The sequence below is a fragment of the Tepidicaulis sp. genome (assembly GCF_965222285.1).
Taxonomy (GTDB): domain Bacteria; phylum Pseudomonadota; class Alphaproteobacteria; order Parvibaculales; family Parvibaculaceae; genus Tepidicaulis.
On sequence record NZ_OZ244942.1, the window covers coordinates 1,008,618 to 1,062,588 of the forward strand.

Below are 53,971 nucleotides of genomic sequence, written 5' to 3' on the forward strand. Positions count from 1 at the left end.
GCCATCGTCAAGGAGACATGCGAATGAAACCCTGGATGAAATGGACCCTGACGGTTCTCATCGGCGCGGTGCTTGTGCATGTCGCCGTCACCTGGGCGCTGCCGCGCGTCATTATGGATGTTGCCATGACGCGGATCGGCGGGGAAGTGGGGACCAATCAGTTTTCTCATGCCGCGCGCGCTAGCCATGAGTTCAAGGCGGTGGTGCGGCCAAGCCCCGATCTCAACTATTCCATCTGCGTGCTCGATGTCGGAGGCGGCCCTGTGCGCATCGAAGCCCCGGTGAGTACGCCTTACACGTCGATTTCCGTTTTCGCGGCAAACACCGACAATGTCTTTGCAAAGAACGATAAAGACGCGGCGGCGGATGGCACGGTTTCCGTCATCGTGGCGCGTAAGGGAACGGAAATCGCAGATGCACGCGCGGATGTGGTTTATCTGCCGGGCGACAAGGGCCTTGCACTGGTACGCCGGGTCATCACCTCGGACGCGCAAAACGCTAAGCTTAATGCCATGCGGGAAAACTCGATCTGCGCGCCGCTTGGGAGCTGATCTCTCAGGCGGCGTCCTTGCCGGTGACGGCGAGCGCAAAGGCGTAGACGAGCGCGACTTCCTTCAGCCGCTCGAACCGGCCCGAGGCGCCGCCATGCCCTGCCTCCATATTGGTTTTAAGGAGCAGGGCATTGTCGTCGGTCTTGGCAGCGCGCAGTTTCGCCACCCATTTCGCCGGTTCCCAGTAAGTGACGCGCGGGTCCGTTAACCCGGCAATCACCAGCATATTGGGATAGGCTTGCGCTTTGACATTGTCGTAAGGTGAATAGGACGCCATGTACTTATAGGCTTCCTCATCCTCGATCGGGTTGCCCCATTCCAGCCATTCGGGCGGGGTGAGCGGCAGGCTCGCATCGAGCATGGTGTTCAGCACATCGACGAAGGGCACTTCGGCGATGATGCCTTTGAAAAGCTCGGGCGCTTCATTCGCCACCACCCCCATCAGCATGCCGCCGGCGCTCCCGCCATGGGCAACGATATTGCCGCGTGAGGTAAAGCCCTCCGCGGCGAGATAGGCCCCTGCCGCGGTGAAATCGGTGAAGGTGTTTTTCTTCGAGGCCGTCTTGCCTGCCTTATACCAGCGGTAGCCGCCTTCCTTGCCGCCCCTGATATGGGCGACCGCGTAAATCATGCCGCGATTGACGAGGCTGAGCACGCTCGCGGAAAAATATGGGTCCATGCTGATGCCGTAGGACCCGTAGCCATATAGATAAAGCGGAGCGCTGCCATTGAGCGGCGTCGATTTTTTGTAAAGAAGCGAGATCGGAATGCGCTCACCGTCTTCCGCCGTCGCAAAAAGCCTGCGGGTAACATAATCGCCCGGCGTATGGCCGCTCGGAATTTCCTGGCGCTTGCGCAAGCTGCGTGTACCCGTCTCGATATCGTAATCATAGACTTCCGCCGGCGTCGTCATGGAACTATAGGCAAAGCGCAAGGTGCGCGCGTCATATTCATAGCCGCCATGAAGATCGAGATCGTATGCCTCTTCATCGAGCTTAATCACATCTTCCGCGCCCGTTTCCAGCGTGCGGATGACGATGCGTTTCAGCCCGTCCCGCCGCTCGATACGCAAATGATAATCGCGGAAGAGAAGCTGGCCGAGAATATAGGTGCCCGCCTCATGGGGCACCACATCGCGCCAATGGGCGGCATTCGGCGCTTCGACCGGCGCTTCGACGATCTTGAAATCTTCCGCGCCATTATCGTTCGTGTGAATGAGAAAGCGTTCGCGCGGGGCATCATGTTCCACATCATATTCGATGGCCGCCCGGCGCGGCTCGACGCAGCGCGGCGCGCTCTCAGGCTTCTGCGCATCGATCAGCCAGACCTCCGAGGTCTGGTGGTCATGCGTGTTGATGAGAATGAAGGCGCTGTCCTGGGTTTCGGAAACGGAGACGAAGAAGCCGGGATCGGGCTCTTCATAGACAAGCGCATCTGCCGCAGGATCATCGCCGAGCCTGTGCCGGTAAACCCGGCAGGGGCGGTGATTGTCGTCGAGCTTGGTATAGAAAAGCGTCATGCCGTCCGGTGCCCAGACGGGATCGCCATTCGTGTCGGGAATGGTGTCGGCAAGTTCCTTGCCGGTGGCAAGATCGCGGATATGGAGCGTGAAAAACTCCGAACCTTTGCGGTCCACGGCCCAGGCGAGCTTGCTGTGATCGCGCGAATGGCTGATGCCGCCGAGCCGGAAATAGGCCTCGCCTTCCGCTTCCTTGTTGCCGTCGAGCAGGACTTGAACGTTCTCCTTGCCCCCCGCATCCGAGGAGCGGCATTCGAGCGGATGCTGCGCGCCCGTCTCGAACTTGCGGAAATAATACCAGGGCCCGTCTTTCGCCGGCACGGAGCTGTCATCTTCCTTGATGCGGGCGCGGATTTCGCTGAAGAGCGTCTCGCGCAAGTCTGAGAGCGGCTCGAGCGCGGCATCCGCATAAGCGTTTTCCGCTTCGAGATAGGCGCGGATTTCCGCGTCCAGCACGTCCGGATCGCGCATCACATCCTGCCAGTTCTCCGCCCTCAGCCAGGCATAAGGGTCACTGACCGTGATGCCGTGATGGGTGTGGCTGGCTTCTTTCAGCGCGGCGACGGGGGCTTTGGCGGGACGGGCGAGGGGCATGGGGAACTCCGGCAATGAGGACCAAGTTTACAATGAAAAAGCCCCCGGCGCGCAAGCGGGCCGGGGGCTTTTAAAGCGGGGCGCTCTTATTCGTAGAGCAGCGTGATCGTTTCGGCGATCAGGGCCGGGCGTTCCTGGCCTTCGATCTCCACGGTCACTTCATTGATGAACTGCGTCCCGCCGCCCTTGGGGTTGGCTTCTTTCAGCTTCACGCGGGCGCGGACCTTGGAATTGACCGGCACCATGTTGGTGAAGCGCACGGAGTTGGAGCCGTAATTGATGCCGCGCGTCACGCTTTTCACGGCGCTGATCTGGCTCATCAGGGCAGGCAGCAGCGAGAGCGTCAGATAGCCATGGGCGATGGTCGGCATGCCCAGTTCTTTCTTGGTGCGCTCGGGGTCGATGTGGATCCACTGATGGTCGCCCGTCGCATCGGCGAACAGGTTGATGCGGTCCTGGTCGATTTCCATCCACTCGCTGACGCCGATTTCATTGCCGGCCTCTTTTGCATAATCGGCCACGGTGTCGAAAACGCGCATAAATGCCTCCGTCTTTTCTGATTTTGCCGCTGTGATGACAGCTGGTTGCGTATGGCGCGGCGCGGGGCTCACCCGCCGCCGTCCGGGAATCTGGCCCCAAAGGTAGCGGTCCCGGCGCCGGATTTCCAACGCTTAATTAAAGGCGGAAAAGGCGGTGTTTGACGCCTTGCACGGCCCTCACATGGCCTCCTACATCGAAAGACGGATGCGCACGCGCCGGTCTTCCTTCGAATCCCAGGTCAGGCTCTCGGCAATCCAGCCCATCGGCTCGCCTTCGGGCTCGATGGCGATTTTCGAGGCAGGCCAGCCCAGTTTCTTGAAGGCGCGCGCCACGGCCTCGGAGCGCTTGCGGGCAAGCTCGGCATTATAAGCGGCATTGCCCTTCTTGCTGGCTTTGCCGAAAAGGCAGATCTGCTGCATATGCTGGCCCGTCGCCCGCTCATAAACCCGCTCGATCTTATCGAGATATTCCGGGGCGATGGCGGCGCTGTCGGTCTCGAAATAGATATATTCCTCCCGCTGCAGCTTGCCCGAGGCGCCGAACTTGTTGTTGCACTCCTTGCCGGAGGAATGCACTTCCTGCGCGCCCGCAGGGCCCGAGGCGCTCATGGCTGCGAGTCCCAATCCGAGCGATGCGGCGAAGAAAACCGTGGTGAGAATACGCATGGCGAGCCCCCTTTTGCGATGATGCAGTCAATTTAACCCCAATCAGCAAAATGCAAAACAGCTGAACCGGCGCTGAACGGCGGCCTGAAAAGAAAAGGCCCGGCGCTGGGCCGGGCCTTTGAAGAGAAGATCACACGATCTTCGAATCGTGATTGCCCCAATATTTGTCGCGGATGAGCCGCTTATAGAGCTTCCCCGTCGGGTGGCGCGGCAATTCCTTGTCGAAATCCACCGAGCGCGGGCATTTGATCTTGGAAAGCTCGCTCTGGCAGAAGGCGATGAGTTCCGCTTCAAGCTCGGGGCCTGCATCCGCCCAGTCCATGGGCTGGACGATGGCTTTCACCTCTTCGCCGAAATCGGTGTTCGGCACGCCGATCACCGCCACATCCGCGACCTTCGGATGGGTGATAAGCAGGTTTTCCGCTTCCTGCGGATAGATGTTCACCCCGCCGGAAATGATCATGAAGGCCTTGCGGTCTGTGAGGTAAAGATAGCCGTCCTCATCCAGCCGGCCGATATCGCCCAGCGTCGTCCAATGCTTGTGCTTGGGGTGGCGGCTGTCGCGGGTCTTCTTTTCATCGTTGTAATATTGGAATTGCGGCGCGTTGGGGTCATCGGCCTCGAAATAAATCGTGCCGGCCTCGCCCACGGGCACTTCATTGCCCTCATCGTCGCAAATATGCACCTTGCCGAGCAGCGCCTTGCCGACGGAGCCTTTGTGCTGCAGCCATTCTTCGGAATTGAGCGCGCAGAACCCGTTGCCTTCCGAGCCTGCATAATACTCGTTGATGACCGGGCCCCACCATTCGATCATCTGTTCCTTCACCGGCACCGGGCAGGGGGCGGCGGCGTGGATCGCGCATTTGAGCGAGGAGACGTCGTATTTCTTGCGCACTTCTTCGGGCAGCTTGAGCATGCGCACGAACATGGTCGGCACCCACTGGCTGTGTGTGATCTTGTATTTTTCGATCAGCTGCAGCGCCTGTTCCTCATCGAAATGTTCCATCACGATGCAGGTGCCGCCAAGGCGCTGCACCGTCATGTTGTAGCGCAGGGGCGCTGCGTGATAGAGCGGCGCGGGGGAAAGATAGACCGTGTCCCCGTCGAAGCCGTAAAGCGCCTGAGCCAGCATGACGAGGCCCGGCACTTCGTCGATGGGCCCGCCGGAAAGCGGAATGCGGATGCCTTTCGGCCGCCCCGTCGTGCCCGATGAATAGAGCATGTCCGTGCCCGCCGTTTCATCGGCAATCGGTGTTTTGGGCATGGCATCGCGTGCTTCTTCATAAGCGCTGTAACCGGCTTCCGCGCCGCCGATCATGTAGCGGTGTTTCGCCCCTTTGATGAGGTCTTTGGAGAGCAGATCTTTTGCCGTTGCCGCCAGCGCCTTCGAGGTGAAGAAGGCCTTAGCCCCGCAATCTTCCACAATGTAGTCGATCTCGCTCGGCGTCAGGCGCGAGGAAATGCAAGTGAAGTAAAGCCCGGCCCGCTGTGCGCCCCAGCAAAGCTCCAGATAGCGGGCATTGTTTTCCATGAAAATGGCGATGGCATCGCCCGTCTTCAGCCCCAGGCTGCGCAGCAGCTGGGCGACCTGGTTGGAGCGCTCGTCGAGCTCTTTATAGGTTACGGTTTCGCCCGTATTCGCCATGATATAGGCGGGCCGGTCGGGCGCATTGGCCGCATGATGAAACGGATGCATGTAGCGTCTCCCTGAATTCCCGGCCTTTTTAGCCGGTTCTTATCCGGCTCTTGCGGCCGGCTCTCTTTGACCGGGATCATAAACCAGTTGGAAAATTTGTGCACCGGTTTGCATGGCCGGAGGAGGCCGCCTGACGCAACGTCAAGGATAAAAGAAGGCGGAAATTCTATGCCGCCTCTTGTATGGTGCCCCCATCGATAGGGAGAAAAACATGACCTACAAGACCATCAAATACGAAGTGGCGGAGAATATCCTCACCATCACCCTCAACCGCCCGGACAAGCTGAACGCCTTTACCGGCGAAATGATGTTCGAGCTGATCGACGCCTTCGACAAGGCCGATGCGGACGATAATGTCGGCGCGGTCATCGTGACGGGCGAGGGCCGGGCTTTCTGCGCCGGCGCCGACCTTTCCGCCGGGGCCAAAACCTTCGACTATGAAAAGCGTGAGGACCGCCCGGACAAGGCGGGCGATCCGCGCCGTGACGACGGCTCCATCGATTATTCCCATGAAGCGGTGCGCGATGGCGGCGGGCGCGTTTCCTTGCGCATCTTCGAATGCCTGAAGCCCGTCATCGCCGCGGTCAACGGCCCGGCGGTCGGCGTGGGCGTTACCATGCAATTGCCGATGGATATTCGTCTTGCCTCGGAAGATGCAAAATTCGGCTTCGTCTTCAACCGGCGCGGCATCAACCCGGAAGCCTGTTCGAGCTGGTTCCTGCCGCGTCTCGTCGGCATCAGCCAGGCGCTGGAATGGACCTACACGGGCCGCGTTTTCCCGGCGCAGGAAGCCTTGGAAGGCGGCCTCGTCAAGAAAGTCTATAAAGCCGACGAGCTTCTGCCCGCCGCCCGTGCGCTTGCGCGGGAAATCATCGACAACACCGCGCCCGTCTCCAACGCCCTGACGCGCCAGATGATGTGGCGCATGCTCGGCGCGGATCATCCCATGGAAGCGCATAAGGTCGATAGCCGCGCCATCTATTCGCGCGGCGCCTCGGCGGATGCCAAAGAAGGCGTCATGTCGTTCCTGGAAAAACGCCCGGCGGAATATCCCTGCACGGTCTCCAAGGACATGCCGGACTTCTTCCCCTGGTGGGACGAGCGCAAATACAGCTAAGACGCCGGATCAGGAGGCGCCGCTCCCCATCTTGTGGGGCGGCGCTTCCAATCCCCAGAGCGGGGAAAAGAAGAACATCGTCAGCCACACCACCACCATGGCGGCGGAGGGCACGAGCACCGCGTTGAGCGGGCCGATGGCCTTGATGATATAGCCTGTGGCGAAAGAGCCGATCGGCCCGCCCCCCATCATCCCCAATTGAAAAATCGACAATACCCGGGCGCGGTGCGTGTCGCTGGCAAATTCCTGCACAATGGCGCGCGACTGTGTCATGGAAACACCGGCGGCAAGCCCCCAGCATGCGGCAAGCACATAAACGCTCCAGAAGGGCGGCTCGAAGTGAAAGCCGACCATCGCCGCCGAGCCGGTGCAAAGCGCCAGCATGATGGCGCGGCCTTGCTTTTTGATGGGCCGCAAGCGGCTTTGCACGGTGGAGGAAATACCGATACCGGAAAAGAAGACGACATAGACCCCGGCCAGCGCCGCCGATCCCCCGCCATAAACATCCGGAATGAGAATGGGGAAGAACACCATGAAAACGCCGATATAAAGCACACCGGAGGAAAACATCATGGTGATGACGGGGCGCAGCCGCTCCGACTGCCAGACGATGACGAGGCCTTCCTTGATGAGCTGCCATTGGGAGGGGCGCTTCTGATCTTCCTTCAGGGGGGCTGCGGGCGGCGGCGGGGCTTTGGGCAAGCGGCTGGTGGTAAAAGCGGCGGCGGCGAGCGCCAGCGCCTGGGTGAGCACGATAAAGAGCGGGCCTGCAAGCCCGGCAAGCCCGCTGAGGAGATTGCCCAGTACCTGCGACAGGAATTGCATGCTCATGGCCGAGGCAACGGCTTTTTGAATGGCGCCCGGCCGCTCCCGGTTGATGACGCGGGTAAGGAGCGAATCGCGCGCCGGCGTAACGAAAGCGCCGAGCGTCGAAAAGACGAGCAGATAGACGATCATCACCGGATAGGAGAGATAGCCCATATAAATCGCGGCGGCGAGCGTGAGCGGCACCACCATGCCCATGAGCTGCAGACGCATGAGATAGGAGCGCAGTTCCATGCGGTCCGCCGTCGCCCCGCCGAAAAGCCCGAGCAGCAGCATGGCGAGCATCGAACAGGCTTGGGCGATGCCCACATATTCCGGCCCCATGCCCAGCACTTCTTTGATGAGCCAGGGTGCCAGCACCATCTGAATGCCTGTGGCGAAGAAATAAGTGCCGAGCCCGCCCATATACCATTTGAGGTGAGCGGGAAGAGGCGGGTTTGCCGCAATGCTCATGAACGGCCCTCATTGTGAAGTTCGGGGCGGGGCGCGTGAAGGGACAGCAGCGCCGTGCGGGTGCAGAGCCAGGCAAGAATGCCCGCCATCACAAGCGCAGGCAAAAGCACGGCATTTGCAAGTCCGGTCAGGCCGATAAGCCCGCCCATGGCGAAAGAGCCGATGGGCCCGCCGCCCATCATGCCGAGCTGATAGATGGAAAGGACGCGCGCGCGGTGCGTCGGGCGCGCTTCGCTCTGCACGATGGTGCGGGTGATGGTCATGGTCGTGCCCGCGCCGATGCCCCAGAGAAAAGAGAGCGCGCAAAACATCCAAAAGGAAATAGGCAGCGAAAAGAGCGCGAGGATGATCGCCCCCGAGCCCACGGAAGCGACGAGCACCTTGCCGCGCGCTTCCACATGGCCGAAGCGCAGCAGTGTGACGGTGGCGAGGATCGTGCCGCCCCAGAAGGAAAGGTTTGCGGCGCTGAGCTGCGAGACGCCGCCGCCATAAATATCGCGCACCATGAGCGGCATCAGCACCATGAAGCTGCCCACATATAAAAGCCCGATGGCGGTGATGAGCACGATCACGGGGAAGATCGAGGGGGAATGCCAGACCTCGCGCAGCCCGTCCAGAATGTCGCTGCCGCGCGTGGCCCCGCTTGGCTCATGCAGCGAGGGCATGGGGCGGAGCTGAAAGACCGCCATGCCGCCTAGCACCATGACCAGCGCCTGCACATGCAGGAACAGCGAGACGGCGTTCAGGTCTTCCAGGCCGAAATACGCCGAAAGGAAGGGAATGAGCTGTACCGAAAGCATGCCGAGAAGCTGCCCGCTCAGCTGCACGCCCATGGCGATCGTGACGATGCGCTGAATGTCCTGCCCGCCGAGCCGGCTGAGGGAGGAATCGCGGGCCGGAATGGCAAAGGCCCCGAGCGTGCCCATGGTCAGCGCGTAAAGAATGAGAATTTCATAGGCGAGCAAGCCTTGAAGCAGCGCATAGCCGAGGCCGAGGGCCGGGAGCGCGGCGATGAGATGAACGCGGATGAGGATCGTCCGGCAGTCCGAGCGCTCCGCCGTCAGCCCGCCGACCAGCATGAGAAGCAGGGCGGGAATTTGCAGGCACATCTGCGCCAGGCCGACGAAGAAAGCCGGCTCATGCAACACATTGGCAACGAGATGGGGAAAGAGAACGAACTGCATGCCGAGGCTGATGAACCAGCTTGCCTGTCCGCCCATATACCAGCCGAGTTGCCCCTCGGTTCTTTGCATCTTTGCCTCCCGGCGCCCTGTTTTGCTGCCGGGGCTTTTGCCCGGCTTCTGCCGCCGCTGCCTCACGTGCTGTTTCAATGCGGCGCATTTTCTTAACACCGGCGGGCAGCGCCGCGGTGATTTTATCGTTTGAATGTCATTTTATCGCATTTTCCCGCCACTTCATGCGCGAATGTGAATTTTACATGACATTCGGGAATCTTAAGAATTGCGCAATGGCGGGGGCGAAAGATAGCCGCAACTAATTTGCATTTCCCGCGCGAGGCAAACCCCGCGCTGTGAGGCAAGGGATGCGGTCATGAGTGTGGAGTATGGCAGGGGCGGCGCTCTCAATCCTGTAGCGCGCGATCTCGCGGTGCCGGTTGCGCCGGTCGAGGTGACGGCGCCTTGTGCCGATATTTTCGACAGGCTCATGGAAGACCCCGCGCTCATGCATATTCCTGTGCTGCGCGGCGATGCGATTGCCGGGCTCGTCTCCCGCCAGCAATTCATGCTCACTTACGCCAGTCTTTACGGGCGCGATATTTTCGGGCGCAAGCCCATTACCGCGCTGATGGACGCCGCGCCCATCATCGTTGAAGGCGGCCTCGATTGTGAAGAGGTGAACCGCCGCCTCCTGCAGTTCGATTTGCAGTCTTCGGATGTGCAAGGCTTCATCGTGGTGGAAGAGGGGCGTTATCTCGGCGTCGCCGCCATTACCGGCCTTCTTGCCGTCATCGCCAATGTCATGACGCACCGCGCCGAAGAATTGGAACTGGCACGCCAGCGCGCGGAAGCGGCGAGTAAATCCAAAACCCAGTTTCTGGCGAGCATGTCCCATGAGCTCAGAACCCCGCTCAATGCGGTGATCGGCTTTGCCGATCTCATTTGCAAAGAAACGTTCGGGCCTGTCGCCCCGGTGAAATATCTGGAATATGTCGAGGACATTCACGCCAGCGGCTCGCATCTTCTGTCCATGATCAACGACATTCTCGACATGGCGAAGATCGAGTCCGGCCGCTTCGGCCTGCGCGAGGATGTTTTCGATCCGGTGGATACCGCCATCGACATCGTGCGTATGTTCATGCCGGAGATGAAAGAGCGCCAATTGCACTTCCGCGTCTGCGGCATTCCGGGCGAGGAAGTCCCTTATGTGCGCGCCGATGAGCGGCATATGCGCCAGATCCTGCTCAATCTTCTCTCCAACGCCGTGAAGTTCACACCCGCCGGCGGGCATATCGACCTGTGCACGCAGCGCCATGAGAACGGCGATCTCTCCCTCATCGTGCAAGACACGGGCGCGGGCATTCCCGCGCATATGGTGGAGCGCGTTTTCGAACCTTTCGAACAGGTGGAATGTTCCTTCACCCGTAAGACGCCAGGCACCGGCCTCGGCCTGCCGCTCGCCCGCGCCATGATGGAGGCTCATGACGGCACGCTGACGCTGACAAGCGAGGAGGGTAAAGGCACGCGTGTCGTGGCGCGCCTGCCCGCCGAACGGATCGTGCCGCGCAAACCGGCCTCCCCCGCGCTTCAAAACGGGAAGGGGGAGTGGCCGGGCGTTCTTAGCGCCTGAGAAGCCGCATCATCTCATCGTAGTGATAGATGTTGACGGCTCTGTCTCCGTCACCGCTCTCAGCGGCTTTCGCCATGGCGCGCGCCACCTCATCTGCCTTGATGGGTTTGTAAAGCCGCAAAGGTCCGAGAAGGAGCGGCGAGAGAAAGGGCGCGGCAAGCTGGCCCAGCCCTTCGCCGATCCGCTCTTCCTTGCGCGCGCCGATCAAAAGGCTGGGGCGGAAAATGCGCAGGTGCTCGAAGCGCAGATCGATGAGCTGTTTTTCCGTCTGCCCTTTGCAGTGCAAATAGAAATTGGAGGAATGTGCGTCCGCGCCGACTGAGGAGACAAGATTGAAAGCCCGCGCGCCGGCGCCCTCGCAGGCAGCGGCAAAGGCGTTGTTGAAATCGCAGTCCACCCGGCGGAAAGCCTCTTGGCTGCCCGCCGTCTTGATCGTCGTGCCGAGGGCGGAAAAGCCTTCCGCGATCAGTGTTTCAAGCTGCGCCACGGCTTCGCCGATGCGGTTGAAATCCGGCAGCTCGATGGCGCGCAGTTTCGGGTGCTCGAAGCCCGGCGCCTGGCGGGTGAAGGTGATCACCTGATCGAAGGCGGCCGAGGCAAGCAGCGCCTCGGTCAAGGCCCGGCCGATAAGCCCGGTGGCCCCGGCAATGGCGGCGATTTTCGGATGGTCGCTCATGCGTGTGGTTCCTTGCGCTTGAGCGGCAAGCCTAGCACGGATCGTCTTAGCAAGGATCAATGACGTTGAAGGCCTGCATCACAAGTTCGACGGCGGGTTTGTCGAGAAGGTCCGGATGCCAGTCGGCGGCGCGGGAAATTTTCTTTTCCAGGTCTTCCATATAGCCGACGCGGGGAACCTGCGCGCATTGCACATAGTCCTTCTCGTCGTGGGAGTGGACTTTCTGCGTTCCGCGCCCTTTCTGCAACGCATCGAGCGCGCCGAAATAGCCATTGATATATTGGCGGCAATAGCGCGCCTTGCCGGTCAGCGGCGCTTCCGGGCGGTGCAAGCGGTGCTCGACGGCAAGCTGGCAGGCTTCGGCAAGATCGCGCCCCGTTTCGATGCGGGCGCGTGCTTCCACAGGCACGGTCCCTATGAAGACGGCACCCAGAAGAAACAGCATGGAGAAAAGCCTGCGGAGCATCGCAACTCCTATCAGAAGCGGCGCCGTTACGTGTCTTCGCCGCCCGTCCAGCGCGCCCATAATTTACTGGCGCAGGTGGAGGTGTCGTATTGGCTCGTCACGAGACGCATGGCGCGCACCGCGCTTTCCGGCGTCTCGCCCGGCTCGCTGCCGAGCGCGGCCTGCACCTCGCCAAAGGTTTCATCCGCCATGTCCTGCGCCAGCGCGCGGCAAGGCTCCAGCGTACCGTAGCGGTAGAACATCAGCCCGGCGGCAAGTCCGGCCAGCGCAACCAGAACGATCAGCAAAAGACGCATATGTTTCTCCAGCCTGAGAATGCCGCAAGGGCGCGCGTGAAATCAGAAACGTCCCGCATCCCAGGGCTGGGCGCTACCGCGTTCGTTGAAAAGCTCGCCATTGTCCCCGCGCGTCGCGCCGCCGCAGGTGCCGTAGCCGTTCTTCCAGCCTTCGCGGTAATTTTCCTCGCGCTCGTAGAGCGCCTCGTTGCGGTGTACGGTCTTCTTCTCGAAGCCTTCGATGCGGGTATGGGCCGTGCGGCAGCCATCCGAATAGCCGAGCTTGTAGAGCGGATCGTTCAGCACTTCCGGTTCGGGCTCGGAGATGCAGCCGGCAAGAATAAGCGACAAGCCGAAGGCCGCCAGAAGGCCGATGGACCGGCCGCGCCGCGTGGAAATGAACATCGAGAACCCCTTTACCGTTGATCCCGGGTCCCCCCGGACCTGGAAAAGTTGGGGCGAGCTTAACGGAATAAACCCGGCAGGCCAATTGACCTGAGGAAGAGGGGAGCCTTCCTCAGGCGTCTTTACGGGATTTTAGGGGGCGGGAGAGGAAAATCAGGGTTAACCCGCTGGAAAGGATGATTTTCTTGGCCGATTCGCCCGAAAGGCCCGACCTGCCGCAAGCTGCCGGTATCGAGTTCGATATGCCCGGCGCGGGGGACCGTGCGCTCGGCAAGGCGGCGCAGAACGGTCTGGCCTTGCTGCTCCGGCGGCTTGCCGATCTAGCGCTCATGCCGGCCGGGCGCATTCCAAAACCCGAGCGTGATCTCCTCGATCTCAGCCTTTCCCACGCCTATGGCCAGCTCGATCTCGTCACCAAGCGCCGCCTCGCCGAGCGCACGGCGCAAATGGCCGAGCCGCTGCCCCATCTCACCCGCCATCTGGCGCTCGATGTGCCGCCCGTCGCCGAGCCGCTTTTGCTGGAAGGCGCGCATATGCCCGTCTCCGTGCTGGTCGAAGCGGCGGCGGTTTCGGAAAAACACCGCGCCCTTCTGGCGTTGCGCGAGGAAGTGCCGCCGGAACTGGCTGCGGCCATCTTGCATCATGACGATGTCGAGGCGGTCTATCTTCTCCTTGCCAATCCGGGCTCCGAGCTCTGCCCCCGCTCCATGGAAAACGCGGTGCGCGCGGCCAATGGGCGCGAAAGCTGGCACCGGCCTTTGGTGCTGCGCGCGGAGCTGAGCACCTGGACGGCGAGCCTGCTTTTCTGGTGGGTGAATGCGGAGCTGCGCCGTGAAATCGTGCGCCTGCATCTGCCCGATGCGGTCATGACCCATTCGACGATCGAGGACACGCTGGGTGAGGCGGTGGATGCTGCCGCCCTGCCACAGCTTTTGCGCTTCTTCCGCCGCTTGCCGCCGCTCGGCGCAGACGCGCAGCGCGCTGTTCTGCAAGCGGCCATGGCCGAAAGCCCGGCAGCGGGCGTGCAGGCCTTGAGCGAACACTGCGGCTTGCGCGCCGAATTGCTCTCGCGTGTCTTTGCCGATCCGGGCGGCGAACCTGCCGCCGTTCTTGCCCGCGCGCTGGGGCTCAGTTTGGAAGAAGCGGGCACTCTGGCGCAAACGCTCGGCGGGCCGGGCAGGGAGGGCCTGCCGGAAAACGCCGCAGCGCTTTTCGAAGAACTGACGATCCCCCGCGCCACGGCCCTTCTGCAATTATGGGATGAGGCCATGGCCGCCGATATTGCAGAGCTGCACAGCCAAGCGCTGCTCGGCACGGGCGAGGAAGGCAGCTTCTAAAGCAATAGAAGAAGGTTATTCGGCTGCGTTCATCTGCGCAGGCGCAGGCACCGCGCGGCGCTGGGCGGCCTTGGGCGGCTGTTTGAAACTGTCGAGCGCCACAACCCTTTCGAGATCGAGCCGGGCGTTCTGCGCCGTCTCGATAATGTTGCCTTCCGCCTTTTCGATAAGCGCGCGGATTTCATCCACCCCGCGCAGCACCTCGCCGAGCCAGGGGCGCAGCTCTTCATCCTCATCCATCAATTGCTGGGCCTCGCCCGCAAGGGATTCGGCCGCCTGGCGCACCGCGCCGGTGGAAAAGTCGACGGAGCCCGTCACCAGCTGCTCGATCAGACGGATCTGCGCGCGCACCCGGTTGATGCGCTGCGCATGTTCGCGCTCGGCCCGCTCGTCTTCGTCCATGACGGGGGCAAGGTCGTCGAGCGATACATCGAGGCAGGCGGCAATCGCCGTCATGGTGCGGAACGTGCCGTCCTTCTTGCCGGTCTCGATTTCCGAGAGATAAGCCGGGCTGATCCCGGCGGCGCGGGCAAGCTCCACGGCTTTATGGCCCCGATGCTCGCGCCAGACGCGGACAGGGTTCTCGCCGCGGGCGATGCGGTGCACGATATGGGCGGGCACGAGATCGGCGCGGAAATTTTCCTCAAGCGCGGAGCGGGCCGCGCGCAAATCTTCGGCGTCGGCGGCAAGCTGCTTGAGGCGCTTATACTCATCGATCGGCAGCACGGCATAGGCCGGTGCGCCGTCTGGGCCCTGAATGATCTGCGGAGAGTCTTTTTTCTTTGTCATTCGTCTCTTGCAATCGCCGTTAAGCCGCTATGCGGCCGGTAATGGCCAGAACCGTTATCTGGGGTCCCTCGTCACGCAGGACAAGCCGCCGTCCCGCCGAAAGGGCGATGCCTTCATGGGTCTGGCCCAGCATCCGCCGTTCTTCGCGCGAGGGCAGGTCTTTCAGCACACGCATGACTTCCGAACGGGTTTTCTCGTCGAGCCGGACCATGGTGCGGAAGGCGGCGCGGCTATATTGAATGCCGCTGCCGATAGCCATCTCGCTTTTTGCAATGCTGCTTTTGTGTCCGGTGTCCGTCACGCGTGTCCCCGCCGCTTCGGCTGCCTCTCAAGTATCTCAGCTTATACCGTGATTCGTGAAGAAACTGCTGAGCTTGCCTTGAAGAACGCCTGGGGCGCATGATGCCCGCCAAAAGGCGGCTCTAGAAACCATGCGATCCGGGGAGGGATGTAATGAGCGAGGAACTTAGACCTATCGACAAGCTGAAAGCGCTGGTGCGCCAAAGATCGGCGGAGCGCGACGACCTGCCGCTTGAAGAGCGCCGCCGCGCGATGGACGCAACGCTTGAAGTGTTCGGCGTGCCGGAAGGGGTGGAGGTCAGCGAAACCGAGCTGGCAGGCATGAAGACCGACCGGATCGTGCCTGCGGGCAAGACACCTCAAGGCCGCTTTCTTTATTATCACGGCGGCGGCTATGTCCTCGGCTCTCCCCGTTCGCACCGGCATATGACGGCGCTTTTGGCGCTGAAGACGGGCCGCGAGCTTGTCGTGCCCGATTACCGCCTGGCGCCGGAACATGTTTTTCCGGCAGCGGTGGAAGACGGGCTTGCCGCTTACCGCGCGCTTTTGGACGAAGGCCATGCGCCGGGGGACATCGTGCTCGGCGGCGATTCGGCAGGCGGCGGGCTCACGCTTGCCGTGCTCCTCAAGGCGCGCGAGGAAGGCCTGCCCATGCCGGCTGCCGCCTGCCTCATCAGCCCTTGGGTAGACCTGAAGTGCAATAGCGGCGCTTATGAGAGCCGTGCCGAGGCCGATCCCATGATCGACCAGTCCGGCATCGCTGAAATGGCGGCGCTTTATCTTGGCGGGGCCTCTGCAGGCGAGCCGCTGGCCTCACCTCTTTTCGCCGATCTGACGGGGCTTCCCCCGCTCTTTATTCAGGTGGGCGATGCCGAAGTGCTGCTCGATGATTCCCGGCTGCTGGCCGAACGGGCGAAGGCGGCTGGCGTCGATGCCATGCTCGATGTCTGGCCGGAGATGATCCATGTTTGGCATGCTTATTACCCGATGCTGCCCGAAGGGGGGAGGGCGCTTGAGGATATTGCCGCCTATCTCGCCAAAAGGCCGGGCGCGGCACGCCTCAGCGCTTAAAGAGGTCCGGCAAGGGAAAAATCCGGCAGCGGAACACTTTGTCGCAGGCTAAAAAGCGTTTGATTGATCGGTATCAAGGACCGGTCAATCAATTGCGCGCATCTTCACCCTCAGAACGTTGAACCTGCGAGGGATGAGATGACGAACCGCAAGAAATTTTCCGCACTTCCGGCCGCGCTGCTTGGCGCTGCCGCGATGACCTTTTCCGCAATCGCCGCGCCGGCCATGGCCGCCGACGGTGAAGAAGACAGCCCCTGGCTCGTGCGCGTGCGCGGCGTGGCCGTGGTGCCGGATGAAGATGCCGATGTGAACCCGCTGGGCGGCACGGTGGAAATCGACGAGGACTATGTCCCGGAAGTCGACATTTCCTACTTCTTCACCGACAACATCGCCGCTGAACTCATCCTGGCGACGACCCGTCACGATGTGACGTGGAAAGGCGCGGGCAGCCTGGACCTCGGCAAAGTGAGCCTGCTGCCGCCGACCCTGACGCTGCAGTACCACTTCCTGCCGAAAGAGACCTACCGTCCTTATGTGGGCGCGGGCGTCAACTACACGGTCTTCTTCAACGAAGATGCGCCTGGCGGTGCCATCACCAGCGCCGACTATGACAATGCTTTCGGTTGGGCGCTGCAGGCCGGTATGGACATCGATCTCGGCAACAAATGGGTCGCCAATATCGACGTGAAGAAGATCTTCCTGAATACCGATGTCAGCCTGAATGGCGGCGCGGTGACGGCGGATGTGGATATCGATCCCTGGCTCTTCGGCCTCGGCGTCGGCTACCGCTTCTAAGACAAGGGCGCAGCCTTAGCTGCGCCAGCGCAAAGTTACGGGCTGGACGGGGTTTTCAAAATCCCGTCCGGCCTCTTTTGCATCCGCCCATTCTTTTTTCAGCCGGTGATACCACTTGGCCTGAACATCCGAATCGTTGATCAGCATGAGCCGCGGTTCGAACTTCAGCCCCTTCTGCTGCAGGTTCACCATGTCTCCGTCCTGTTTCAGGAAGGCGCGGATGAAACGCCGCGCCACGGGCTTGAGCAGGCTGAGCGCGGGCATGGTCCAGTAAAAGCTCTGGGTGATTTCCGTCGTGTTCTCATCGACCGGCGTTACCGCCGTAAAGCCGACGACGCGGTGGCGGCCCGCCTGAATGTTTTCGATGCGCACGCCCGGCAGCTGAAAGGTGATTTCCGTCACCGGCGCGCCGCCCAGGATCTTATAGGCGAAGGAATTCTTGGAAGGACGGTGCGCGACCATGGAAAACCCTTGCGGGGCGGGAGCAAAGTCCTTCGCCTTTTCATGGATCGATGCGCCCGTGCGCCACCACCAGGAACGGTGGACGAAGGGCCCATGCGCCGGGTCCATCAGCCCGATCACCGCATGGTCGATATGACAGGCGAAGGTCATCGCCTCGCGCAGGTTAGGCGCGCGGCCCTCGAAGCCCGGCATGAGGGGCGGGGCGCTTTGCGGCTCAGCCTCCGCGCGCTCATCCGCGGCCATATAAATCCAGATATTGCCCTGCACCTCGCGCACCGGATAGCGGCGCACCTTGATGCGGCCGACATCCATATCCTGGCCCGGCACGAGAGAGGGGATTTCAAGGCAGGCGCCGTCCGTGCCGAACTTCCAGCCGTGATAGGGACATTCCAGCGCCGCCTTGCCGCAGCCGCTCTTTTCCTTGGCATAAAGCTGGCCGGAGGAGAGCGGCACGCCCCGGTGCGGGCAGATATCGCGCAGCGCGAAGGGCGCGCCTTCCGCGTCCCGGCCGATCACCACCGGCTCGCCGAGCAAGACTTTGTGATGCATGTCGCCTTTTTTCAGGCTTTCCCCAGGCAGCGCGAAATACCAGATATCTCTCAGGAACATAATCTTGTGTCTCTTCAGGCAAGGCGGAGGGGGCTCCCTCCTATGGGCGTTGTCGAGCGGGCGTCATTATGCTGTGCGGCGGGCTCTATAGAAAGGCGCCGATGGCCGCAGAGTGGGGATCCTGATCAGTGATCGCAGAGGCGGTGCAGTCTAACAAGCGCCTTGCGCCAATAATTGAAGCAGCGTGATAAATAACCGCGCGAAATGAATGATAGGGAAGAGATAGGGAAATTTTCCCTGGTTTTGGCCGTATAGGTCAGCGTAAACATTACAAATCAGGCAGGCCAATTTGCCTATTCACTGCCTGTAGCGGCCAGGATGGCCCACAAGTAGATTTCGCAGCGTACGCTTTACTTTTTTGGAACGCCAGTGCGTGTGAAAACGTTGGTCTTCGTGCGTGAGTATTAGCGCTTAGACAGGATACAGAGTGTAATTATATCGCAAATTCTTTCGTTATACGTTGCCGGTCAAATTGAAAATTGATAGAATTATCCTAAATAGTCTGTTTTCGGGCAGGGCTAAAGCATTCCTGAAGTATGGACTTGGACCGGACGCATGTCGGGCGGAGACGAGCGCATGACTGAAAAAGCGGATCTCATCGACATGACCGCAGGGATTGTGTCGGCTTATGTGAGCAATAATTCGCTCCCGCTATCCGATGTGCCCGCTTTTATCCATCAGGTCTATCAGGCGCTGGAATCGGCCGTGAACGACGTGCCGATGCCGAGTGATGCCGCGCCCGTGCCCGCGATCTCCGTCGAAGAGTCGGTGACGCCGGACTATCTCGTCTGTCTTGAAGACGGTAAGCGCTTCAAATCCCTCAAGCGCCATATCCGCACCCACTACAACCTTTCGCCGGAAGAATACCGGACGAAATGGGGCCTTCCGGCGGATTATCCGATGGTCGCGCCCAATTATGCCAAGGCCCGCTCCAAGCTCGCCAAGCGCATGGGGCTCGGGCAGAAATCCGTTGGCCGGCCGCGCGGCGCCCGCCGTTCGGGTTAGTCATCACTCGCGGATTCGCATTCTGCCTGCCGACTATTTGTCAACTATCTCAGAGACTTAAAGCGCATCTGTGACCTTTATGATTCTTGCTATGCAGGCCTCTTGTCTTCATAGTTAACGAATCGGAGGAGAGCGCAGTGCAGGAAGCACAGTTCACGCAGTCACAGGATGGATACAGGGGCTTCCGCTCCCATTTGCCGCTGCCTGAATTGCAGAAGCTCTTCGATTATTGGCTCGAGCGCCATCCCGAAGGGGCGCTTCCCCGCCGCGCCGACATCGACCCGGTTCATATTCCCTCACTTCTGCCCGGTATCTGCCTGATGGAGATCAGCCAGCCGGAGCTGAAGGCGAAAGTCCGCCTCGCGGGCACGCGCCTTCGGGAAGGCTATGGGATGGAGCTGACCGGGCGAATGCTCGATGAGGCGTTGCCGCCCGATGAAGCGCGCTATTGGCAGGCGGTGGCGCACCGCGTTGCCGTACAGCGCAAACCGGCTTACGGCGTCACCCGCCTGATGGGCGAAAACCGGCCCACTTTTCACCAAGTCTGGCTGCGCCTGCCGCTCGCCGGTGAAAATGGCGATGTGGCGATGATGATCGGCTATGATGCTTTTCTGCTTTCGAAAAAGGCGGATGCGCTGGTCAAGGATAGCGGTAAGATCGTCCAGATCGCTTGAAACCCGGCTCCGCCGTCCTTGCACTAAAAGACAAGGCGGCGGGAAAATCGTGTCCCGGCAGATCGTGTGATTGGGGAGCGGGGGTGTTCGCAACGGGGATGTTGTCATGATGTATCGGCGCGGCGCCATCAAAGGCCGTTCTTTTTCTTTCACCGCTTTCATGCTGCCGGCTGTGCTGGCCGCTGCTTTCGCTCTGACAATCCCGGGCGGCGTGCCTGCCGCTCAGGCTGCCGCCGCGCAGGCGCGCATCGAAGAAGGGGTGAAGGAAGTCGGCCCGCGCGATGCCGCCCGCTTCAAAATCGATGCACCGGCCGATCAGGCAAGCGAGTTCGCAGGCCGCTGTACGCTGACTGCCGTCGGTGGTTCGGTCAATGTGGCGGTGGACGGCGTGCATTACGTGCCGCTCTCCGCGCCCGCGATCGGCGACGTGCTGACTTTGCAGCCCGGTGAAAGCCGCACCTATGAAATGACCGGCACCTTTGCGCCGAATGAACGCGGCGATGCGGAGATCGCTTTCATCTTCAACGGCTCGCCCGCCGGGTTCTGTTTTCCCGGCCAACAATGTGCCAAAGCGGCAGAAGGCGCCACCGCGCTTCGCGCCGAGTGCGCGAACAGGTAATGGCGTCGGGTGAACGGTAAGATGCGTGGCAGGCTCGGGTATGTGGCACTCGCCGCCGGCGTTTTTGTCGCCGGGCTCACGCTGACCTGGGCGTTCTTGTTTTTCGTTGTCGGGCGCGATGCGCCGGACGGTCCCGAGCTTCAGCAAAATCTTGCCTCTCCTGCAACGCGCCGTCTCGGCGCCGAACTTGAAGAGGCGCTCGCCGCTGCCGCGCGCCTGCGCGAAAGCCAGGGGCGGGAGGCGAAGGGCGAGCTTGCTGGCGGTACCTGTCCCGCTTGTACCGGCACCTGGAAGAGCGTGCGCTTTTTCGAGGAAGAGGCGCGGCGCGCCATGGCGCAGGTTCGCCGTCTTGAAACGCGGATGAATGAAGCCCCGCCGCCCGGCGCAGGCGGCACGGAAGACGGGCGCCTTGCCGGACAATTGGCCGCAGCGCAGGAAACGGCGGGCGTTTCCGTTCTTGCCTACCGGCATTTCCTCGGCGCCTTTGAGCAGTGCCGCCTCGATGCAGGCTGCGGCGAGAGCGGCAAGGCCGTGCCTGCCGCCTTTTCCTGCCGCACCGATGAGCCGCTTTTGCGCACGGCGCTTGCCCGCGTCACGGCGCTTGCCGGTGCCATCGAAAAAGAGGCCGATGCCTGCAATCATCTTTCCTGTCCGGTGCTCGATTGCAAACCTGCCCGCGCCATGATGGACGATCTGGCCGTGGCGGAAGAAGCGCTGGTGGCGCTCGCAAATGGCGCGCCGATCAGCGCGAAATATGCGCCCCATCCGGCCGAAAGCAGGTTGCAGACACTCGATGTGTCCCGCGCGCTTGCAAAGCTCGAAGCTCCCTTCGCGCAGCTTGCCCGCGGCCCAGAAGACCCGCAAACCTGGCGCGCCGCGCAGATGGAAGTGGGCGAGGTGGCTGCAGGTCTCTCCGGATTTGTTCAGGAGGCGGAAGAAGCCGATGAAGGCGACACGGTCTGGCGGCTGCGGGCCGTGGTGCTCTCGCTCTCGCGTGCACAGCGCTTCATGCAAGTTGCCGCCGAGGATCAAACCGCGCGCAGCCTGTCGCTCAAAGCGCTGGCCGATGCGATGCTGAATGGCGGGCGGCTGGCGGCAAGTCTGCACATCCGCGATGCAGCGCCTGCGCCGCAAAAAACCGAAGACGGGATCTGCGCTGCCGCCGATTTGCTTTCCGCGCTGCATGCGGTCAAGGCGGCGCGCGCCGGTTATCGGCTTTGCTGGGAACGCTCGACCTGCAAGACGCCCGAGCCCGAAGAACTGAAAGAAGTAGAAGAGGCCAAGCGCCCGATCCGCACACCCGCCGCAGCGCTCGAAGCACTGGTGCGCGGGCTCAAGCTCGATCCGCGCCGCTCCCTTGCTGCGGGCGTGCGCCCGGCGCCGGCGCCGCAGCTTTCCCTGCAGCGCGAGGAATACAAGGAAGGCGAGGTCATTCGCGTCGATCCGGATTTCGGCCCCGGCATGTGCCTGGCCGATGGCGGCTATCTCAGCCTCAATGCGCAAGGCGATCCCGCCGCTCAGCAGCGCTACACGTTGGGCGGAGCGGAAGGCTCGGCGCTGCTCTTTGCGCCGGAAGAGCCCGGCGAGCATGAGCTTGGCGCTTATGCGAGCCTTGAACATGGCGGCGGGCTGCTCGCCGCGCGGCGTTTCGAGGTGACGCCGCTGCCCGATATATGCGAGGGCTTCACCGGTCTTTGGAAAACGGATGTGGGCGAGCTGCATCTCATCGAGCGGGACGGCGCCGTAACCGGCAGCTACCGGCGCGAGGCGGGCATGCGCCCCGGCTTCGTCATCGGCGAGGTGGAAGGCACCCGTTTCGAGGGCACCTGGATTTCCGAGATTGCGCGCGGCGATGCCGAATTTGTGCTGAGCGAGGAAGGCCAGTCCTTCACCGGGCGCTGGTCGCTGGAACATGATGCGCGCGCCGGGGGCGTGTGGAACGGCACCTGCGCGCTGCCTCAAGAAGAAAACTGAAAGAAGAAAACTGGGTCTTTAAAGCGCCCGCACGGCCAGCACCGGCCGGGCCGCCCAAGAAAGCGCTGTCGCCTGAAACGCTTCCCCGTCGCCGAGCGGCACAAGAAGATAAGGCGCATCGCTTTCGGGCATGGGCACGAGCCGGGCAAGGCGCGCCCGGCCATCTTCAAGACCGGCAAGACAGGGACGGTTGTAAAGCTGGGGTATCTGGAAGGAGGGCAGGCGGTCGGCGATCAGCACTTCGCCCGCTTTGAAGCCGCCCTGGTCCGCGCCGATCAAGACCTGCACCGGATCGGCAAGCGGCACATCGCCGAGTAATCCCGCACTATCGGGCAGGGCGCCCGGCACTGCCCAGCCATCGGCGCGGATATGGCCGAGGGCCGCGAGAGCCGGGCGGCCGCGTTCTTCGATCAACTCGCCCATCCGCGCGCCGAGCGCCTCGGCGATCCGTGTCAGCCAATCGGCGGAAAGGCGGATATCGGCGCTTTCCAGGCGGGAGATCGTGGCCACGCTCGTCTCCAGCCGGCGGGCGAGCTCCGCCTGGGTCATGCCCTGCGCTTTGCGCAGCTGGCGGATATTGTTCATGACCTCGTTCCCCTCCGTCTTCGCTGTCCGGCTGATCCATGTTGGCCCCGCCTTCCGTCGGCGTTCGAGAAATTTGCGTAACCTATCCCCGCCACCTTACGCGATACGTAAGTTTTACCTTGGAGTGCGCTCATGTTCCCTATATGTTCTTTATCGGCAATAGGGGGAATGAGCAACCGGTTTTCCAGGGTAGGAGGTCTGAACGCGTATGGAACCTGTCAAAAACCAAGTCAGAAAAGCCAATCGTCCCGTCATTTCCCGGTCGGTCACGTTGTCACCGGTCTTGCCGTCACCCGCCTTGCCATCGGTGCGGCCGCCTTCCGCGCGCGCCGTTTTGGCGCCGCCCCGCCATGCGCAGCGTGAGCGGGCCTTTCGCCTGGCGCAATTGACCAAGCAGGCGGTCTCCCATGCCTGGGCCGTGCCGGAAGAGGAACTGCGCGCGGCGACACGGCGCCGGGCGCCGGTCGCCACGGCCCGGCAGATCGCCATGTATCTGTGCCATGTGGTTTTCGGGCTGAGCTTTGCGGAAGTGGGCCGGCAGTTTTTCCGCGACCGCACCACTGTCGCCTATGCCTGCGAATGCATCGAAGACCGGCGCGACGATGCCGAGTTCGATCTGATGCTCGACAGGATCGAATTGGCAGTGCGCGCCGTCTCCGCGCTGGGCGAGCGGCCGGTGCCGCAAAGCAGGCGCCCGCGCGCCGCCTCTATGCAGGCCTTTGCCGCTACTGTGCAAAAGGGAGGGGTGCCTCATGCCTGAGCCTCATACCCGCGCTCCTTCCGGCGCTCGTTCTGGTTTCCCTTCGCAGGCGCAAGCGCGCCCGGCGATTGCCCGGGGCGAGCTTGAGCGGGAGGCAAAACGCATCTTCCGCCGTTTGCAGGAAGAAGGCGCGCATCTCATGCCGCTGGAAAAAGACGAAGCGGGGCTCTTCGTGGCCCGCAACCGCTGGGCGAAGCCTGTCATGCGCGTCTCCCTCCGCCTGCTTGCGGCGTTTCTCGCTGAAGACTGGCTGAGCGCCAGCGCTGCCCATGCCAGTGTCGCCCATGCCAGTGCCGCTCATGGAAGAGCGGGCGGGGCTGACAATGACGGCCCGCCGCTGGCTCTATACCGGCTCTCCGAGGCGGGCCTTGCCTGGTATCGGCGCGGCCTGGTGCCGGAAGACGGCTTTCGCGCCCAGCATCAATTACGGGTGCGCGAAAAACGCACCGGGGCGGCGCAAACGGAGACGCCCGTCACGCTCAATGCCGGGGAAAGCCCGCTTGGCTGGCTGCGCCGGCGGCGGGGGCCGGGCGGCGCGCCCTTTATCGATGAGGCGCAATATGAAGCGGGCGAAAAGCTGCGGCGGGATTTCACGCTGGCAGCGCTCACCCCTTCCGTGACGCGGGATTGGTCCATGGCGCTGCCGAGCGATGCCCGGCAGAAAGGCGTCTTCCGGCAGGGTGAGATCAGCGATATAGCGCTCGAGGCGCGGCGGCGTTTCGAGGCGGCACTCGCCGAGGCCGGGCCCGGTCTCTCGGATCTTCTTATTGAAGTCTGCTGCCATTTGCAGGGGCTGGAAAGCGCCGAGCGCGGCTTCGGCTGGCCCCAGCGCAGCGGCAAGGTGGTGCTGAGGCTGGCGCTCGAAAGGCTCGCTCTCCACTACGGATTGCGCAGAAAAGAAAGAAGCGGAAAGCGGCTCTAGCGGAGCTTAGGCGGGCTGGGCGCCGGCAATGGCCGCCGTTGCGTCCGCCCGCGCCCGGTTCACCATGGAATAAAGCCCGTTGGAGCGCTGCGGGCTCAAATGCTCATCGAGGCCGAGTTTGGAGAACACCTCTTTGGCGTCGATGGCCAGAATTTCTTCCGGGGATTTGCCCGAATACATTTCCAGAAGAATGGCGATCAGGCCTTTGACGATATGCGCATCGGAATCGCCGCGGAAAAGCACCGTGATTTTGCCCTGTTCTTCGGCGACTTCCGAGACCAGCCATACCTGGCTGACGCAGCCTTGCACTTTCGTCTCGCTATTGTGCTCGGCCTCGGACAGCGGCGCGAGGCCCTTGCCGAGCTCGATGACATAGCGGTAGCGGTCCTCCCAATCATCGAGGAACGCGAAATCTTCCAGAAGGCTTTCGATACTCATGCTGACGGGCCGGAATTGTGCAAAAGGCACAGCGCGTGGCTGTGCCCCTGACATAGTCCCTGGGCGCGGCAAAGGCAACCGGGCGGCTAATATCCCTAATAAAGCTGCGGGCGGGCCTAGTAACGCTGCGGGCGCGGAAGCGGGACCGGCCCCTCGGCGCTCTGCACCCGGCGCCAGATGACGGCGGGGTCGTCCACGCCTTCATTTACCGCAGCGCCGATCAGTTCCAGCCCCTTCAGGCCGTAGTGCTCGGCCTGGGCGCGGACGAAATAGGCGGTGGTCATGGCGGTGTCGCAGACCTGCGGGTTGCGGTCGCAAAATGCCATCAGATCGCCGATCGCCTGGCCCGTGGCCTGCGCAAGCTGCAAGGCATGAGCAAGTTTGTCGCCGGTCGCAATGGGCATGTCGCTTGCCGGGTCGATCTGGTTGCTGACGTAAGAGCCCTGCGGGCCGTTGCTGACCGTTTCATACCCATAGGCGTCCTCGCCGGGCCGGTAAGCGGCGGGCAGGGGCCGGTAGTCTTCGCTTTGGGCAGCGGAGAAGCCGTGCCCGGCGCGCGTCGGCGCGGAACCCTCGCCCGTGGGCAGAAGGAAGGCCAAGACAGCAATCCAGAATATGGCTCGCAGAATAAACATCACTCTCGCTGCTTCTTCTCGGGTTAACCGATATCTCAGCGTAAAAGCGGGAAACTGAGCCAGTCTTAAGCACTTTGTTAAAATTCAAAGCACCCGGACTTAAGTTGGGAAAACTATGTTCTTTGGCTAGCAAAGACTCAAGAAAACTCGGCTAAGTCGATGTAGTTTTTCGCAAAAAACGAAAAGTATTTGAAAAGTTTTTGCTTCAAATGCCGTGAAAATTTTAAAGATCCGGCGCCGCATTGCTTCCTGCAAAGGAAGAAGGTTAGGCGCTGCGGTAATAAAGGTTAAGGCGCAAAAGAAAACCGCGCGTCAACCAAGGTTAACGCGCGGCGGGATCGGAATACCGGTAAGAAGAAAAGCTTATTCTTCTTTTGCCTTCAGGCGGGCGCTGCGGGGCAGCACTTTCGCCCAGCAGGCGCGCACATCTTCCAGCCCGTGCTTGCCCGTGCACCAGGCTTCCTCGGAGGGGAAGTGGGCGGCGGCCAGGCACTGATTGAGATTGAGCCGGGCCCAGCGCAGGCAGCGCGTGGAATTGGAATTCGCGGTAAAGCTGTCGATAAGCTGGGACTGGGCTTCCTGCTCGTCGATGACATGGCGCGCGGCCACGGCCAGCACCTGCTCCATCAGCGGCGCAGAGGCAGCATGGGCGGTGGAAATCGGGCTGAATTCCTGTTTGATCGCCTCGATGACGCCGCGCCCTTCTTCCAGCGCTGCCGTATCGACCGTGCGGTCTTCGGGCAGCGGGGTCAGGCTGCCCCATTTTTTCGACTGGAAATCGCGCGCGGCGGTCAGGAAACGCTGGCTCAGCGTTGCCATTTTCGCGTTATCGGCGGCGATATTCTCGATCACGGCGGCGGTGGCGGAGCCCGCCCCGTCGATCCGGCGGGCATAAACGCCGCGCCCGCTCAAATTGCTCAGCACGTTGTCGCGCCCTTCGGCGGAAACGCGCGCCTTAACGCCGCGGGCAAAGGCCGGATCACGCGCCGCGATAAGCGCCCGGTAGGCAATCCAGCCGCGGGCGATGCGCTTGGGCTCGGAATAGCGCAATTGCTGGAGTACATGGCGCACCTGGTTGGGCGTGTTGAGTTTCAGCGTGCTCGCATCGTTCAGCACATTCTGGAAAACCGCATAATCCTGGGCAAAGCCATTAAGGCTCGTGTCGTTCGGCAGCGGGCCGGACAGCGCGGCGACGCCTTGCGCCGGGCGCGGCTCGGGCAGGATGAAGACCTCCGCGCCGCTATCGGCGGGTGCGGGCAGGCTGGCCTGCTGGCTTTTCTGTTGTGCCGGGCTTGTGCTGGCCGGCTGGGCGCTTCTGTCACCGTCGATGACGGCGCAGCCGCCAAGGGCCAGAAGGGCGGCGCCAGTGATGGCAGCGCGAATGGAAAGAAAACCGGAAGAACCGCATCCGGCGGCGAAACGCGACTTCGTCATACCCGAAACCCCTCGAAAGGCTGTGCCCATGCCCCACGCAACAGCAATGCCAATTGCCCCCGATTCAACATTCATACCATGATTGTGCGGATGGCGCATATACTAGTGTGAAGCTCCTGCCCGATGCAATTGCCAAAAAAGAACGCCGGCGGCCTGCCTTATTCAATATTGAACGGCGGCACAATGTCCGGCCCGAATGACGGGCGGTACACAGCCTGGCAAAATATCGCCCGCGCGGACCGGTTCTTACAAACCTGTTCCGTATAGGGATGTTTACCATGCCTCTTGAGCGGAGAGCGCTTCTGCGGCGCTTCCACCTTATAGCCGGGCGATCATGTGCATGAGGTTAAAGCGCGCGTCCGATCTTGCAAAGAATGCCCGCAAGACCCGCCTCATTCATGATATGAGAGAGCGCGGTTTCAACAAGAAAGCGGGCCTCCAGCGTGCCTCATAGCGACGAACCCCGGCTGAAAGCGGAAATCTGGGTGAAAGCCCTGATCCGCCGCGCGGGCGCGGAAAATGTTCCTGCCATGGTGGTGCGGCGGGGTGATGACACCTCGGGCACGGTGCTGGTGAAGGTGAACGGGCTTGACGGCACGGCCATGGTCTATGCCCGCGCGCGGGCAGGGGACGGCAGCCCCGTCTGGATACCGGGCAATGGCCCCGCGCCGGTCGCGGAGGCCGAAGCGGACGCTTATATCGAGCGCCAGCGCAAATTCGATCCGGATCTGTGGGTCGTGGAAATCGAGGATCAGGCGCGGCGCCATTTCCTGCAGGAAAAAGTGGAGGGCGAGGAGAGCCGCCCTCCGGATCTTTCCGCGTCGTCTCTTTTCAAGATTTAAGGACGCATGAACATATAGTCGCCGTCCGGGTCGATATTCTCCGCGGAGCTGATGAGCTCTGCGGCGATATCCTCGTTCGAGCGCACGGTGCGGAAAAGCTGGATGGCTTTTTCCAGGAAAAGCCGGCCGACCACATCGGCGTCGTATTTGGCGGCCTCCGCTTCGGCAATGGCAGCTTCAAGATGCGGGGTCACGATGTCACGGGCTGTTCCAGCCATGGGAAATCCTTTCGTCTGATGGGTTTGATAGGGTAAATGTTGAATGGTGCCATTCTGCCTGTTTCCGCGCCGCACGTCATGATGTGAATCAAGCGGGACGCTTGGCGGAAACGTAAGGTCCGCGGGGACTTTCGGGGGGCTTTCGGGAGGCTCTTCAAGGTATGGCATCCGCCGCCTGCTTGGGTTAGGGTGCGCCGCCTTTGGGAGCGGGGCCGGCTCCTCGTTTCCGGCCCGAAATTGCAGTTCAGGCACTTGAATTCATGTACGAACCGAAAACCGAAGCCGTGCGCCGCCGGCGCACTTTTGCGATCATCTCCCACCCGGATGCGGGCAAGACGACCCTGACCGAAAACCTGCTTCTGATGGGCGGGGCCATTCGCATGGCCGGGCAGGTGAAAGCCAAGGGCGAGCGCCGCCGCACCCAGTCGGACTGGATGAAGATCGAGCAGGAGCGCGGGATTTCGGTTTCTTCCGCCGTCATGACCTTCGAATTCGAGAACACGATCTGTAACCTGCTCGACACGCCGGGCCACGAAGACTTTTCCGAAGACACCTACCGCACGCTGACCGCCGCCGACAGCGCCATCATGGTGATCGATGCGGCCAAGGGCATCGAAGCGCAGACGCTAAAACTTTTCGAAGTTTGCCGCTTGCGCGATGTGCCGATCATCACCTTCATCAACAAGGTGGACCGGGAAGGCCAAAGCCCCTTCGAGCTGATGGACGAAATCGCCGAACGCCTGGCGCTCGATACCGTGCCGATGATGTGGCCGGCGGGCATGGGCGGGCTCTTCAAAGGCCTTATCGATCTGAAAGAAAACACCTTCCTGCCCCACACGAAGGGTGAAGAGGGCACGGGCGAGGCGGTGGACTTTTCCTCCGATGCTATGGCGCAGTATATTCCGGAAAAGGAACTGGAAACCCTGCGCGAGGAAGCCGAGCTGGCGCAGGTCGCAAGCCCCGACTTCGACCTCGATCTTTACCGCGCGGGCGCCATGACGCCGGTCTTCTTCGGCTCGGCCTTGCGCAAGGTGGGCGTGCGCCAGCTTCTGCGCGGGGTCACAAGCCTTGCCCCCTCGCCGCGCCCGCAAAAAACGACGGTGCGTACCGTCGAGCCTGATGAAGGCAAGGTCTCCGGCTTCGTCTTCAAGGTGCAGGCGAATATGGACGCCAATCACCGCGACCGGATCGCTTTCATGCGGCTCTGCTCGGGCCGTTTCAAGCGCGGCATGAAGCTGAAAATCTCATCGAGCGGCAAGGTCATTTCCGTCCACAATCCCATTCTCTTTTTTGCGCAGGACCGCGAGCTGGTGGAAGAAGCCTGGCCGGGCGATATTATCGGTATCCCGAACCACGGCACGATCCGCGTCGGCGATACGCTGACGGAAGGCGAAGACCTGGTCTTTACCGGCATTCCGAATTTCGCGCCGGAAATTCTGCAGCGCGTGCGCCTCGATGATCCGATGAAGATGAAGCATTTGCGCCGGGCGCTCGAAAGCCTTGCCGAAGAAGGTGTGACGCAGGTCTTCAAACCGAAGATCGGTGCCAATTGGGTGATCGGCGTCGTCGGCCAGCTGCAGCTTGAAGTGCTGCGCGAGCGTATCGATGCCGAATACGGCATCAAAGTGGGGCTGGAGCCGGCGCCCTTCGAAACCGCGCGCTGGGTCTCGGCGGAAGATCCTTTGGAGCTCAAGCGTTTCGTCGATGCCAATCAGGGTAATATTGCCGAGGACAGGGACGCCGCCCCCGTCTTCATGGCGAAAAGCGCCTGGGAGGTCGGCTATATAACGGATAAATGGCCGAATATTTCCTTCTCGGCGACACGCGAACGTCAAGCCGTCGAGGCATAAGAAGAAGGCCTGGCTGAAACAAGAGGATGCCGATGGAAAACGTGCCGGCTCAATTCGCTGAATTGTGGAGCATCACCTTGGAGGTCTGGAATAGCGGCTTTGGGGGCTATTCGGTGGGCGATGCGCTGATCGCGCTCGGCATCTTTCTCTTCTTCTATCTGCTGCGGGGGCTTTTTTCCCGCTTCATCTTTTCCGTGGTCGACCGCTGGGTAAAGAACACGCCCAATCATTGGGACGACAAACTCCATGCGGCGCTTGCCGAACCTTTGCGCTTTGTCTTCGTCATTATCGGCGTTTTCTTTGCGCTCGATTATCTCGATCTCGGCGGCACGGCGGCGGTGGTTGCCAGCAATGTGCTGCGCTCGCTCATCGCCATTGCGATTTTCTGGGGCATTCATAATGCGCTGACCCCGATCTCCGATCTTCTGCGCGAGCTTGAACGCGTGCTCACCGAGGAAATGCTGGACTGGCTGGTGACGGGCGCGAAATGGGGCGTCATCGCCATCGGGGCTGCGACCGTTCTGCAAATCTGGGGGGTGCAGGTCGCCCCCATCATTGCCGGGCTCGGGCTTTTCGGTGTGGCCGTCGCGCTCGGCGCGCAGGATCTTTTCAAAAACCTGATCGGCGGGCTTTCCATTCTCGTCGAAAAACGCTTCCGCAAGGGCGACTGGATCCTGGTCGACACGGTGGTGGAAGGCACGGTGGAGCATATCGGTTTCCGCTCCACCATGGTGCGCCGTTTCGATAAGGCTCCGGTCTTCGTGCCCAACCAGAAACTTTCCGATGCGGCGGTGACGAATTTCTCCGACATGACCTACCGGCGCATCTTCTGGAAGATCGGCGTGGAATACCGCACGAGCCTCGATCAGCTCAAAGAAATCCGCGACAAGATCGAAGCCTATTTGCGCGAGCATGAGGCCTTTGTCGGCCCCGCCGAAGCCCCGCTCTTCGTGCGCATCGATGCTTTCGGCGCCTCCTCCATCGATATTCTGCTTTATACCTTCACCCACACCACCGTCTGGGGAGAATGGCTGGAGCTGAAAGAAGAGCTGGCCTTTAAAGTGAAGGAGATCGTGGAAGGGGCGGGCACCGGTTTCGCCTTCCCGAGCCAGTCGCTTTATGTGGAAAAATGGCCGGAGGGCAGGCCCGAACCTTTCGTTCCCCCGAGCGATGCCAAGGGGGAAGGGCAAAGCGAGGCGCCCCGCGCCAATTAGGTGGGCGGCAAGGTTACGCCGCCTCGCTCTTTTCCTGGGAGCGCACGCGCCAGAAGCGCATGGTGCGCTGAGCCACATCCACCGGTACTTCGTCGTAAAGCGCGAGCAGCTTATACGTGTCCTCGATGGAGCGCTGAGAGCCGGTTTCCCGAAGCAGAATAAAAGTCGAAAAGGTCGAGCGGTCGAAACGCGAGGCCTTGCAGGCAATCGCAAGCCCTTCGCCCGTCTTGTCGAAGAAAACGCGTTTGGCTGTCTTCTCGTCGATATTGGCAAGATGCGCGAGGCCGCAGACAAGCTCCGGCCATTGCTTTTCCCGGCACAGTTTGACAAGCAGCGCTTCGTTGAGCTCGCGCTCGGCGATCATCTTTTCGATATAAAGATGGGCGCGGGATTTTTCCGGCGGGGCGGAGCCCATTTCCAGAAGAATGCGTTCCTCGGATTCGCGCAGCAGCCGGTTGACCATATCCGGGTCGAGATTGGTCGCCTTGGAGAGGATCGTCTCGCGCAAGGTCGAAGAGACGAACCAGAACATGTCATGCATCAGCTCGGGCGAGAGATCGTCCCGGTCCACCAGAGGCTCGTGCAGGTCCTTGTTCGCCTCGGCGCGCTTGACGACACGCTTCATCGTCTCTTCATCGATCTGCGCGCCCTTATTCGTGACGAGCTTTTCAAGCACGGTATCGTCGCCATGTTCGACAAGCGCGCCGGAAACGGCGATGGTGACATCGTCGCGCGCCGCGATGAGTTCCTGATGCGCGCCGCCTTTTTGCTGGATGATGGCGATGAGGTCTTCTTCTTTAAGGCCCCGGCTTTTTTCAAGGATGGGCCGGGCGACTTCCACTTCATCGCTGGCAAGCTGGCGCAGCACTTCGCGCGGCGTGTCCACGACTTCCGCCAGCCGGTAGGCAAGCTCGGAGCGCACACGCGCTTCCATCTCGCTGGCGACATGGGTCATGATGTCGGCAAGGTGCCCGCGTTCGCTTTCGCTGAAGCCTTGCGGATTCTCGACGAAGATATCGGTAACTTCGCGCAGCAGCGTACGCCGCCGCTCGCTTGACGGTTCTTTTGCAAGTTCGATCAGTTGATTGAGACGCGCAAACTCGGCCATGGTCGCAAAACCCTAACGATCCCCATCCTGAACCTTCGGTGAATGGCCTAATATCGTGCACACTTGTTAAAAGAACGTGCCGGAATTCCGTTAAATTTCGAGCATTCCGCCGCGAATCATCGTGAAAATTTTTCCGGGCCGGGAGTTAATTTTTTCATTTTGAAACGCGTGCAAAGGGTACCCGTTAATTCTTCATTCATGACAAATTGTAATGATGAGGCATAGGGAGGCTGTCGTGCTCACACCTTCAATAGGGGGGCGGTTCTCAATCGGGAGCGATGAGATGGCCAAGATCATAGAGTTCAAACCCCGCGAGGCGGGTGCCCGGTATTACGACGAGCCGGCGAAGATTCTCGAATTTCCGAAAGCAGGCGGCGGCGCCTCGAAGGCGGCGCATAGCAGCGAGATTTCGCTGGCTGCCATCATGGACGCTTCCTGGCCCGCGCAGGACGGCTAAGAAGGCGGCTTGGCCCGCGTGAACAAGCGTGTGGCTTCGCGGCAGCGAGTGTCGATAACCGCGTAGCCATTGGGGAAGACGAAAGCAGGGGCGTGGTCCTTGGGGGTCCTCCATCCATTCTTTCTTTCCGGCCCGCTTCACATGTATGTCAGCGCCCGCGCGCTTTTATGGCAGGGCAGGGCGCCAATACGTCGATATTTTCCTAAGAGAGAGGTTGCATCCTTTCTCCCGGCATGGTTCCTCTGAGCCGGCCGGGCGCTATTCCTATGGCGTCCTGGCATTGCGAGAGTCGGCGCTGCGAGAGCCAGCGCTCTGAGAGGAAGTGACGTGCAACTTGTCGTTTTGGGCGCAGGGCTGATGGGCGTGACCAGCGCCTACCGCCTTGCCGAAGAAGGCCATGACGTAACCGTCATCGACCGGCGCGAGGGGCCGGGACTGGAGACGAGCTTTGCCAATGGCGGTCAGCTCGGCTTCCGGGAAGTCTCGCCCTGGGCCGCGCCCGATGTGCCCTGGACCGCGCTCAAAATGCTTGGCGACCCCACAGCCCCTTTCCGCTGGAAACCGAAAGCCGAGCTGGAGCAATGGCGCTGGCTTCTGGCTTTTCTCTTGCGCTGCAATTCACCGGCCCGCGCCGAGCGCGAGCGGCACAATCTTTCCCTCGGGCTTTTCAGTCAGAAAGAACTCGAAGGCCTGCTTACCCGCCTTGCCGGTGAAGGGGAAAGCCTTTCTTTCGATCACGAGCGCAAAGGCATTTTGCGGCTCTTACCGGATACCAAAGCCGTCAAACATGCCAAAGCGGAAATGGCGCGCCTGGCCGATATGGAGCCGGGGCTTGAAGTGCTGGAGGCGGGGGCTTGCGTTGCGCTGGAACCGGCGCTTGCCTCCATCCATCAGCGCGGCGAACTTGCGGGCGGGCTTTATGCGCCGGGCGACCAGTCGGGAGACGCGCATCTTTTCACGCGCGCGCTGGCAAAGCGCGCCGAGGCCAAAGGCGTGCGCTTTCTCTATGGCCGGGAAATCACCTCGTTCGAGGAAAGCGCCGGGCGGCTGAAAGCCGTGCGCTGCGGCGCGGAGAAGATAGAGGCGGAGGCTTTCGTCTTTTCGCTCGGCGTCGGCGGGCTCAAACTTGCGCGCAAGCTCGGCTTCCGTTTGCCCTTCTATCCCGTCAAAGGCTATTCGGTAAGTGTTGCGATGGAAGAAGGCGCGCCGGAAGTAAGCCTGACCGATGAAGGAAGGCGCATCGTCGTTTCCAATCTCGGCGGGCGGCTGCGCGCTGCCGGTAAGGCGGAGATTGCCGGGCACGACACGGCTCTCGACCGCACCCGTGCCCGCGCCGTGCTGCAGGGGCTGCAAGAACTCATCCCTGCCGTGGGCGAGGCGGCGGAGGCGGAATTCTGGACGGGCCTGCGCCCCATGACCGCCGATGGCAGCCCGATCATCGACAAGGCGCCGGGCTATGAGAACCTTTATCTGAATACCGGCCATGGCACGCTCGGCTGGACGCTTGCCATGGGCTCGGCCTCGCTTCTGGCCGATCTGATCGGCGGCAAGACGACCGAGATCGACCCCACGCCTTTTGCGCTGAAACGGCCCTCCCTTTTTCCTTAAGAGGCCCCTAACCATTCCCGCCTAAACTTGGCGGCTCACGGATGGAGGCAGGCCATGCGGGTTTTGGTCAAATCGGCAGCAGGATTAGCGCTTTTGGCGCTGACGCTTGGCGCATGCACGGGAGGCGACTATGGCCGCCAGGCCCGCGGCTTCGAGGGAACGGCGGCGCGCGTCTGGTCGAGCCTGCCGGAACTGGCCGGGGAGCGGCGCGAGGAAAGCGGGTTGGCGCTGACCGGCGGGGAAAGCGGCCTGCGCGCTACGGCGGATCAGATCGCCGAGCCTAAAGCCGGGTCCACCGAACATGACCCGCTCGGCATTGCCAAGCTGGAGCGCGTGCTCAGCGACGTGCAGGCGCCCGAAGACCCCGAAACCTATTACCAGTTCATGGCGCGCACCTATCAGGATGTGCCCGAAGCGATGCTCTTTGCCATGGCCGCGCATCTGGCCGAAGACCGCGACATGACGAGCCGCTTTGCCCGTCAGGCAGGTGAGATCATCGAGGCCGACCGCGCGCGCCTTGCCGCCCTTGCCGCTGCGGGCAGTGAAGCCGCCCTCGGCCGCCGCGCCATGGTGGATGGGGCCGTGGATGTGCTGCGCCGGGTGGATGAAAACGGCGACGCGATGGATGAGACGATCACCGTGCTCAATCACCGCATCGCCTCTTACCGCCACGCACTGGTGCGCGCGCGCCTTGCGGTGCCCGGCCACGCGCAGCTTATGGTCATCGAAGATGAAATCGGCGCGCTGGAAGAAGCGGTCATGGGGCTCGAGCTCGATGCAGGCCGCCACGGCGCTTTGATGCAGGCGCTCTTTGCCCCGCAAATGGAATTGCCCGCCGTGCCCGAGGATATGGGCTTCGGCATGATGATGGGGACCCCGCCTGAAGCGGAAGGAAAGAGCGCGGAGGAACTTGCGGGCAAGACGCCGCTCGCTCCTCAAGAAAGAGCGGAAGAGAACGCGCCGCCGCCTGCCGCGCAGCCCGCGCCCTCAGGCCCGCGCAACATCCTGCCCGGCAAAACCACCTGACATAAGCGGCGCCTTTGTCCTAACGATAAGGGCGCACCGGGTCGCTGGTGCCCACCGTGACACCGGAAACGCAGCAGGGGCTTTCGGCGCGGAAGGGCACCGTCACTTTCAGCTTGCACATGGGCGGCGCATTGCCGTGGCCGGGCTTCACATATGTCCAGGCCTGGCACTTGCCGTCTTCCTCGCAGGCGCGCATGCAATGGGCGGGCGCGGCGCTTTTCAGTTCGAAGACACGGTAATCGGCGCCCGGCCGGTCGGTGTTCTGTTCCATAAAGACTTTCGCCTCGAGCGGGCGGGTCATAAGCGGCACGGCCATCAGCGCGGTAATCGCAAGAATGGTCGCGGTGACGCCGAAAAAAGTCCGGCGCATATAGATGTGATCGGTCATGGATCTGTCCTGGGTCCCCGTTCTGTCGGACCCAAAGACTAAAGGGGTCCAGTGAGCATTTACTGAACCCCTTTATTCGAATTTTAGGTTTTAAGGCCGCAAGCGGGCGAAAAGCGCCGGAATCAGCCGCCGTGGCGAGCCTGGAAGATGGTTTTGCGCCCATCGCTTGCCGGCTGATAGACCACGGAAATCTCGTCCATCGCCTCTTTCCAGCCGTCGATGGTGATGCGCTGGCTCACTTCATAGGCATCGAAGCCGCAGCGGTGCATGAAGAAGAGCTGGTCGCGCAGCACATCGCCTGTGGCGCGCAGCTCGCCCTTATAGCCATAGCGCTCGCGCAGGAGCCGGGCATAGGAATAGGCGCGTCCGTTCTTGAACATCGGAAAATCGAGCGCGATCACGGCGAACTTATCGAGATCGTCCGCGATTTCCTTCGGCTCTTCCCCGGAGAGAAGTTTGATGCCGAGCGGGGCGGTGCGGGCGGCAAGCGTGTCTTTCTCGTTCTGCCAGCGCGTCAGCGAGACAATGACGGGCCCTTCCGGCAGCGGACCTTCCTCATCGGCATACGTCCATGTGTCTTCGACGAAGGCTCCATCCTTAATGAGCGGCATAGAGTTTCTCCTTGAACGGTTTCATGCCGATGCGGCGATAGGTGTCGAGGAAGCGCTCGCCGTTCTGGCGTTCACTCAAATAGGTTTCCACGATGTTTTCCACCGCGCCGACGATCTTGTCTTCGGTGAAGGCGGGGCCGGTAATGTCGCCGAGCGAGGTTTTCTCGTCCGCCGAACCGCCGAGGGAGACCTGATAGAATTCGGTGCCCTTCTTGTCCACGCCCAGAATGCCGATATGGCCGACATGGTGGTGGCCGCAGGCATTGATGCAGCCGGAGATTTTGATTTTCAGCTCGCCGATATCGTTCTGCCGGTCGAGGTCCTCGAACTTCTTGGCGATCGCCTGGCCGATCGGGATCGAGCGGGCATTGGCAAGGTTGCAATAATCAAGGCCCGGGCAAACGATCTGGTCGGTGATGAGGCCGAGATTGGGTGTGCCGAGGCCGTTTGCATCGAGCTCCTGCCAGAGCGCAAAGAGGTCTTTCTGCGGCACATCGGCGAGCACCAGGTTCTGCTCATGGGTCACGCGGATTTCGCTGAAGGAATAAGCATCCGCAAGCTCGGCGACTTTTTCCATCTGCTCGGAAGAGGCATCGCCGGCAACGCCGCCCACGGGTTTGAGCGAAATATTGGCGATGGCATAGCCCGGCACTTTATGCGCGGCGACATTCTGCTTCACCCAGCGGGCAAAGGCAGGGGTCTTTTCAAAAGCTGCGTTGAGCTCAGCCGGATCGTTTTCCAGCGTCTCGTAAGCAGGCGCGGCGAAATAAGCTTGAATGCGCTCGATCTCGGCTTTCGGCAGTTCCACCGGCCCGTCTTTCTGCATGGCGGCGAACTCTTCTTCCACCTGGCGGCGCATTTCCTCTTCGCCGATCGTGTGGACGAGGATTTTGATGCGCGATTTAAAGAGGTGATCGCGCCGGCCATGCATGTTGTAAACGCGCATAATGGCTTCGAGATAGGTCAGGAGGTTTTCCTGCGAAATCGCCTTGCCGATCAGCTTGCCGATCATGGGCGTGCGGCCCTGGCCGCCGCCGACATAAATGTCGAAGGCCGTCTGTCCGTCTTCGCCCTTCACAAGCTCGATGCCGATATCGTGCACGCGGATGGCGGCGCGGTCTTCCGGCGCGCCGGTGACGGCGAATTTGAACTTACGCGGCAGGAACGAGAATTCCGGATGCAGCGTCGACCACTGGCGGATGATCTCGGACCAGATGCGCGGGTCTTCCACTTCATTGGCGGCGACACCCGCATATTGGTCGGAGGTCACGTTGCGGATGCAATTGCCGCTCGTCTGCAGCGCGTGCATTTCAACGGAAGCCAGATCTTCCAGAATGGCGGGAATGTCTTTCAGCGCCGGCCAGTTGTACTGAATGTTCTGGCGCGTCGTGAAATGGCCGTAGCCTTTGTCGTATTTACGCGCGATATGGGCGAGCATCCGCAGCTGGCGCGAGGAAAGCGTGCCGTAAGGCACCGCGACGCGCAGCATATAGGCGTGAAGCTGCAAATAGACGCCGTTCATCAGGCGCAGCGGCTTGAACTCGTCCTCGGTAATCTCACCGGTCAGGCGGCGCTGCACCTGCCCGCTGAATTGTTTCACCCGGTCCTGGACCAGAGCGTGGTCGAATTCGTCATAACGATACATCGGACTTGTCCTGCAGCTTTAAATCAATCATGCGGGGCGGGGTTTCGGTCCCTGACCCCTCTCAGGCGGTTTTGCCTTCCGCCTGTTTGCCGAGATCGAGGCGCACCGTCGGCCCGGCCATGCGGATACGCTCGCGCACGGAGGCGGGCACGAGCGTGCCGTCTTCCTCGGCGATTTCGAAGAGATAGGGGTCCACGATCTCTTGTTGCTCGAGCGCGGGATTGGCTTTTGCCAAAAGCGCCTCGGCTGCTTCCTTGCCTTCGGCAATGGCGGCATCGGCCAGCTTTTCCGACCACTCGCCCTTGGCCGTCAGATAAATCACCACACCGTCGATCAGCCGGTTGGCGGTGACGGCCTGAACCTGGGCCATTTTGTTAGAGTGCTGGGCCAAAACCTATCTCCGGTAAAATTCCGCGGGCCTTCACGCGCGCGCGGGGAATATGCCTCATTTGGGCGTAAACATGGTCATTTTCGTAATCTGCGTCAATAGAGGTGTAGAAATATATTATCCACATGACGAGCATGTGAATATGGCGTGCGGGACTTAGCTTTCCCGTTTGACGGCGCTTTCGTGCCAGCGGCGCAAAAGGGCGTATTCCAAAAGGCTGAGCGCGAAGAAAATCGCGATGCCGAGGAGGGAGAGCAGCACCAAAGCCGCAAACATTTTAGGGATTTGCAGCCGGTTGCCCGCTTCGATGATGCGCCAGGCAAGGCCGGTCGAGGCGCCGGAGCCGGCGACGAATTCCGCCACCACGGCCCCGATAAGCGCGAGCCCGCCCGACACTTTCATGCCGCTGAGGATATGGGGCAGGGCGGCAGGAAGTTGCAGGCCCCAAAGCGTCTGCCAGCGGCTTGCCCCGTAAAGGCGGAAAAGATCGCGCAGATTGTGATCGACCGAGCGCAGGCCGAGCACGCTATTGGAGAGAACGGGAAAGAAGGCGACGATCCAGGCGAGAATGAGAAGCGCAAGTTCCACATTGTCGAGCCCGACCCAGATGAGAATGAGCGGGGCGATGGCGACGACGGGCGTGACCTGCAAAATCACCGCATAAGGAAAGAAGGCGGTTTCCACCACCCGGCTCTGAGAAAAGAGTACCGCAAGGCCGACGCCGCTGAGGGAGGCCAGAAGAAAGGCGGCAAGCGTGACTTTCAGCGTCACCCAGGCGGAAAGGAAAAGCGATCCGGCATGGGCGACAAGCGCTTCGCCGATGCGGCTCGGAGCCGGGAGAATGAATTCGGGCAGGCCTTGCGCGCGCACCGCCCATTCCCAGACCCCGAGAAAGATGAGGCCGACAAGAAGCGGCAAGGCCCAGCCCAAAAAGCGCGCGGAGGAAGAGGAAGCGTTCATGCCGCACTCCTGCCGCGCAAGGCCGCGCTGACCTGTTTGGCCTGCTCGAAAAAGAGCTGGCTGTCGCGGAACGCCTGACCGCGCGGGAAGCCGCCCTCGATGGGCATGTAGGCTTTAAGGCGTCCGGCTTCGTTCATGATGAGGACGCGCTCGGAAAGATAGACTGCTTCATAAACCGAATGGGTGACGAAGATGACGGTCCAGCCCTGCTCGTTCCAAAGGGTGAGGAGATCGTCATCGAGCTTTTCCCGCGTCAGCTCGTCAAGCGCGGCGAAAGGCTCGTCCATGAAAAGCACGGTGGGTTCCATGACAAGGGCGCGGGCGATGGAAACGCGCATCCGCATGCCCCCCGATAGCTCGCGCGGCATGGCATGGGCCGCCTCGCCGAGCCCGACGCGGGAAAGCGCTTCCATGATGCGGGCGCGCGCGTCTTCGGCCGAAATGCCCTTCAGCTTGAGCGGCAGATGCACGTTTTCGAAAACATCCGCCCAGGGCATGAGCGTTGCGTCCTGAAAAACGAACCCGGCTTCGGGCCGCGCGCCGCCTGCCCAGGAGAGCGTGCCCGTGCTGGGGCTGAGGAGCCCCGCCATGAGGCGGAGCAGCGTGCTCTTGCCGCAGCCCGATGGGCCGACCAGCGAGACGAACTCGCCCCGGCCGATCTCAAGATCGATGCCGGAAAGAGCCTGCGTTCCGCCCCGGTAGGTCTTGCCCGCCCCCTCGATCTGCAAAAGCCCGGCTTTCGTCATTCGCCAAGTCCGCGCTGATAATCGAGCCCGTAGCCATTATTGATGAAGTGCAGCGTGTAAGCCTCTTTGTAATTAAGGGCGGGGTCGTAAACCCCTTCGCGCGCCATGAGCTCGAAAAATTCTTTCCAGCGTTTATCGCTCATCGCGCCGATGCCAAGCTCTGCCGTTTCCCCGGAATCGACGATGCCGTAGGCCTGCAATTTTTCGACGGCCTGGGCGAGCACGTCCTCGCTCATTTCCGGATTGTCTTCGAGGATCAGTGCATTGCCGGGGGCGGGGTCATCGTAAAGATAACTGATCCAGCCTTTGATCGTCGCATCGACGAAGGCCTGCACCACCTCCGGCTCTTCCTCGATCAAACTGTCGGGCGCGAGCACGAAGGCGCCGTAGCCCGGATAACCGTAATCGGAAAGGAGGAAAACTTGCGGCTCAAAACCGCCTTGCCTTTCGATGAGATAAGGCTCGGAGGAAAGATAGCCCTGCTGGATAGCCTCAGGGTCGGAAAGAAAGGGCGCGAGGTTGAAGGTGTATTTTCGGATCTGCGTATCCTCGAAGCCGTATTTCGCGCGCAGCCAGATCCAGAACGCGCTGATCGTCGCGTCCGACACCATGATGGGCTTGCCCTTCATGTCGGCGATGGACTGCACGTCCGCGCGCGGATGGGTGATGAGCACTTGCGGGTCTTTTTGAAAGCTCGCCATGACCGCTTTCATCTTCGCGCCCGCCGCAATCGTGTTGAGCGGAATGAAACTGTTCGAGCCCATGCCCATATCGACTGCGCCTGCGGCGATGAGCTGGGGCACGTTGACGCCCGGCCCGCCCTGGCGGATCGTCACATCGAGCCCGGCTTCCTCGTAAAAGCCCATGGCTTTCGCCTGATAGAAGCCGCCTTGTTCGGCCTGCGCCTTCCAGTCCGTCACGAAAGTAATTTCGCGCAGACCATCCCCTTCGCCCGGGGCGGGCGCCTCGTCGCGCAAAAAAAGAAAAGCAAGCAGCGCGGCTGCGGCAACAACAATCCCGGCACCGACAAGAACGGATCGGTTCATGACATCCCCCATGACCAGATGAGCGGCCAGTTTAGCAGTTTCTTATGTGCAGAAGATAGAGCGCGCGGGGCGGAGGTCAGGAGGCGCGTTTGAGCGCGGGGCGGGCGGCGGGCGTTTGTGACGCGGCGGCGCGGGCATGAACGCGCGCTTCCACGTCCCTGATCAGCGTTTCGACGTCCTCGGGACTTACATCCAGAAAATCGCCGTAATCGCCCAGCACCGCCTCGATATCCTCATGGGTGAAGGCGAGAGGTTCCTGGCCCGCCGGTTTGCCATGCGGCGCAGGAGCGGCATGGGGATAGGAATGGCGCGTGGCATTGTTGAAGGCGAGCGCGGTCAAAAGCAAAAGCGCGGAATTCGCCGCCACCGGGAAAAGCGCGAACATGAAGCCTGCGCCGAAAATATCCGGTCCGCCGAGCGTGGCCGTCAGCGCCACCGCGCCGCCCGGCGGGTGCAGACAGCGGCAGGCGGCCATGAGACCGATGGCGCCCGCAACGCCGAAGGCCGCGCTTAAAACCGGATCGCCGAAAATCTTCACCGCGAAAATGCCGACCAGCGCGGAAAGAACATTACCGCCCATGATGGACCAGGGCTGGGCCAAGGGGCTGGCGGGCACGGCGAATAAAAGCACGGCGGAGGCGCCCATCGGCGCGATAAGATAAGCGCTGCCCGCGCTTGAAACGCCGAGCCAATATTGGGAAAGCAGGCCGGTCACGAAAATGCCGGTCAGCGCGCCTGCGACCGCGCGCCATTTCTCCGCGCCGGGCAATTGCGGCGCGTCGGGCACGGCATGACGGAGAAACCGGGCAAACGCCCCGGCAGTGATACGGCGCACGGAAATGTCCATGAATGCGGGCCCGCCACCACGAAGGGCCTTCATCAGGCGGGCAGGACTAACCGATGGCGCCGCCCGCCGCAAGTCCCCCGCGCGTACCCTCTGGCTTTACATCACAGAGCAGCGGGCTGCTTTCACGGCCTCTTGAAGGGCGGGAAGCTTGTCTTCGGAGGAAATCAGCGTGCGCACCAGCGCGACGCCCTTGGCGGAAGGCGCAACGACGATGGGAATGCCTTTGGGGTCGGGCACGATCTGATCTTCGGTGACGAGAATAACCTCCACCTCATCGCGGGCGGCCTGGGTGTCGTTCACCGTGAAGAAATTATCCGTATTGGCCGCGAACATGGAAAGCGACCAATAGGTGTCGGGTACGGGCGCGGAAAACTTTACCGGGCCCGAGGTCAGATCATAAGCGCAGATCGCATAAAGAAGATCGGGGCTTGGGCGCACCACGCCGCGCGCCTCGGCGCTGGCGCGGGGGCCGGCTGTCATTTTATTCGCGCCCTCGCTTTCCACGACGCGGCTGTGCAGCACGCCCATGACGACATGCGGATAGGCGAGGATCGCTGAAATATGAAAGAGCACGGCCAGCACCAGCGTGCCGGCGATCCAGAAAGGCCAGCTTTTCATCGGCAGCGCTCCTTCGTGACGGTCGGCAGGGTGAGGTCTTGCGGGGCGGCGGCAACTTCGGGCTCCGGATTATAAAGCCGCAAGGTCAGCGAGAAGGAGGCGCCGTCACCGCCTTCATAGCCCGTCGGCACGAAATCGCCCTTCGCGCTTTCTTCTCCCTCCGCCGCTTTTTCGGGGCCGACGGTGAAAAGAAAACGCTCATTCGTCCAGGTGACGGTGTTCATCGCGGCGGAATATTTATCCGCCTTGTTGGGGATGAGGTAATGGTCCGCGCCATAAGCGGTGATGGACCACCAGCGTGCGGGCAGCTTGCCGCCGGAGACGACATAGGCACAGTTGGTTTTGAGCGCCGCGCCGGAATCATCCGTAAAGGCGGTGAAGTAAATCGTTTCGGATTTGGAAAGCGCGAGCAGGCCCTGCCGCGCGACGGCGGCGCGAATGTAAGGGTCGGCGGCGGGGGAGCCGATGGCAAGGTTGGTGTGCCAGGCGCCATTTTGCGCCGCACCGCCAAAGCCGATGCGCCCGAGCCCGCCATCAACGACCCACCAGGCCGAGCCTGCGCCGAGCGCCAGCGCCACGAGCAGGGCGGCGACCAGTTTTCCTGCGAGTTTCAATCCCCCATCTCCCCTTTTTACCTTACCCTAATCGTTTCCCCGCCCTGGCGAAAGCGCGTCGTCCGGCCCGCGCTCACAGGCGGGGCGGAGCGGAAGAGAGCGGAAAGCTGGCGGAAATATTCCTGCTCCTTGCCCTGACGGGCCACCACAGGCTCCCGCCGGACGCCGGGAAGGGCGATGCGCGGCAGGCCGCGGTGAATGTCGTTCATGTAAGCGCTCCAGGTGCTAGCCGCGATGCCGCCGCCGCTCGCCCCTTCGCTCGGCGAGCTGTCATCGTTTCCGAACCAGATGCCGGTCACATATTGATGGGTGTAACCGATGAACCAGGCATCGCGGTTGTTCTGGCTGGTGCCGGTTTTACCCGCCGCCATGCGCCGCCCGAGGCTGGCGCGCGTGCCCGTGCCTTCGGCGATCACCTGATGGAGCATATGGGTCATGTCCCGCGCGCGCCGGGCGGAAATGATCTGGCGCGGCTCTTCCTTGCGTTCGTAAAGCACGATGCCGGACGGCGTAGAAATTTCCGTAATGCCCCATGGCGCTGCGCCCTTGCCGTCGGCGGCGAAGGGAAGATAAGCGCCGGTCAGTTCCACAAGCGTCACTTCCGAAGCGCCGAGCGCAAGGGAAGGAAGCGCGGCGATCGGACTTTTGATGCCGAGCTGGCGCGCCGTCCCGATCACCTTGCCGCGGCCGACTTGTTCGGTCAGCCGGACGGCGACGGTGTTGAGCGAATGTTTGAAGGCGGTGAGAAGCGTGACGGGGCCCCAATAACGCCCGGCGCTGTTTTCCGGCTGCCAGCCGTGAATGTCCACCGGCTCGTCGATCATGATGGACGAGGGGCCGAAACCGTTTTTAAGGGCGGTGAGATAAATTACCGGCTTGAAGGCGGAGCCCGGCTGGCGCTTGGCTTGAGCGGCGCGGTTGAACTGGCTGTCGAGATAAGAGCGCCCGCCCACCATGGCTTTGACCGCCCCGTCCCGCGCGAGCGTAAGCAGCGCGCCTTGTTCGATATTTACGGCGGGCCCTTGATCGGCCAGCGCTTTTTCCATCGCAGCTTCCGCCTTGCGTTGCATCGCGCCGTCGAGCGTCGTGCGGATGATGATCGTGCCATCGGCAGGCGGGATGAGGGCGCGGGCTTCTTCCAAAATCCAGTCGACAAAATAATGCGTGCCGAGGCGGTCTTCGCGCACGACGATTTCTGCAGGCTCGGCACGGGCGGCGAAAACCTCGCCATTCGTCAGCGAACCGGTTTCCACCAGAAGCTGCAGCACATAATCGGCGCGGGCCTGGGCGCGTTTAAGATCGTTTGTAGGGGCAAACCGGCTCGGCGCTTTGGGGAGCCCTGCAAGAAGCGCGGCCTCGGCAAGCGTCACGTCCGAGACGGGCTTGTTGAAATAAAAGCGTGAGGCCGCTTCCACCCCGTAAGTACCCGCGCCGAGATAAATGCGGTTCAGATAGACGGAGAGGATTTCGTCTTTCGTGTAATGGGATTCCAGCCAGAGCGTGATCAGCGCTTCCTGGAATTTGCGCGCGACCGTGCGCTCGGAGGAAAGATAAAGGTTCTTGGCGAGCTGCTGAGTGATGGTCGAGCCGCCTTCGACGAAGGCGCCGGCCTGCAGGTTGCGCCAGGCGGCGCGCAGGATGCCGCGAATGTCGAAACCGCTATGGGAATAAAAGCGCTGATCCTCGGCGGCGAGAAAAGCTTGAATGAGATAGGGCGGCATTTCTTCCAGCGGCACGATGTCGGCATAACGCCCGCCGCGCGTCGCAAGCTCTTTGCCATCCGCATCGAGCACCATGGCGGCGCGCTGATCGAGAAGCTGGGGATTGTCGATCTGCTTTTGCAGATGCGGCAGAAGCAAGAAGACGAGAAAGCCGAGCGCGATGGTTAGCGCCATGAAAGAGAAAGACAGAAGCGAGACCCAGCGGCGCAGACGCACGCGCGTCCGCCCGCCCTCATGCCCGGGCGGGGACGGTCTGTCTCTTTCCGGCCCGCTTTCGGGCCAGCCATCTTGCGGTTTCTCCGCCATTTCCCCTCACTTCTGGGCCGCCCTGTGCCAATGTGGCACGAAAGGCAGGCTGGACATGCGCCCATGAAGGGAATTAAGCAATCGCCATGCCCCGGCATGACGGCGGAAACGGGACCGGAAATGAGTAAAGACGCGGGCGCGCCTTTCTGGCAGCGCAAAGCCCTGGACGAGATGAGCCGGGCGGAGTGGGAATCGCTCTGCGACGGTTGCGCGAAATGCTGCCTCGTCAAACTGGAAGACGAGGACACCGCCGAAATCCTTTATACGGATGTGGTTTGCCATCTCCTCGACTGCGAGGCGTGCGCCTGCACCGATTACAAGAACCGCTCGGTACGCGTGCCGACCTGCGTGACGCTGACGCCGGACAATCTGAAAGACCTCGACTGGATGCCGGACACTTGCGCTTATAAATTGCTGCGCGACGGTAAGGACCTGCCCTGGTGGCATCCGCTTGTCTCGGGCGAGCGGGAAAGCGTGCATCTGGCCGGCATCTCCGTGCGCGGCAAGGTCGTCTCGGAAGAAGAGGTGACGGATGACGAACTCGACGGGCGCATCGTCTCCTGGCCGCATTATGACGGGCTGAGCGGCGACGACGATGAGTGAGCCGCATTTATTTTTGCGTGCCTCTTGAAAGTGAAACGCTCCGGAACAGGATTGGCGAGGCGAGCGAGGCCAGCATCCGCGCGCTGGCCGCGCTCATCCGCAACCGGCTGTTATGGGCGCGGGCCTATAAGCGGGCCGTGGGCCGGGCGCATCCGCTTTATGGGGACGGCTCGCTTTATGCCGTGCTGGCGAGCCTTGCCGTGCGGCAGCCGGAGACGGGGGAGGCGGGGCGGTTTCTCGAAATCTCCCGCGCCGCGCTTTCGGGCGTGCTGCCGGATGAAACCGGCGGGGCGACGCAGTTTCACCGCCATGAGGAGGCCCCGGCCTGGGCGGCGCGGGCGCTGCCGCGCGCGCTCATCGGCCGGCACTGGTTCTATGTCCGCCCGGAAGAAGCGGCGGCGCTTTATCCCTTTTTGGACCCCGTTTCGGGGGCGGCATGTGAGGAGAGGACCTGCGGCAGGCCGCAGGAGAAAAGGAGGCGTGAATGAACGATCTGCTGGCCGGTATTCCGGCAATTCTGGCAAGCGTGCCCGACTGGCTTTCGGCGCTCTTGTCGCTGGTGGGGGCGGCCTCTGCCGTAACCGCGCTCACCCCGACGCCGAAAGACGATAAATGGATCGGCAAAACCTACCGGATCCTGGAGATTCTGGCCCTGAATATCGGCTATGCGCGGCCGGGCGGCGCGGGCCCCTGGAAAAAATAGCGGGAAAGGTAGCCGGGAAAGAAGTACCGGGCGGTGAGGAAGGATGATCCGGGCACCCGCCCCGGAGACTTCCGGTCAATATTGTGCCGGGCACAGTATTTTAAGTTACTTTTTTATTGTTCCGTTCAGATTTGCTTAAAACGTCAATGTTAGTCTGTTTCATGGTGTCCGGTATCTATCGGCCGGGCACTCACTCAAACGCCCGGCCGGAAGGCCGGTGGAGAGGCACCATGACGCAGCGAATGATTTTCTTTCCGCAACGCCGGCGCATCAATGTGAAAGCGCTTGCCGTGTCGCTGTTTCTGCTGACCTTGAGCGCGGCATCCTTCGTCGCGGGTTTGCAGGTCGGGGTCGAATATTCGGCTTCGCTGAGCGGCAACGTTCCGTTCCTGTCCGTTCAAACGGCATCCGCGGATCTTTAAGCGCGATTGATTTCCGTCTTTCCGCTCCGTGGCCTGAGGCCGCGTGGAGCCTCCGCGTCCCTATTCCTTCCCTTTATTTCTTTTCTGTTTGAGCCGCGCTTGTGATTGCGCGCTGCCGCCTGCATCATCACCGCCGTTTTGAGCGCGAGATGAGGGCATCATGGATTTGCAGCTAAGCGGCAAGCGGGTTTTGATCAGCGGCGCGGAGCGCGGCACGGGCGCGGTGATTGCCGGCACACTGGCGCGCGAAGGCGCGGCGGTGGCGCTGCACGGGTTTTCCCGCAAGAAGGCGGAAGGGGAAGCGGCGCGGCTACGGGACGAGGGGCTGACCGCCCATGCCGTGAGCGGCGATCTTTTGACCGATGACGGCGCGCGTCAGGCTTATGAAGAAGCAGTGGCGGCGCTGGGCGGCCTCGACATTCTCATCAACAATTACGGCATTGCCGACGGCAAGAAATGGGCAAGCGCCGAGACGGTTGATTGGGAGACCTCTTACAATCACAATGTCCTGACGGCACAGCGCCTCTCCCGCCTTGCCATGGGGCCCATGAAAGAACTGGGCTGGGGGCGCATTCTCAATCTCGGCACGATCGGCTCCACCCAGCCTGCCGCCGAGCGCCCGCATTATTATGCGGCAAAAGGCGCGATGGCGGCGATGACCGTCTCCCTTGCCAAGGAACTTGGCGGAACGGGCGTGACGGTCAATCTTCTCAGCCCCGGTCTCATCCGCACAGCGGAAGTGGAAGAATGGATTGCGCGGCTCGCCGCCAAAAGAGGCTGGGGCGAGAGCTGGGAAGAACGCGAGCGCGAGGCGGTGAAACTTTTCGGCGGGAACCTGACCGGGCGAATCGCAACGCGCGAGGAAGTGGCGGATGCCGCTGCGTTTTTATGCTCGCCGCGCGCCGGCGCCATCAATGCGGTCAATCTGCGCATCGACGGGGGCAGCGTCGCGCTCGTGACATGAGGCGCGCGCATTCTGCCTGCCCCTGCGGCAACTTGCGGCAGAGGATAGCTTGCGCCAGATTGCTCATCGCTTCATGACACCCTATATGAGCGATAACAAGAACACCGCTGAGGGAGGCGGACGCCATGCAGGAATTCCGGTTCGATTTATGCACGCTGCCGCCGGAGGCCGAAGCGCTGCGCAAGGAAGTGCGTGCCTTTTTGGCCGAGGAGCTGAAAGACCTGCCGGCAGTAACGCGCGCGCAGACCTGGATGGGCTTCGATGCGGAGTTCAGCCGCAAGGTCGGCGAGAAAGGCTGGATCGGCCTCACCTGGCCGAAGAAATATGGCGGCCATGAGCGCAGCGCCTTCGAACGCTATGTGGTGCTGGAAGAAATGCTCGCCGCCGGGGCGCCGGTGGGCGCGCATTGGATAGCCGACCGGCAAAGCGGGCCGCTGCTTCTGAATTTCGGCACCGAAGAACAGCGCCAGATGCTGCTGCCGGAAATCGCCAAGGGCACCTGCTTTTTCTGCATCGGCATGAGCGAGCCGGATTCAGGCTCCGACCTTGCCGCAACGCGCACCCGCGCGGAAAAAGTGGAAGGCGGCTACAAGGTCAACGGCACGAAGCTGTGGACCTCAAACGCCCATAAAGCCCATTACATGATCGCGCTTTTCCGCACGCATTTCGATCCCGACAATAAACATGCCGGACTGACGCAGTTCCTCGTCGATCTGAAAACGCCGGGCATCACGATCCGTCCGATCACGGATCTTGCGGGTAATGCGCATTTCAATGAGGTCGTTTTCGAAGACGCTTTCGTGCCGGACAATATGCTGGTGGGAAGTGAGGGCAGCGGCTGGGGCCAGGTGACGGCGGAGCTTGCCTATGAGCGCTCGGGACCGGAACGCTATCTTTCAAGTTATCTCCTGCTCCAGGAAATGGTGGGCGAGCTGAAAGCGCGCGGCGACAGCTCCGCCGACGCGGAGATCGGCCGTCTCATTGCCGAGCTCGTGACCTTGCGGCAAATGTCGCTCTCCGTCGCCGGGATGCTGGAAGCGGGTGAGAACCCGGCGCTCGAAGCCTCGGTGGTCAAAGACCTCGGCGCGATTTACGAGCAAGGCCTGCCGGTGAAAGCCCATGAGCTTCTGGGCGGCGAGCCGCGCCTTGCGGGCGGCAGCGATTATGAAGAAGTGCTGGGCTATCTCGCACAGGTCGCGCCTTCTTTCTCGCTGCGCGGCGGGACACGGGAAATCCTGCGCGGGATCATCGCGCGCGGGCTTGGTTTGCGCTAAGGGCAGGGGACGGACATGAACGAGTTGCAGACCATACTTTCCGATACCGCGAACCGTTTGCTTGCCGACCGCGTCACCCGCAAGGTGCTGGAAGCGGCGGAAGCGGGCGAGTGGCAAGCAGGGCTCTGGCAGGCGCTGGAAGAAAACGGCCTGCCGCGCGTCCTTGTGCCCGAAAGCGACGGCGGGGCCGGCGGCGGCTGGGCGGAAGCGAGCATCGTTTTGAAGGCGGCCGGACGGCATGCCGCGCCCGTGCCGCTGGGTGAGACGATTTTGGCCGGCTGGCTTCTTGCCAAAGCCGGGATCCAGATGCCGGAAGGACCGGTGACGCTCATCAGCAGCGGGGCCATGATCGAGAAGGGAAAAATTACCGGCAAGGCGCCGGGCGTACCTTATGCCCGCCATGCAGGGCACGGCGTTGTCCTGCACGCCAAGCCCGATGCGCAATCGACCACGATCGCGCTCGTAGAGCTTAAAGGCGCCGCCATCGAAGAGGACGTCAATCTGGCGCGCCAGCCGCGCGACACGGTAACATTTAGCGGCGAGGAAGCGGCCGAGAGCGGAGAGATTCCCGGCCTTGTGGATGTGAAACTTTGGGGCGCGCTGCTGCGGGCCTGTGAGATGAGCGGCGCGCTTTCCAGCCTTTTGGAACAGACCGTGCAATATGCAGGCGAGCGCAAACAATTCGGCAAGCCCATCGGCAAGTTTCAGGCGATCCAGCAGCAGCTTGCGGTTTTAAGCACGCATGTCGCGGCTGCGAATGTCGCCGCCGCCCACGCCTGCACCGCAGCCGACAAATACAGCGATAAGGGAAGCGCGCGCTTTGAAATCGCGGTGGCGAAAATCCGTGCCGATGAAGCGGCGAACCTTGCCACCGGCATTGCCCACCAAGTGCATGGCGCCATCGGCTTTACCTACGAACACAGCCTGCATTTTGCCACGCGCAGGCTCTGGAGCTGGCGGGCGGAATTCGGCAGCGGGCGCGACTGGGCGAAAGAGCTCGGCCATGCGGCCATCGAGCGCGGCGGCGAAGCGCTCTGGCCTTTCGTGACGGCCCGCTAGGACAAAATTTCGGCACTCACAACCACCATTACCGATTGGGGATTTGACATGAATGTTTCCGAAGCGCTTGCGACGCGCATTACCTGCCGCGATTTTCTCGACACGCCCGTGCCGCCCGAAACCGTGCGCAAGATTCTGGAAAATGCCAAACGCGCGCCTTCCGGCGGCAATCTGCAGCCCTGGCATGTCTGGGTGCTGGGCGGCGACAGGCTGAAAGAATTCAAGAAGCTGATCGCCGAGAAACTGCCGCAGAACCCGGCGGGCGAGGGCACGGAATACGACATCTATCCCAAGGGGCTGAAAGAGCCATACCGCAGCCGCCGCGCCCAGTGCGGGGAAGACATGTACGGCACGATCGGCGTGGCGCGGGAAGACAAGACCGGACGCATGATGCAGTTCGCGCGCAATTTCGACCTCTTTGGCGCGCCGGTGGCGCTCTTCTTTGCGATGGACCGGCAGATGGGCTACGGCCAATGGGCCGATCTTGGCATGTTCATGCAGTCGATCATGCTGAGCGCGCGCGAAGAAGGCCTGCACACCGCCCCGCAGGAGGCCTGGGCGATCTGGTACAAGACACTGGGCGAGTTCCTGAACATCCCGGAAGACATGATGCTCTTCTGCGGCATGGGGCTCGGCTATATGAACGAAGAAGCGCCCATCAACACGTTGCGCACGGCCCGCGCGCCGCTCGAGGAATTCGTCGTTTTCGACGGAATTTGATCGCGCGAATGACCGGCGGCGGGTGATCTTTCCTTGCACCCGCCCGCCGTCTCCTGAAAACTGAATGCCATGAAACGAGGGTATTCATCGCCGGTTCACGCGCGCCGGGCTAGAACTGGCGCCATGATGACACGGGCTTCCATATCGCTTTCGGCACTGGCGGCGCTGCTTATAGCGCTGGCGGGGCCTTTTGCGGCGGAAAGCGCGGCGGCGGACCCCTTCCGCTCGAACTGGGCCAACCCGCATGCAAGTCAGGACGACGCGCGTGAAGGCGTGCAGTCGGGCCGGCTGGTCTCGCTCGATAAGGTGTTGGGGCGCGTGCGCGCGCAGGTGCCGGGGCGGGTGCTCGATGCGGAGCTGACGCAAGGCCGCTCGCCGATCTACCGGATCAAGATTCTTTCGCCGAGCGGCGGGGTCGTTCATGTCATCGCGGATGCGCGCACGGGTGATATCCTGCGCGTGCAGGGACGCTAAGCCGCGGGCTGAAGGAGACGGCATATGAGACTGCTTGTTGTAGAAGACGATCAAACGCTGTGCCGGCAACTGAAAGAAGCGCTGGAGGATTCCGGTTATGTGGTCGATACCGCCCATGACGGCGAGGAAGGCCATTTTCTGGGCGATACCGAACCTTATGACGCGGTGATTCTCGATCTCGGCCTGCCGGAAATGGACGGCGTGACGGTGCTGGAAAAATGGCGCCGCAATAACCGCAATTTCCCCGTCCTCATTTTGACCGCCCGCGAGCGCTGGTCGGACAAGGTGGAAGGTTTCGATGCGGGTGCGGACGATTATGTCACCAAGCCGTTTTATACCGAGGAAGTACTGGCCCGCATCCGTGCGCTTTTGCGCCGGGCGGCGGGGCACGCGACAAGCGAGCTTGAATGCGGCGAGCTGCGCGTCGATACGCGCGCCGCGCGTGTGACTTTGAGCGGCGAGCCGGTGAAACTCACCTCGCTCGAATATAGGTTGCTGGCTTATCTCATGCATCACCAGGGCCGCGTCGTCTCGCGCACCGAACTTGTCGAACATCTTTACGATCAGGATTTCGACCGGGATTCGAACACGATCGAGGTTTTCATCGGGCGCCTGCGCCGCAAGCTTGGCAAGGATGCGATCGAAACCGTGCGCGGGCTCGGCTACCGCCTTTCCATGTCACAAGATGCGGCTTGATCTGAACAGTCTTTCCTCCCGCCTGATCGCCGCGGCGACGGTGTGGATCGGGCTTTTTCTGCTGCTGGCAGGTATTGGCCTCACCTCGCTGTTCCGCCAGTCGGTGGAGCGCAGCTTCGACAGCAATCTGGAGGTTATGCTGGACGGGCTCGTCGCGGTGGCGGAAGTCTCGCCCGAGGGGCGCATCTCGCTTCAGCGAACACCTGCCGAAACGCGCTTCGACCGGGCTTATTCCGGCTGGTACTGGCAGATCACACCGCTCGACAGCGCGGCCGTTATCGAGGCGGTGGAGGAAAATGAAAGCGCGGATAGTGAGGTGATGCGCTCCCGCTCGCTCTGGGATATTACGCTGCCGCTCAAACGCCTCGCCGCGCTTGAAGAAGACGATGAGGGCGGGCTCCGGCGCGGTTACATGGCAGGGCCGCAGGATCAGCGTCTGCGCGTGCTGGAGCGGCGCCTGGCATTGCCGGAAAATCCGCGCGTCATTTCATTTGCGCTTGCCGCCGACACCTCCAGCATCGATGCGGAGGTCGCGCAGTTCAACGGCTTCGTCATTGGCGGGCTTTTCATGCTGGGCGGCGGGCTCGTCATTGCGCTGGTCATTCAGGTGCGTTTCGGCCTCCGCCCGCTGGAGAATGTGCGCAGCGCCTTGCGCGATATCCGCACCGGGCGGCAGACGCGGCTGCATGGGGAATTTCCCGCCGAGATCAAACCGCTGGCGGATGAGCTGAACAGCCTGCTCGATTACACGACGGATGTGCTCGAGCGCTCACGCACGCATGTGGGCAATCTCGCCCATGCCTTAAAAACGCCGCTCAGCGTGCTCACGAATGAAAGCCGCCGCTCGGACGGTGCGCTCGCCGGGCTCGTTGAGCGGGAAGCGGCGGCGATGCGCGAGCAGATCGACCATCATCTCTCCCGCGCTCGGGCGGCCGCCTCTGTCCGTGTGCTCGGCGCGTTTACCCCGCTTGAGCCTTTGATAGAGCGGATGGAGCGCACACTTGCCCGCATCTATCTCGACAAGAATCTCTTGATCGAGGCGGAGTGTGAGGCTGGGCTCGCCTTTCGCGGGGAAGCGCAGGACATGGAAGAGCTTGTCGGCAACCTGCTCGACAATGCCTGCAAATGGGCGGAGCGGCGGGTGCGGGTTCGCGCCGGTCCGACGCCGGGCGATGAGAGTATGTTGACGCTTCTTGTCGATGATGACGGACCGGGCCTGAGCAGCGAAGAGCGGGAAAAAGTGCTGGACCGTGGCGCGCGGCTCGATGAACGAAAGCCCGGATCGGGGCTCGGCCTTTCCATCGTCAAGGATATCGCCGGGCTTTATAACGGCGCGTTCACGCTGGAAGAAAGCCCGCTCGGGGGGGTGCGCGCAAGGCTCGTGCTGCCCCGCGCCAAGGCCGAAAACTAGGCGGGCGAAACCCCGCGCACAGGCGGGAACCTGAACCGATTATGAACGTTCCATTCACACCAGGCATAGGTCGAAGCGCTTAGTCTTAGGACCACAGTGCAAGGACGCACGGAAAGGACAAGGTGTGAAATGCGCATTCTAAAATATTTCGCGATCGGCTTGGTCGCCATTTCCCTGGGCGCTTGCGCGAACACGGGCATGGGACCGAAACAGACGGGCGGTACGGTGCTTGGCGCGATTGCCGGCGGTGTGGCCGGTTCGCAGTTCGGTTCCGGCAGCGGGCGTCTTATCGCCACCGGTATCGGCACGCTTCTGGGCGCGGCTGTGGGTAACAATATCGGCCAGAGCCTCGACCGGGCCGACCGGCAGTATCTGCACAATGCCTCCTATCAGGCATTCGAGACCGGTAATACCCAGCGCTGGAACAACCCGC

At 61.8% G+C, this 53,971-nt stretch carries 61 protein-coding genes (2 of these 61 only partly in view); 31 read left to right on the top strand and 30 right to left on the bottom strand.

Going from position 1 to position 53,971, the window contains the following annotated elements; genetic code table 11:
* Both ACOQOT_RS04730 and ACOQOT_RS04735 read left to right on the top strand, forming a co-directional pair.
* A protein-coding gene (locus ACOQOT_RS04730; RefSeq protein WP_420561225.1) for a DUF1214 domain-containing protein crosses the window boundary here: on the top strand, positions 1–27 show its 3' end. 549 nt of this gene lie to the left of the window's left edge; the window shows 27 of its 576 coding nt (coding positions 550–576); its start codon lies off the left edge, out of view; the stop codon is at positions 25–27.
* On the top strand, positions 24–551 hold the full coding sequence (locus tag ACOQOT_RS04735; protein ID WP_420561226.1) for a DUF1254 domain-containing protein: 528 nt from the start codon (positions 24–26) through the stop codon (positions 549–551). The genes ACOQOT_RS04730 and ACOQOT_RS04735 overlap by 4 nt, the downstream gene beginning before the upstream one ends.
* 4 nt (positions 552–555) lie before the next feature.
* On the opposite strand, the gene ACOQOT_RS04740 is transcribed toward ACOQOT_RS04735, so the two are convergent.
* From ACOQOT_RS04740 to ACOQOT_RS04755, 4 genes are all read right to left on the bottom strand, one after another.
* Positions 556–2,664: a S9 family peptidase gene (locus ACOQOT_RS04740; protein ID WP_420561227.1), complete on the bottom strand. Its 2,109-nt coding sequence runs from the start codon at positions 2,662–2,664 to the stop codon at positions 556–558.
* Between the two features lie 86 nt (positions 2,665–2,750).
* Positions 2,751–3,203: a MaoC family dehydratase gene (locus ACOQOT_RS04745; protein WP_420561228.1), complete on the bottom strand. Its 453-nt coding sequence runs from the start codon at positions 3,201–3,203 to the stop codon at positions 2,751–2,753.
* A 189-nt stretch (positions 3,204–3,392) separates the two neighbouring features.
* Positions 3,393–3,869, bottom strand: coding sequence for an OmpA family protein (locus ACOQOT_RS04750; RefSeq protein WP_420561229.1), 477 nt, complete (start codon positions 3,867–3,869; stop codon positions 3,393–3,395).
* A 130-nt stretch (positions 3,870–3,999) separates the two neighbouring features.
* Positions 4,000–5,565, bottom strand: coding sequence for an acyl-CoA synthetase (locus tag ACOQOT_RS04755; RefSeq protein ID WP_420561230.1), 1,566 nt, complete (start codon positions 5,563–5,565; stop codon positions 4,000–4,002).
* Positions 5,566–5,776: 211 nt separating this feature from the next.
* Here ACOQOT_RS04755 and ACOQOT_RS04760 point away from each other — a divergent pair, with 211 nt between their 5' ends.
* A complete protein-coding gene (locus ACOQOT_RS04760) occupies positions 5,777–6,682 on the top strand; it encodes a crotonase/enoyl-CoA hydratase family protein (RefSeq protein WP_420561231.1) in 906 nt (301 codons plus the stop codon).
* A gap of 9 nt (positions 6,683–6,691) precedes the next feature.
* Here ACOQOT_RS04760 and ACOQOT_RS04765 read toward each other — a convergent pair whose 3' ends face one another.
* Entirely contained in the window at positions 6,692–7,960 is a 1,269-nt protein-coding gene (locus tag ACOQOT_RS04765; RefSeq protein ID WP_420561232.1) for an MFS transporter, read from the bottom strand.
* A complete protein-coding gene (locus ACOQOT_RS04770; RefSeq protein ID WP_420561233.1) occupies positions 7,957–9,213 on the bottom strand; it encodes an MFS transporter in 1,257 nt (418 codons plus the stop codon). Before ACOQOT_RS04770 ends, ACOQOT_RS04765 begins: the two co-directional genes overlap by 4 nt.
* A 298-nt stretch (positions 9,214–9,511) precedes the next feature.
* Between ACOQOT_RS04770 and ACOQOT_RS04775 the strand changes: the two genes are divergently transcribed.
* The gene (locus ACOQOT_RS04775; protein WP_420561234.1) at positions 9,512–10,768 is read left to right on the top strand and encodes a sensor histidine kinase; all 1,257 of its coding nucleotides are present in this window, start codon (positions 9,512–9,514) and stop codon (positions 10,766–10,768) included.
* On the opposite strand, the gene ACOQOT_RS04780 is transcribed toward ACOQOT_RS04775, so the two are convergent.
* Genes ACOQOT_RS04780 through ACOQOT_RS04795 form a run of 4 tightly spaced genes read right to left on the bottom strand, consistent with a single transcriptional unit; the run spans position 10,758 to position 12,590 of the window.
* Positions 10,758–11,444 carry an NAD(P)H-binding protein gene (locus ACOQOT_RS04780; RefSeq protein ID WP_420561235.1) on the bottom strand — a complete coding sequence of 229 codons (687 nt, stop codon included), beginning with the start codon at positions 11,442–11,444 and terminating at the stop codon, positions 10,758–10,760. The two genes, ACOQOT_RS04775 and ACOQOT_RS04780, sit on opposite strands and share 11 nt — an antisense overlap.
* A gap of 46 nt (positions 11,445–11,490) precedes the next feature.
* On the bottom strand, positions 11,491–11,910 hold the full coding sequence (locus ACOQOT_RS04785) for a hypothetical protein (protein ID WP_420561236.1): 420 nt from the start codon (positions 11,908–11,910) through the stop codon (positions 11,491–11,493).
* 26 nt (positions 11,911–11,936) lie between these two features.
* Positions 11,937–12,206: a hypothetical protein gene (locus tag ACOQOT_RS04790; RefSeq protein ID WP_420561237.1), complete on the bottom strand. Its 270-nt coding sequence runs from the start codon at positions 12,204–12,206 to the stop codon at positions 11,937–11,939.
* A gap of 42 nt (positions 12,207–12,248) precedes the next feature.
* The gene (locus tag ACOQOT_RS04795; RefSeq protein WP_420561238.1) at positions 12,249–12,590 is read right to left on the bottom strand and encodes a hypothetical protein; all 342 of its coding nucleotides are present in this window, start codon (positions 12,588–12,590) and stop codon (positions 12,249–12,251) included.
* Positions 12,591–12,775: 185 nt separating this feature from the next.
* Here ACOQOT_RS04795 and ACOQOT_RS04800 point away from each other — a divergent pair, with 185 nt between their 5' ends.
* Positions 12,776–13,927 carry a DUF2336 domain-containing protein gene (locus tag ACOQOT_RS04800; RefSeq protein ID WP_420561239.1) on the top strand — a complete coding sequence of 384 codons (1,152 nt, stop codon included), beginning with the start codon at positions 12,776–12,778 and terminating at the stop codon, positions 13,925–13,927.
* Between the two features lie 15 nt (positions 13,928–13,942).
* Here the strand turns inward: ACOQOT_RS04800 and ACOQOT_RS04805 are convergent, their stop codons facing one another.
* Positions 13,943–14,716, bottom strand: a complete 774-nt coding sequence (locus tag ACOQOT_RS04805) for a helix-turn-helix domain-containing protein (protein WP_420561240.1) — start codon at positions 14,714–14,716, stop codon at positions 13,943–13,945.
* A 19-nt stretch (positions 14,717–14,735) separates the two neighbouring features.
* Positions 14,736–15,017 (bottom strand): hypothetical protein, encoded by a 282-nt coding sequence (locus tag ACOQOT_RS04810; RefSeq protein ID WP_420561241.1) that lies wholly within the window; start codon positions 15,015–15,017, stop codon positions 14,736–14,738.
* 152 nt (positions 15,018–15,169) lie between these two features.
* On the opposite strand from ACOQOT_RS04810, the gene ACOQOT_RS04815 reads away from it, so the two are divergent.
* Positions 15,170–16,087, top strand: a complete 918-nt coding sequence (locus ACOQOT_RS04815) for an alpha/beta hydrolase (RefSeq protein WP_420561242.1) — start codon at positions 15,170–15,172, stop codon at positions 16,085–16,087.
* A gap of 138 nt (positions 16,088–16,225) precedes the next feature.
* A complete protein-coding gene (locus ACOQOT_RS04820; RefSeq protein ID WP_420561243.1) occupies positions 16,226–16,882 on the top strand; it encodes an OmpW/AlkL family protein in 657 nt (218 codons plus the stop codon).
* A 15-nt stretch (positions 16,883–16,897) separates the two neighbouring features.
* Here ACOQOT_RS04820 and ACOQOT_RS04825 read toward each other — a convergent pair whose 3' ends face one another.
* Entirely contained in the window at positions 16,898–17,953 is a 1,056-nt protein-coding gene (locus tag ACOQOT_RS04825) for a Rieske 2Fe-2S domain-containing protein (RefSeq protein WP_420561244.1), read from the bottom strand.
* Between the two features lie 576 nt (positions 17,954–18,529).
* On the opposite strand from ACOQOT_RS04825, the gene ACOQOT_RS04830 reads away from it, so the two are divergent.
* The 4 genes from ACOQOT_RS04830 (at position 18,530) to ACOQOT_RS04845 (ending at position 22,225) form a co-directional block, all read left to right on the top strand.
* Positions 18,530–18,958: a MucR family transcriptional regulator gene (locus tag ACOQOT_RS04830; protein ID WP_420561245.1), complete on the top strand. Its 429-nt coding sequence runs from the start codon at positions 18,530–18,532 to the stop codon at positions 18,956–18,958.
* A 137-nt stretch (positions 18,959–19,095) separates the two neighbouring features.
* Positions 19,096–19,632, top strand: a complete 537-nt coding sequence (locus ACOQOT_RS04835) for a PAS domain-containing protein (protein WP_420561246.1) — start codon at positions 19,096–19,098, stop codon at positions 19,630–19,632.
* Between the two features lie 106 nt (positions 19,633–19,738).
* A complete protein-coding gene (locus ACOQOT_RS04840; RefSeq protein WP_420561247.1) occupies positions 19,739–20,251 on the top strand; it encodes a hypothetical protein in 513 nt (170 codons plus the stop codon).
* Between the two features lie 21 nt (positions 20,252–20,272).
* Positions 20,273–22,225 carry a hypothetical protein gene (locus ACOQOT_RS04845; protein ID WP_420561248.1) on the top strand — a complete coding sequence of 651 codons (1,953 nt, stop codon included), beginning with the start codon at positions 20,273–20,275 and terminating at the stop codon, positions 22,223–22,225.
* 18 nt (positions 22,226–22,243) lie between these two features.
* Here ACOQOT_RS04845 and ACOQOT_RS04850 read toward each other — a convergent pair whose 3' ends face one another.
* Positions 22,244–22,810, bottom strand: coding sequence for a helix-turn-helix domain-containing protein (locus ACOQOT_RS04850; protein ID WP_420561249.1), 567 nt, complete (start codon positions 22,808–22,810; stop codon positions 22,244–22,246).
* Between the two features lie 208 nt (positions 22,811–23,018).
* Between ACOQOT_RS04850 and ACOQOT_RS04855 the strand changes: the two genes are divergently transcribed.
* Both ACOQOT_RS04855 and ACOQOT_RS04860 read left to right on the top strand, forming a co-directional pair.
* Complete coding sequence (locus ACOQOT_RS04855) at positions 23,019–23,570, top strand: helix-turn-helix domain-containing protein (protein WP_420561250.1); 552 nt, start codon at positions 23,019–23,021, stop codon at positions 23,568–23,570.
* Positions 23,563–24,492 (top strand): DUF6456 domain-containing protein, encoded by a 930-nt coding sequence (locus ACOQOT_RS04860; protein WP_420561251.1) that lies wholly within the window; start codon positions 23,563–23,565, stop codon positions 24,490–24,492. The genes ACOQOT_RS04855 and ACOQOT_RS04860 overlap by 8 nt, the downstream gene beginning before the upstream one ends.
* A gap of 6 nt (positions 24,493–24,498) precedes the next feature.
* On the opposite strand, the gene ACOQOT_RS04865 is transcribed toward ACOQOT_RS04860, so the two are convergent.
* From ACOQOT_RS04865 to ACOQOT_RS04875, 3 genes are all read right to left on the bottom strand, one after another.
* Positions 24,499–24,930, bottom strand: a complete 432-nt coding sequence (locus ACOQOT_RS04865) for a SufE family protein (protein WP_420561252.1) — start codon at positions 24,928–24,930, stop codon at positions 24,499–24,501.
* A gap of 116 nt (positions 24,931–25,046) precedes the next feature.
* The gene (locus ACOQOT_RS04870) at positions 25,047–25,529 is read right to left on the bottom strand and encodes a hypothetical protein (RefSeq protein WP_420561253.1); all 483 of its coding nucleotides are present in this window, start codon (positions 25,527–25,529) and stop codon (positions 25,047–25,049) included.
* 399 nt (positions 25,530–25,928) lie between these two features.
* Positions 25,929–26,999, bottom strand: a complete 1,071-nt coding sequence (locus ACOQOT_RS04875; protein WP_420561254.1) for a hypothetical protein — start codon at positions 26,997–26,999, stop codon at positions 25,929–25,931.
* A 443-nt stretch (positions 27,000–27,442) separates the two neighbouring features.
* Between ACOQOT_RS04875 and ACOQOT_RS04880 the strand changes: the two genes are divergently transcribed.
* Positions 27,443–27,841 carry a DUF1491 family protein gene (locus ACOQOT_RS04880; protein WP_420561255.1) on the top strand — a complete coding sequence of 133 codons (399 nt, stop codon included), beginning with the start codon at positions 27,443–27,445 and terminating at the stop codon, positions 27,839–27,841.
* Here ACOQOT_RS04880 and ACOQOT_RS04885 read toward each other — a convergent pair.
* Positions 27,838–28,059, bottom strand: a complete 222-nt coding sequence (locus ACOQOT_RS04885) for a hypothetical protein (RefSeq protein ID WP_045445610.1) — start codon at positions 28,057–28,059, stop codon at positions 27,838–27,840. The two genes, ACOQOT_RS04880 and ACOQOT_RS04885, sit on opposite strands and share 4 nt — an antisense overlap.
* A gap of 260 nt (positions 28,060–28,319) precedes the next feature.
* Here ACOQOT_RS04885 and ACOQOT_RS04890 point away from each other — a divergent pair, with 260 nt between their 5' ends.
* Together ACOQOT_RS04890 and ACOQOT_RS04895 are read left to right on the top strand one after the other, a co-directional pair.
* Positions 28,320–29,909, top strand: coding sequence for a peptide chain release factor 3 (locus ACOQOT_RS04890; protein WP_420561256.1), 1,590 nt, complete (start codon positions 28,320–28,322; stop codon positions 29,907–29,909).
* Between the two features lie 32 nt (positions 29,910–29,941).
* Positions 29,942–31,123 (top strand): mechanosensitive ion channel family protein, encoded by a 1,182-nt coding sequence (locus ACOQOT_RS04895; protein WP_420561257.1) that lies wholly within the window; start codon positions 29,942–29,944, stop codon positions 31,121–31,123.
* A 13-nt stretch (positions 31,124–31,136) separates the two neighbouring features.
* On the opposite strand, the gene ACOQOT_RS04900 is transcribed toward ACOQOT_RS04895, so the two are convergent.
* Positions 31,137–32,231 (bottom strand): DUF2336 domain-containing protein, encoded by a 1,095-nt coding sequence (locus tag ACOQOT_RS04900; protein ID WP_420561258.1) that lies wholly within the window; start codon positions 32,229–32,231, stop codon positions 31,137–31,139.
* Positions 32,232–32,514: 283 nt separating this feature from the next.
* Between ACOQOT_RS04900 and ACOQOT_RS04905 the strand changes: the two genes are divergently transcribed.
* The 3 genes from ACOQOT_RS04905 to ACOQOT_RS04915 all read left to right on the top strand — a co-directional run bounded on the left by ACOQOT_RS04905 (position 32,515) and on the right by ACOQOT_RS04915 (position 35,322).
* Positions 32,515–32,688, top strand: coding sequence for a hypothetical protein (locus ACOQOT_RS04905; RefSeq protein WP_420561259.1), 174 nt, complete (start codon positions 32,515–32,517; stop codon positions 32,686–32,688).
* Positions 32,689–33,015: 327 nt separating this feature from the next.
* Positions 33,016–34,296 (top strand): D-amino acid dehydrogenase, encoded by a 1,281-nt coding sequence (locus ACOQOT_RS04910; RefSeq protein WP_420561260.1) that lies wholly within the window; start codon positions 33,016–33,018, stop codon positions 34,294–34,296.
* A 54-nt stretch (positions 34,297–34,350) separates the two neighbouring features.
* The gene (locus tag ACOQOT_RS04915) at positions 34,351–35,322 is read left to right on the top strand and encodes a hypothetical protein (protein ID WP_420561261.1); all 972 of its coding nucleotides are present in this window, start codon (positions 34,351–34,353) and stop codon (positions 35,320–35,322) included.
* A gap of 19 nt (positions 35,323–35,341) precedes the next feature.
* On the opposite strand, the gene ACOQOT_RS04920 is transcribed toward ACOQOT_RS04915, so the two are convergent.
* The 11 genes from ACOQOT_RS04920 to ACOQOT_RS04970 all read right to left on the bottom strand — a co-directional run bounded on the left by ACOQOT_RS04920 (position 35,342) and on the right by ACOQOT_RS04970 (position 45,212).
* Positions 35,342–35,710, bottom strand: coding sequence for a PAN domain-containing protein (locus ACOQOT_RS04920; RefSeq protein WP_420561262.1), 369 nt, complete (start codon positions 35,708–35,710; stop codon positions 35,342–35,344).
* A gap of 122 nt (positions 35,711–35,832) precedes the next feature.
* Complete coding sequence (locus tag ACOQOT_RS04925) at positions 35,833–36,321, bottom strand: DUF934 domain-containing protein (RefSeq protein ID WP_420561263.1); 489 nt, start codon at positions 36,319–36,321, stop codon at positions 35,833–35,835.
* The gene (locus ACOQOT_RS04930; protein ID WP_420561264.1) at positions 36,308–37,966 is read right to left on the bottom strand and encodes a nitrite/sulfite reductase; all 1,659 of its coding nucleotides are present in this window, start codon (positions 37,964–37,966) and stop codon (positions 36,308–36,310) included. Before ACOQOT_RS04930 ends, ACOQOT_RS04925 begins: the two co-directional genes overlap by 14 nt.
* 61 nt (positions 37,967–38,027) lie before the next feature.
* Positions 38,028–38,336 (bottom strand): DUF2849 domain-containing protein, encoded by a 309-nt coding sequence (locus ACOQOT_RS04935; RefSeq protein WP_420561265.1) that lies wholly within the window; start codon positions 38,334–38,336, stop codon positions 38,028–38,030.
* A gap of 174 nt (positions 38,337–38,510) precedes the next feature.
* Complete coding sequence (locus ACOQOT_RS04940; RefSeq protein WP_420561266.1) at positions 38,511–39,314, bottom strand: ABC transporter permease; 804 nt, start codon at positions 39,312–39,314, stop codon at positions 38,511–38,513.
* Entirely contained in the window at positions 39,311–40,060 is a 750-nt protein-coding gene (locus tag ACOQOT_RS04945; RefSeq protein WP_420561267.1) for an ABC transporter ATP-binding protein, read from the bottom strand. Before ACOQOT_RS04945 ends, ACOQOT_RS04940 begins: the two co-directional genes overlap by 4 nt.
* On the bottom strand, positions 40,057–41,106 hold the full coding sequence (locus ACOQOT_RS04950) for an ABC transporter substrate-binding protein (RefSeq protein ID WP_420561268.1): 1,050 nt from the start codon (positions 41,104–41,106) through the stop codon (positions 40,057–40,059). The genes ACOQOT_RS04945 and ACOQOT_RS04950 overlap by 4 nt, the downstream gene beginning before the upstream one ends.
* A 76-nt stretch (positions 41,107–41,182) precedes the next feature.
* Positions 41,183–41,953, bottom strand: a complete 771-nt coding sequence (locus ACOQOT_RS04955; RefSeq protein ID WP_420561269.1) for an HPP family protein — start codon at positions 41,951–41,953, stop codon at positions 41,183–41,185.
* A 96-nt stretch (positions 41,954–42,049) separates the two neighbouring features.
* The gene (locus tag ACOQOT_RS04960) at positions 42,050–42,571 is read right to left on the bottom strand and encodes a DUF1254 domain-containing protein (RefSeq protein ID WP_420561270.1); all 522 of its coding nucleotides are present in this window, start codon (positions 42,569–42,571) and stop codon (positions 42,050–42,052) included.
* On the bottom strand, positions 42,568–43,185 hold the full coding sequence (locus ACOQOT_RS04965; protein ID WP_420561271.1) for a DUF1214 domain-containing protein: 618 nt from the start codon (positions 43,183–43,185) through the stop codon (positions 42,568–42,570). The genes ACOQOT_RS04960 and ACOQOT_RS04965 overlap by 4 nt, the downstream gene beginning before the upstream one ends.
* A gap of 17 nt (positions 43,186–43,202) precedes the next feature.
* Positions 43,203–45,212 (bottom strand): transglycosylase domain-containing protein, encoded by a 2,010-nt coding sequence (locus ACOQOT_RS04970; RefSeq protein ID WP_420561272.1) that lies wholly within the window; start codon positions 45,210–45,212, stop codon positions 43,203–43,205.
* 96 nt (positions 45,213–45,308) lie between these two features.
* Here ACOQOT_RS04970 and ACOQOT_RS04975 point away from each other — a divergent pair, with 96 nt between their 5' ends.
* The 12 genes from ACOQOT_RS04975 to ACOQOT_RS05030 all read left to right on the top strand — a co-directional run.
* On the top strand, positions 45,309–45,815 hold the full coding sequence (locus tag ACOQOT_RS04975) for a YcgN family cysteine cluster protein (RefSeq protein ID WP_420561907.1): 507 nt from the start codon (positions 45,309–45,311) through the stop codon (positions 45,813–45,815).
* A complete protein-coding gene (locus ACOQOT_RS04980) occupies positions 45,812–46,303 on the top strand; it encodes a hypothetical protein (RefSeq protein WP_420561273.1) in 492 nt (163 codons plus the stop codon). Before ACOQOT_RS04975 ends, ACOQOT_RS04980 begins: the two co-directional genes overlap by 4 nt.
* Entirely contained in the window at positions 46,300–46,518 is a 219-nt protein-coding gene (locus ACOQOT_RS04985) for a hypothetical protein (protein ID WP_420561274.1), read from the top strand. Before ACOQOT_RS04980 ends, ACOQOT_RS04985 begins: the two co-directional genes overlap by 4 nt.
* 230 nt (positions 46,519–46,748) lie before the next feature.
* Positions 46,749–46,940 (top strand): hypothetical protein, encoded by a 192-nt coding sequence (locus tag ACOQOT_RS04990; RefSeq protein WP_147446258.1) that lies wholly within the window; start codon positions 46,749–46,751, stop codon positions 46,938–46,940.
* 160 nt (positions 46,941–47,100) lie between these two features.
* Positions 47,101–47,904 (top strand): SDR family NAD(P)-dependent oxidoreductase, encoded by an 804-nt coding sequence (locus ACOQOT_RS04995; RefSeq protein WP_420561275.1) that lies wholly within the window; start codon positions 47,101–47,103, stop codon positions 47,902–47,904.
* Between the two features lie 125 nt (positions 47,905–48,029).
* A complete protein-coding gene (locus tag ACOQOT_RS05000) occupies positions 48,030–49,178 on the top strand; it encodes an acyl-CoA dehydrogenase family protein (protein ID WP_420561276.1) in 1,149 nt (382 codons plus the stop codon).
* 15 nt (positions 49,179–49,193) lie between these two features.
* Entirely contained in the window at positions 49,194–50,237 is a 1,044-nt protein-coding gene (locus ACOQOT_RS05005) for an acyl-CoA dehydrogenase family protein (protein WP_420561277.1), read from the top strand.
* 48 nt (positions 50,238–50,285) lie between these two features.
* Positions 50,286–50,957, top strand: a complete 672-nt coding sequence (locus ACOQOT_RS05010; RefSeq protein ID WP_420561278.1) for a nitroreductase — start codon at positions 50,286–50,288, stop codon at positions 50,955–50,957.
* 123 nt (positions 50,958–51,080) lie between these two features.
* Complete coding sequence (locus tag ACOQOT_RS05015) at positions 51,081–51,431, top strand: PepSY domain-containing protein (RefSeq protein WP_420561279.1); 351 nt, start codon at positions 51,081–51,083, stop codon at positions 51,429–51,431.
* A gap of 24 nt (positions 51,432–51,455) precedes the next feature.
* A complete protein-coding gene (locus ACOQOT_RS05020; RefSeq protein ID WP_420561280.1) occupies positions 51,456–52,127 on the top strand; it encodes a response regulator transcription factor in 672 nt (223 codons plus the stop codon).
* Positions 52,117–53,538 carry a sensor histidine kinase gene (locus ACOQOT_RS05025; protein ID WP_420561281.1) on the top strand — a complete coding sequence of 474 codons (1,422 nt, stop codon included), beginning with the start codon at positions 52,117–52,119 and terminating at the stop codon, positions 53,536–53,538. The genes ACOQOT_RS05020 and ACOQOT_RS05025 overlap by 11 nt, the downstream gene beginning before the upstream one ends.
* A 129-nt stretch (positions 53,539–53,667) precedes the next feature.
* A protein-coding gene (locus ACOQOT_RS05030; RefSeq protein ID WP_420561282.1) for an RT0821/Lpp0805 family surface protein crosses the window boundary here: on the top strand, positions 53,668–53,971 show its 5' portion. Its footprint extends 161 nt past the window's final position; the window shows 304 of its 465 coding nt (coding positions 1–304); its start codon is at positions 53,668–53,670; the stop codon falls past the right edge of the window.

Coding starts and splice junctions, on each gene's coding strand:
- ACOQOT_RS05005 (WP_420561277.1), top strand. CDS start 49,194: ATGAACGAGTTGCAGACCATACTTTCCGATACCGCGAACCGTTTGCTT.
- ACOQOT_RS04960 (WP_420561270.1), bottom strand. CDS start 42,571: ATGAAAAGCTGGCCTTTCTGGATCGCCGGCACGCTGGTGCTGGCCGTG.
- ACOQOT_RS04830 (WP_420561245.1), top strand. CDS start 18,530: ATGACTGAAAAAGCGGATCTCATCGACATGACCGCAGGGATTGTGTCG.
- ACOQOT_RS04905 (WP_420561259.1), top strand. CDS start 32,515: ATGGCCAAGATCATAGAGTTCAAACCCCGCGAGGCGGGTGCCCGGTAT.
- ACOQOT_RS04815 (WP_420561242.1), top strand. CDS start 15,170: ATGAGCGAGGAACTTAGACCTATCGACAAGCTGAAAGCGCTGGTGCGC.
- ACOQOT_RS04990 (WP_147446258.1), top strand. CDS start 46,749: ATGACGCAGCGAATGATTTTCTTTCCGCAACGCCGGCGCATCAATGTG.
- ACOQOT_RS04875 (WP_420561254.1), bottom strand. CDS start 26,999: ATGACGAAGTCGCGTTTCGCCGCCGGATGCGGTTCTTCCGGTTTTCTT.
- ACOQOT_RS04945 (WP_420561267.1), bottom strand. CDS start 40,060: ATGACGAAAGCCGGGCTTTTGCAGATCGAGGGGGCGGGCAAGACCTAC.
- ACOQOT_RS04955 (WP_420561269.1), bottom strand. CDS start 41,953: ATGGACATTTCCGTGCGCCGTATCACTGCCGGGGCGTTTGCCCGGTTT.
- ACOQOT_RS04865 (WP_420561252.1), bottom strand. CDS start 24,930: ATGAGTATCGAAAGCCTTCTGGAAGATTTCGCGTTCCTCGATGATTGG.
- ACOQOT_RS04845 (WP_420561248.1), top strand. CDS start 20,273: ATGCGTGGCAGGCTCGGGTATGTGGCACTCGCCGCCGGCGTTTTTGTC.
- ACOQOT_RS04885 (WP_045445610.1), bottom strand. CDS start 28,059: ATGGCTGGAACAGCCCGTGACATCGTGACCCCGCATCTTGAAGCTGCC.
- ACOQOT_RS04860 (WP_420561251.1), top strand. CDS start 23,563: ATGCCTGAGCCTCATACCCGCGCTCCTTCCGGCGCTCGTTCTGGTTTC.
- ACOQOT_RS04770 (WP_420561233.1), bottom strand. CDS start 9,213: ATGCAAAGAACCGAGGGGCAACTCGGCTGGTATATGGGCGGACAGGCA.
- ACOQOT_RS04995 (WP_420561275.1), top strand. CDS start 47,101: ATGGATTTGCAGCTAAGCGGCAAGCGGGTTTTGATCAGCGGCGCGGAG.
- ACOQOT_RS04970 (WP_420561272.1), bottom strand. CDS start 45,212: ATGGCGGAGAAACCGCAAGATGGCTGGCCCGAAAGCGGGCCGGAAAGA.
- ACOQOT_RS04750 (WP_420561229.1), bottom strand. CDS start 3,869: ATGCGTATTCTCACCACGGTTTTCTTCGCCGCATCGCTCGGATTGGGA.
- ACOQOT_RS04900 (WP_420561258.1), bottom strand. CDS start 32,231: ATGGCCGAGTTTGCGCGTCTCAATCAACTGATCGAACTTGCAAAAGAA.
- ACOQOT_RS05010 (WP_420561278.1), top strand. CDS start 50,286: ATGAATGTTTCCGAAGCGCTTGCGACGCGCATTACCTGCCGCGATTTT.
- ACOQOT_RS04890 (WP_420561256.1), top strand. CDS start 28,320: ATGTACGAACCGAAAACCGAAGCCGTGCGCCGCCGGCGCACTTTTGCG.
- ACOQOT_RS04775 (WP_420561234.1), top strand. CDS start 9,512: ATGAGTGTGGAGTATGGCAGGGGCGGCGCTCTCAATCCTGTAGCGCGC.
- ACOQOT_RS04935 (WP_420561265.1), bottom strand. CDS start 38,336: ATGGCCCAGGTTCAGGCCGTCACCGCCAACCGGCTGATCGACGGTGTG.
- ACOQOT_RS04745 (WP_420561228.1), bottom strand. CDS start 3,203: ATGCGCGTTTTCGACACCGTGGCCGATTATGCAAAAGAGGCCGGCAAT.
- ACOQOT_RS04790 (WP_420561237.1), bottom strand. CDS start 12,206: ATGCGTCTTTTGCTGATCGTTCTGGTTGCGCTGGCCGGACTTGCCGCC.
- ACOQOT_RS04895 (WP_420561257.1), top strand. CDS start 29,942: ATGGAAAACGTGCCGGCTCAATTCGCTGAATTGTGGAGCATCACCTTG.
- ACOQOT_RS04840 (WP_420561247.1), top strand. CDS start 19,739: ATGATGTATCGGCGCGGCGCCATCAAAGGCCGTTCTTTTTCTTTCACC.
- ACOQOT_RS04940 (WP_420561266.1), bottom strand. CDS start 39,314: ATGAACGCTTCCTCTTCCTCCGCGCGCTTTTTGGGCTGGGCCTTGCCG.
- ACOQOT_RS04735 (WP_420561226.1), top strand. CDS start 24: ATGAAACCCTGGATGAAATGGACCCTGACGGTTCTCATCGGCGCGGTG.
- ACOQOT_RS04755 (WP_420561230.1), bottom strand. CDS start 5,565: ATGCATCCGTTTCATCATGCGGCCAATGCGCCCGACCGGCCCGCCTAT.
- ACOQOT_RS05020 (WP_420561280.1), top strand. CDS start 51,456: ATGAGACTGCTTGTTGTAGAAGACGATCAAACGCTGTGCCGGCAACTG.
- ACOQOT_RS04850 (WP_420561249.1), bottom strand. CDS start 22,810: ATGAACAATATCCGCCAGCTGCGCAAAGCGCAGGGCATGACCCAGGCG.
- ACOQOT_RS04985 (WP_420561274.1), top strand. CDS start 46,300: ATGAACGATCTGCTGGCCGGTATTCCGGCAATTCTGGCAAGCGTGCCC.
- ACOQOT_RS05015 (WP_420561279.1), top strand. CDS start 51,081: ATGATGACACGGGCTTCCATATCGCTTTCGGCACTGGCGGCGCTGCTT.
- ACOQOT_RS04820 (WP_420561243.1), top strand. CDS start 16,226: ATGACGAACCGCAAGAAATTTTCCGCACTTCCGGCCGCGCTGCTTGGC.
- ACOQOT_RS04855 (WP_420561250.1), top strand. CDS start 23,019: ATGGAACCTGTCAAAAACCAAGTCAGAAAAGCCAATCGTCCCGTCATT.
- ACOQOT_RS05025 (WP_420561281.1), top strand. CDS start 52,117: ATGCGGCTTGATCTGAACAGTCTTTCCTCCCGCCTGATCGCCGCGGCG.
- ACOQOT_RS04795 (WP_420561238.1), bottom strand. CDS start 12,590: ATGTTCATTTCCACGCGGCGCGGCCGGTCCATCGGCCTTCTGGCGGCC.
- ACOQOT_RS05000 (WP_420561276.1), top strand. CDS start 48,030: ATGCAGGAATTCCGGTTCGATTTATGCACGCTGCCGCCGGAGGCCGAA.
- ACOQOT_RS04805 (WP_420561240.1), bottom strand. CDS start 14,716: ATGACAAAGAAAAAAGACTCTCCGCAGATCATTCAGGGCCCAGACGGC.
- ACOQOT_RS04740 (WP_420561227.1), bottom strand. CDS start 2,664: ATGCCCCTCGCCCGTCCCGCCAAAGCCCCCGTCGCCGCGCTGAAAGAA.
- ACOQOT_RS04950 (WP_420561268.1), bottom strand. CDS start 41,106: ATGAACCGATCCGTTCTTGTCGGTGCCGGGATTGTTGTTGCCGCAGCC.
- ACOQOT_RS04915 (WP_420561261.1), top strand. CDS start 34,351: ATGCGGGTTTTGGTCAAATCGGCAGCAGGATTAGCGCTTTTGGCGCTG.
- ACOQOT_RS04975 (WP_420561907.1), top strand. CDS start 45,309: ATGACGGCGGAAACGGGACCGGAAATGAGTAAAGACGCGGGCGCGCCT.
- ACOQOT_RS04780 (WP_420561235.1), bottom strand. CDS start 11,444: ATGAGCGACCATCCGAAAATCGCCGCCATTGCCGGGGCCACCGGGCTT.
- ACOQOT_RS04925 (WP_420561263.1), bottom strand. CDS start 36,321: ATGCCGCTCATTAAGGATGGAGCCTTCGTCGAAGACACATGGACGTAT.
- ACOQOT_RS04785 (WP_420561236.1), bottom strand. CDS start 11,910: ATGCTCCGCAGGCTTTTCTCCATGCTGTTTCTTCTGGGTGCCGTCTTC.
- ACOQOT_RS04825 (WP_420561244.1), bottom strand. CDS start 17,953: ATGTTCCTGAGAGATATCTGGTATTTCGCGCTGCCTGGGGAAAGCCTG.
- ACOQOT_RS04760 (WP_420561231.1), top strand. CDS start 5,777: ATGACCTACAAGACCATCAAATACGAAGTGGCGGAGAATATCCTCACC.
- ACOQOT_RS04920 (WP_420561262.1), bottom strand. CDS start 35,710: ATGACCGATCACATCTATATGCGCCGGACTTTTTTCGGCGTCACCGCG.
- ACOQOT_RS04930 (WP_420561264.1), bottom strand. CDS start 37,966: ATGTATCGTTATGACGAATTCGACCACGCTCTGGTCCAGGACCGGGTG.
- ACOQOT_RS04765 (WP_420561232.1), bottom strand. CDS start 7,960: ATGAGCATTGCGGCAAACCCGCCTCTTCCCGCTCACCTCAAATGGTAT.